We start from the raw sequence: 56,263 nt of genomic DNA, 5'->3' as shown, positions 1-56,263 counted from the left end.
TCCAGCGCGCGACGTTGGCACCCAGGTCAGTGCCGCGCGTCCTCAGTCCGTTCTCGGCGCGGTTGGACGCCGAAACGCCTCGCGTGGTTATCGCCGCCGTCGCGCAGCCACCGGCCCCGGGACCCCGGCTTGGGCATGACCGTAGTTGTGTCAGCGGCCGCCGCCGTTGCATTCGGTTGCCTGCTGCGCCGCTTGTGAGATCCACGCCCCTCGCTCGGGCCACCGCCGCTGCATTGATCAAACGGCCACCGGAGGCCGGGCGCGGCACTGCGGGTGGACGATTGGCGCTCCACACTCGAGGGAAGCGGCGAGGGAGGAGCTCGGGAATAAACGACCAGTTCCCACGTATCAGGAAAAGCCACCATGGAATTTGTCGCCAAGGTGTATTTGCGCAGAATCATTGCGACCGGAAGCTCGGCGTCCAATACAGACGTTTACCTGGGTCGACGCCCTATATCGAGGTGCGAACCGCCTCATTACCACTCGATTTTTCCCCGGGAAATATCGATGGCATTTTGAGCAGCTGGACAAGAGAGGCTCTCAACGGCTTTCTAATGGCGATCGGCCGGGCCGGCCGGATCCGGCGATCCGGGGGGCGCGGTGTTCTCTAAAAGCGTCTTAGTTGATCGCCGGAGCCAGCGCATGCCATCCACCAATTTCGTTCCGAGCGCTGATGCATCCGTGGTGAGCGAGCATTCGAGGCAAGTCCTGTGCAATGTGCTGGCCGATGCCGGCGTCTATTCCTGCATTGTCACCAGCACCGTGCGGTCGCCCGCCCGCCAGGCGAGCGCAATGTACGCCGACGTCGAGTCGACCAGCGCGGCCACGCAGCTGGCCTTGTACGGACCGGCTGGCGTAGAGGTCATTGGCGAATACCAGCGACTCGAGCCGAACGGCCACGGCCGACAAGCCATCGTCGGGCGATGGAGGAAAAGCTCAACCAGCTCGGCCCAGGCAATGTGAGCCGTCATTGTGCGGACCCGACGGCATTGAATGTCTTTGATATCGCGCCGTCTTCCATTGCCAATGCACTGAAATTCTTATCGGCGCTGCAATGAGCCAAGACAGCCAGCCCGGTTTCCAGGTTTTTTTTACCGGCCAATGGAGATCCGATGTTTCACGTCGAGATTCCGCAGCCGGGGTTTTAGCCAATTGACAGGCGCGTCAAATCAAGCAGGGCCATTGGCCTTGCGCACAAGCGCAAAAACCCAGCCGCGTTCCCGGCCGGGAATTCAGGGTTATTGAAGTTGCGCGGGCGCGTCGATCACCCACCGGCCGCGCGAATCAACCAACGTCAGGCGAGAAACCTGGCACCGAGGTTGATGACGGGCCGCGTCTGGGATTGCTGGGAGATGGCGGAAACCAGGCCAACCGCGCCTGCACGCAGCAATTCGGCGCGCAGCGCGGCCTCAAGTTGCCGGCGCGCGGCATCGGGACGATCGTGCTCGTACTCCTCATCCAGTTCGCAATGAAGGTAGTAGTCCACGCGTCCCATCAGGCGCTCAATTGCCGTCGAAATATCCGTCTCGCTCATCCCTTGTCCTTATGTCTCATTCCGCACGCTCGATCGCGTATCTCCATTTTCCATCCCTATTAAGTAGAAAGTACACTGCTCGCGTTTCGAGTCGAATATACGTCCTCTCGGATCACTATACCGAGACTGGGGAAATTTGTGGCCACGATCCAGTAACGTTCGAATTTAATTGTGGTTATTTGTCAACTATGTTTCAGACCGTGGGAGGTGGCGGCAGCAAATGCCGCGCTGCACGAGAGACGCGCACGCAATCCTTGATATGTTGCTCGCCCAGCGTGCTCAACGCAGCGTAGCCCAGCAGCGCCGATACGGCCTGGCCGGCCAATGGCACGTATCGGGTGGCTTGCTTCGCGGTCATGCGAATGCCGACTCGCTTGGCAAGCACCAGTAACAATTCACGCGTGATCAGCTTGCCGACCAGCAGCGCGCCGACCGCGGCGGCTGCCTTTTGCACGCCTTCGCGGCGCTGCGGTCCGAGCCGCTCGAGTTGCGTCAGCGAGAGGCCGAATTCGGCGCTGATCTGCGGCACCACGCGGGACAGCAGCGCTGCATCGGTCGCCCAGTCGAGACCGGGAAGCGGTACGGCGCTGGCGGCTGCGCCGAGCAGGGCCTTGCGGCGCAGCAGGCTTCGGCTGCGGCGAATGGCGGCGATCAATTGCGGATCGCCTTCGGCGAGTTCAATGGCGCTTGGCATGATGGCCGCAGGGTATCAGGCCGCCAGGGACTCCAACTGGTCCGACAAGGTCAACCAGCGCTCTTCGAGACCGGCAATCTCGTCGTTGAGCGCTTTCAGGCGCTTGCCGGCCTCGGCAATCTCCGCGGGCGGCAACGGCTCAGCCAGGCGCGCTTCCAGCGTCGCCTTGTCTGCACCAGCAGCCGCGAGGCGGGCGTCGATCTGCGCGATCTCGCGCTTGAGCGGTTTCTGCTGCTCGCTGAGTTGCTGGCGGTGCTGTGCGCTTTGCTGGCGCTGGTCTTTGCCGCCGTCGGCCGGGCGAATGGTTTCGGGCGCAGGCGGTGCAGTTGCGGGCGCAGACGCGGCGGCGCGCGTGGCTTCCTTGGCCTCTTCGCGCAGCCGCTTCGCTTCGTCGAGAAGGTAGCGTTGGTAGTCGTCCAGGTCGCCGTCGAAATCCGTCACGCCGCCGCGGCCGACCAACCAGAATTCGTCGCACACCGAACGCAGCAATGCGCGGTCGTGGCTCACCAGCATCAGCGTGCCTTCGAACTCGTTCAGCGCAACGGCCAATGCTTCGCGGGTGGCCAGGTCCAGGTGGTTGGTCGGTTCGTCGAGCAGCAGCAGGTTGGGGCGCTGCCAGACCATCATCGCGAGCACGAGTCGGGCCTTCTCGCCGCCGCTCATGGTGCCGACGGGCTGCTTGACCATGTCGCCGCTGAAATTGAAGCTGCCGAGGAAGCCGCGAAGCGCCTGTTCGCCGGTGCTTTCCTTGGCCGCCGCGCCGAGTTCGCGCGCCATGCGCACCATGTGTTCGAGCGGCGTGTCCTGCGGACGCAGCACGTCGAGTTCCTGCTGTGCGAAGTAGCCGATGTTGAGGCCCTTGCCTTCGGTAATGGTGCCGGCGAGGGCGCCCATCTCGCGCGCGATGGTCTTCACCAGCGTTGATTTGCCCTGGCCATTCGCGCCCAGGATGCCGATGCGCTGGCCGGCCTGCACCGAGCGGCTCACGCCAGTCAGGATGGTCTTCGGCGGCGCGTCCTCGGCCGTGTAGCCGAAGCTCGCGCTGGTGATCGACAGCATCGGATTCGGGATGTTGCCCGGCTCCTTGAACTCGAAGGTGAAATCCGCCTCGGCCAGCAGCGGCGCGACCTTTTCCATGCGCTCCAGCGCCTTCACGCGGCTTTGCGCCTGCTTGGCCTTGCTGGCCTTGGCCTTGAAACGGTCGATGAACTTCTGCAGGTGCGCGATCTTGTCCTGCTGCTTCGAGAAGGCGGCTTGCTGCTGCTCCATCTGCAGCGCGCGCATTTCCTCGAACTTGCTGTAGTTGCCGCCGTAGCGGATGAGCTTGGCGTGTTCGATGTGCAGCGTGACGTCGGTGACCGCGTCGAGGAACTCGCGGTCATGGCTGATGACGATCATCGTGCCTTCGTACTTCTGCAGCCAGGATTCGAGCCAGACCAGCGCGTCGAGGTCCAGGTGGTTCGTCGGTTCGTCCAGCAGCAGCAGGTCGCTCGGGCACATCAGCGCGCGGGCCAGTTGCAGGCGCATGCGCCAGCCGCCGGAGAAGCTGTTGACCGGCTGGTCGAGTTCATGGCTCTTGAAGCCGAGGCCGAGGATCAACGCCTGCGCGCGCGGCACCGCGTCATGCTCGCCGGCATCGGCCAGGTCGGTGTAGGCGTGTGCCAGGGCCATGCCGGCGTCATGATCGTCCGGGTCGGCTTCATGAGCGCGCTCGGCCGCGGTCAGTGCCTCGCGCAACTCGACGAGGCGCGTGTCGCCGCCGACCACGAAATCGGTCGCGGGTTCGTCCGTCTCGGGCATGTTCTGCGCGACTTGCGCCATGCGCCACTGCTTCGGGATCGAGAAGTCGCCGCCGTCTTCATGCAGCGTGCCGTTGAACAGCGCGAACAGGGTCGACTTGCCAGCGCCATTGCGGCCGACGAGGCCCACCTTTTCAGACGGGTTGAGCGTGACGGTAGCGCCGTCGAGCAGCACCTTGGCGCTGCGGCGCAGGACGACGTTCTTGAGGGTGATCATGGATCGGACGAAATTGAACCCAGGGCATCGACCGCGGCGAGCACCGTCGCAGTCTGGATGTCGTGGGCAAAGATGAAGGGTTCGCCGTAGATCGTTTCGTCGGGAAACTCGGTGATCAAGGTCAGGGCGGGGCCCGGACGATTGACCTCGCTGATCATGCAGGCCGTGCCGTCGATGACTTCGAATGGAAACTCGCCGGCGTGCGCATTGTAGCTGGCACGCTGCGCGGCGTTGAAGGCCATCAGCTCGGCGCGCAAGGCCAATTGGCGGCATACCGACTCGGTCAGCGCGCGGGCCTGCGTGGCCCAGCCGGTGTGGTGCCGCACGATCAGGAAGAAGCCCTTGGGCACGGTCCACAGCTCGAAGCCGCGCGGGATGTAGCCGCAGAAAGGGCGCGTCCACTCGTGGGCGGGGTAGCCGTGCAGGTTGACGTGCAGTTGCGCGCCCGACAACGCAAACGCCTGGTGGCGCGCGTTGCGTTCGAAGTACGGGGGCTGTTCGCGATATTCGAGGTCGTCGCCGAGGGCCGTGTAGCGCGCGGCGTGGTGCATGTGGCGCGGCGCGTGGGCGCACAGCTCGCGGTGCAGCGCGTAGCCGTCGGGGTTTTCGAGCGGGATCAGCGCGAAGTGGGCGTCGGGGCGCCTGGCCAGTTCGTGGGCAGCGCGCAGGGCGCCGACCACGCCGGAGGTTTCATTCGCATGCTGTGCGCCGCTGATGAGCACCGCCAATCCGGCACCGGGGTGATAGACGCCGGCAACCGCGCGTCCCTGCACGCTGAGGGCCTCGAAGCGCTGGCCTTCGATCCGCGCAAGTTCCGACATCACACGGCCTGCAGGGAGCGGTGCGCCCGCCTTCTCCAGCGGCGTGGTGTCCGGCGCTGAAGTTGCCCCCTTGCCCGGCGGCGTCCACGGACCGACGCCGATGCGCAGCCGCACGGCGCCTTCGCTGGCCCGGACGTCCGGCACGATCTGCCCCGGCTGCAGCCGACGGTCGCCGGCCGGCCGGCCGCTGCGTTGCTGGAACACTTCGAGCAGCGAGAAGTACAGGTCTTCATGCAGCGCCTCGTGGCTGTTGATCCAGCCGGTTTCCCGAGCAGGCGCCGTCGCGATGCCGGGCAGGTCGATGCGAATGTCGAGGCGCGGGAAGTACGGCTCGGCCTCGGGCCATGCGTGTTTCTGCAGGCAAGCCATGGCGTGGCGGAAAACGGCTTCGTGGTCGGACTCGCGCGGGCCGTCGGCAACCACCGTCTGGCCGCGTCGTTCACGCAGCCAGGCGGTCGGCGACAACAAGGTTTCACCGAGGTGGTCGACGTGAACTCGGTTGGGTGCGAATACCGTGTCCGTGCGGTGGCGGCCATCGCGCCATTCCAGCTCGACTTCGTAGACGGGCAATTCGTCTGCCTCGGGCTTGGGCACGAGTTGCAGGCGGACGCCGCGCAACATGTCGGCCAGCGGATAGGCCTCGAGTGCGAACCGGCGTGGGGAGGCATTTGGATGCACGGGGTAATGCACGGTCACCCGGACCAGGTCTTCGCGCGCCAGGTCCTCCAGGAAGTGATGCACCAGCGGCTTGTAGGCGCTGCGCAGATGCACCTCGACGCCGGCCGAGCGAAGGCGTTGCTCAGCAGCGCGCCGGGCCTGCGGTCCTTCGAACAACCATCCCTCGACGGTCGCGTGCCGTGGAGTTTGCGGCAGCTCCTTTTCCCACTGGTCCAGGGTGCGGGGCAATGCGATGTCGAGCAGAACGTTCATGAGGATGCTTCCGTAAGGCGCACGGCGATCCGGGATTGTCGGGCGTGCGGCTCGGTGCGACTTCAACGCTCAGTTCATCGACGGCGCTGAACAGGCCTTGCGGGCGTCGAACTCCGCAGCGAGATCACGGATGGACAACGACCGCGGAGCAAGGCGGTCCGGTGCCACGGCGCGTACGCAAGCCCGAAGAAGCCTGCAAAGCCGACATCACCGGGATCGACAGCGCCGCCGATCATGGGCCAACGAGGGCGTCGCGGGTCAGCAGCAGAACCTGGTCGTCACCGGCGGAGGTTTCGAGCCAGATGGTTTCCAGTCGGGGGAAGGCGGCCTCGAAATTCTCGCGCTCGTTGCCGATTTCGAGCACGAGCACAGCCCGCTCGCTCATCACCGCGGGCGCGCTCGCCAGCAGCGTGCGGATGAAGTCCATGCCATCCTTGCCGCCGGCCAGCGCCAGTCGGGGCTCGGCCTTGTACTCGGCGGGCAGCACCTCCATGCTGTCGGCATTGACGTAGGGTGGGTTGCAGAGGATCAGGTCGTATGGGCCGGGCAGTGCGGCAAGGCCATCGGATTGCACCAGCGTGATGCGCGCGTCGAGCTGGTGCTTCGTCACGTTGATGGCCGCGACTTCGAGCGCATCGCTGGAGATGTCGGCGCCGGTCACGTGAACGTCCGGGTAGGTCATGGCGGCGAGCACGGCCAGGCTGCCGTTGCCTGTGCACAGGTCCAGCACCTGGCGGGTGCCGTCGTCGAGCCAGTAGTCGATGGTGCCGTCGGCCACCAGTTCGGCGATGAAGCTGCGCGGCACGATGGCGCGCTCGTCGATGTAGAAGGAAACGCCCTGCAGCCAGGCTTCCTTCGTGAGGTAAGCGGCCGGCTTGCGCGTTTCAATGCGCGTCTTCAGGAGCGAGGCCACGCGTTCGGCATCGGCGGGCGCCACGGTCTTGTCGGCCACCGAATCAAGGTCGTCGAGGGGCAGGCGAAGCTGCCACAGCACCAGCCAGGCGGCCTCGTCGAATGCGTTGGCGGTGCCGTGCCCGAAGGCAACGCCGGCTTCGTCGAGTTGCCTGGCGCCGGCTTCGATCAGTTCGATGACAGTGGTCATTGAAGTCCTCGCGCTCGGCATTGCGTGTCCTGGCTTCGCACTTCGGGGCGAACGCCATTGGGCGGCCAGGCAGCGCTCATGCTCGCGCCGCCTGGTCGAGCTTCTCCAGCGTGCGCCGGTAAATGTTCTTCAGCGGCTCGATCGAGTCGACCGCGATGTGCTCGTCGATCTTGTGGATGCTGGCATTGACCGGACCCAGCTCGATCACCTGCTTGCAGATCTTCGCGATGAAACGGGCATCGCTGGTGCCGCCGCTGGTCGAGAGTTCGGTCTCGATGCCGGTCTCGTCGTGGATGGCTTGTTGCACCGCCCGGACCAACTCCGCGGGCTGCGTGAGGAAGGGCAGGCCGCCGACCGTCCAGTCGAGCTTGTAGTCGAGCCCATGGGCATCGAGCACGGCATGAACCTTCTTCTGCAGCGACTCGGGTGTCGATTCGGTCGAGAAACGGAAATTGAAGTCGATCACCGCGGCGCCGGGAATGACGTTGCTCGCGCCGGTGCCTGCGTGGAAGTTGCTGATCTGCCAACTGGTCGGCTGGAAGTGCGCGTTGCCGGCGTCCCAGCCACCGGTCGTGTTGATGGCGACCAGTTCCGCCAGCGCCGGCGCAATGGCATGCACGGGGTTCTTTGCCAGGTGCGGATAGGCAATGTGGCCCTGCACGCCGTGGATGGTGAGCTTGCCGCTCATGGTGCCGCGCCGGCCGTTCTTGATCATGTCGCCGCAACGTTCGACCGAGGTCGGCTCGCCGACGACGCAGTAGTCGACCGCTTCGCCGCGCGCTGCCAGGGCGTTGCAGACGATGACGGTGCCGTCGACGCCCGGGCCTTCCTCGTCGCTCGTGAGCAGCAGCGCAATCGACAGTTGCGGATCGGGCGTGGCGGCAAGGAACTCCTCGATGGCGACGACGAACGCCGCCAGTGAGGTCTTCATGTCGCAGGCGCCGCGGCCGTAGAGCAGGCCGGCGCGATGCGTCGGCGTGAAGGGGTGGCTGGTCCATTGATCGAGCGGACCCGTTGGCACCACGTCGGTGTGGCCTGCAAAAGCGATCGTCTTCGCGGCAGGTGAGGCGGCCGTGCGCTTGGCCCACAGGTTGGTGACGCGGAAGTCGGCTGGTCCGCTTTCGATGGTTTCCAGCGTGAAGCCCAGCTTCGCCAGCCGCTCGCCGAGGATTCGTTGGCACCCTCCGTCGTCCGGGGTGACAGAGGGGCGCGAAATCAGTTGTTCGGCAAGGTGCAGCGTGCGGGGCATCGGTGGAGCAAGACTGGGACGGTTCACGCGCTGTTTCAGGAACACCGCGGAACCGACCTCGCCGGGCCGCTGGTGTTGCCCCCTCGAAGGGGGAGGAGAAGCGACAAGAAGTGCGCGGAGCCTGGGTGGTCAGAACTTCACGTCGAGCGTGATGTCGGTAAAGGTAGGTTCATCGACCTGGTCCTGCAGCGCACGGTCGTCGACCTTGGCGGCCGGGCTGTTCCGGTTCTGCAGGCGCCACATCAGGTTGGTGGGCGAGTCGGCCTGCAACAGGCCTTCCTCTCGCGTCACACGCTCTTCCAGGATCAGGCGGGCGATGTCTTCCTCGAAGGTCTGCGAGCCTTCGGCCATCGACTGTTCCATCGCTTCCTTGACGCTGGAGAAGTCGCCCTTCTCGATGAGTTCGGCCACGAGGGCTGAATTCAGCATCACTTCCACGGCCGGCACGCGAGCCCCGGCCGGTGTGCGCAGCAGGCGCTGCGCCACGATGGCGCGCAGGGCCGAGCCCAGGTCGGACAGCAGCGTGGCGCGCACTTCCACCGGGTAGAAACTCAGGATGCGGTTCAGCGCGCGGTAGCTGTTGTTGGCATGCAGCGTGGCCACGCACAGGTGGCCCGACTGGGCATAGGCGATGGCGGCCGTCATGGTCTCGCGGTCGCGGATTTCGCCGATCTGGATCACGTCGGGCGCCTGGCGCAGCGCATTCTTCAGCGCGATCTGCAGCGACTGGGTGTCGCTGCCCACGTCGCGCTGGTTCACCATCGACTTCTTGTTGGTGTAGGTGAACTCGATCGGCTCTTCCACCGTGAGGATGTGGCCGCTCGCGTGCTCGTTGCGATAGTCGAGCATCGATGCCAGCGTGGTCGTCTTGCCGGCACCGGTCGCGCCGACCATCAGGATCAGCCCGCGCTTCTCCATGATCAGCGTCTTGAGGATGTCGGGCAGGTTCAGGTCGGCAAAGGTCGGAATGATCGAAGCGATGTGCCGCACCACCACCGCATAGCTGCCGCGTTGCCGCATGGCGCTGATGCGGAAGTTGCCGAGGCCATCCAGGGCGATCGCCATGTTGAGTTCGCCGGTGCGCTCGAGCTCCGCCACGCGGCTTTCGTGCACCACTTCGGACAGCAGGGAGAGCGGCGCCGCCGCTGGAAGCACCTGCCCGTTGATGGGGACGCAGTTCCCGTTGATCCGCATCAGTGCCGGCGAGTTCGCCGAGAGGTAGATGTCGGAGGCCTTGCGTTCGGCCATCAATCGCAGGATGCGTTCCATCGTTTTCATCGGCACTCTCTCCAGCAAAGAAACGGAAGAAGGGAATCAGTCGCGCAGCAGATCGTTCAGCGAGGTCTTGGCACGTGTTTGCGCATCCACGCGCTTCACGATGATTGCAGCATAGAGGCTGTAGCGGCCGTTGTCCTTCGGGAGAGACCCGCTGATGACCACCGACCCCGCAGGCACGCGGCCGTAGGTGATTTCACCGGTTGCGCGGTCGTAGATGGGTGTGCTTTGGCCGATGTAGACGCCCATCGACAGCACCGAGTTCTCCTCGACGACCACGCCCTCGACCACTTCGGAACGGGCGCCGATGAAGCAGTTGTCCTCGATGATGGTCGGGCCGGCCTGCAGCGGCTCCAGCACGCCGCCGATGCCCACGCCGCCCGACAGGTGCACATTGGCGCCGATCTGTGCACACGAGCCAACAGTGGCCCAGGTGTCGACCATGGTGTTTTCCCCGACGTAGGCGCCGATGTTCACGTACGAGGGCATGAGGATCGCGCCCTTGGCGACGAAGCTGCCGCGGCGGGCCACGGCCGGCGGCACGATGCGCACGCCGGCTTCCTTCAATTCACCGGCCGACAGGTGCGAGAACTTGGTCGGCACCTTGTCGTAGAAGCCGAGCGAGCCGGCTTGCATCTGCTCGTTGTCCTTGAGGCGGAACGACAGCAGCACGGCCTTCTTGATCCATTGGTGCACTGTCCACTGGCCGACGCCCTCGCGGGTGGCGACGCGCAGGTGGCCGTTGTTGAGTTCGGCGATCACATGATCGACCGCCTTGCGCACTTCGGCCGGCGCCTCGGCCGCGGACATGCTGGCGCGGTCTTCCCACGCGGCGTCGATGGTTTGCTGGAGCTGTTGGGTCATGACTGGAGTCTCGGATTTCAAGTACAAGAAATGGGCCGTGTCACTGGCCCGACTGGATGAACTGGACGATGCGGCTTGCGGCAGCTACGCACTCGTCGGTGCCGGCCACCAGCGCCATGCGGATGCGCCCCCGGCCTGGATTGACGCCGCCGAAGTCGCGGGCCAGATAGCTGCCGGGCAACACCGTCACATTGTATTGAGCGTACAAGGCACGGGCGAAGGTCGCATCGTCGCCGTTCCACCTGGCAGGCACGCCGGCCCACAGGTAGAAGCTCGCGTCGGGCAGCTTCACGTCGAGCACGGGTTCGAGCAGCGGCGTGACGGCGGCGAACTTGGCGCGGTACTGGGCGCGGTTCTCGACGACGTGGCGTTCATCGCCCCAGGCCGCGATGCTGGCCGCGGCGACGGCGCCGCCCATGGCGCTGCCGTGGTAGGTGCGATAGAGCAGGAAGCTCTTGATGATCGAGGCGTCGCCGGCCACGAAGCCGCTGCGCAGGCCGGGCACGTTGCTGCGCTTGGAGAGCGAGGTCAGCGCGAGCAGGTTCCTGTAGTCGGTGCGGCCGAGCTTGGCCGCGGCTTCGAGGCCGCCCAACGGCGGCTCTTCGCGGAAATAGATTTCGCTGTAGCACTCGTCGGATGCGATCACGAAGCCGTGCTGGTCGGAGAGTGCAAACAGCTTCTTCCATTCGTCGAGCGGCATCACCGCGCCGGTCGGATTGCCGGGCGAGCACACGAATACGAGTTGCGCACGGGCCCAGACTTCCGCGGGCACGCTGTCCCAGTCCACGGCGAAGTTGCGGTCGGCCCGGCTCGGCACGTAGTACGTGTCGGCGCCGGCCAGCAAGGCCGCGCCTTCGTAGATTTGGTAGAACGGATTGGGCGAGACGACGATGGGCGCCGGGTTCGCGCTCGCATCGACCACGGTCTGGGCCAGGGCGAAGAGCGCCTCGCGCGAACCATTCACCGGCAGCACCTGCGTCGCGGGGTCGAGCGTGAGTCCGTAGCGCGTCTGGAGCCAGTCGGTAAATGACTTGCGCAGCCTTGGCTCGCCTGCGGTGGCCGGATACGCAGCCAGCGCGCCAAGCCCCGCGGTCAACGCGTGCTTGATGAAGTCCGGCGTCGGATGCTTCGGCTCGCCGATGCCCAGGCTGATCGGCGTGAGCGCCGGGTTGGGCGTCACGCCCGCGAACAACTGGCGCAGGCGCTCGAAAGGGTAGGGTTGTAGTTTGGAAAGCAGCGGATTCATGTCGAGGGATAGAGTTTCTTCACGAGCACCTGGCTCTTGCGGTCCCAGTTGTACTTGCGCTTGCGGGCCTCGGGCAGCCACTCGGGGTCGACCTGCTGGAAGCCGCGCTTGATGAACCAGTGCATGGTGCGCGTGGTCAGGACGAAGATGCTTTCAAGTCCGGCCGCCTTGGCGCGTTGCTCGACGCGCTTGAGGATCTTTTCGCCGTCGCCCTGCGCTTGCACGTTGGGCGAAACGGTGAGCGCGGCCATCTCGGCGGTGCGTGCCTCGGGGTACGGGTAGAGCGCGGCGCAGCCGAAGATCACGCCGTCGTGCTCGATCACGGTGTAGTGGCCGATGTCGCGCTCGATCTCGGTTCGGTCGCGCTTGACCAGCGTGCCGTCGCGCTCGAAGGGCTCGATCAACTGCAGGATGCCGCCGATGTCGTCGGCCGTCGCCTCGCGCAGCGATTCGAGCTTTTCGTCGATGACCATGGTGCCGATGCCGTCGTGCACATACACCTCCAGCAGGAGCGAGCCGTCCACCGCGAAGGGCAGGATGTGGTTGCGCTCCACGCCGGCCTTGCAGGCTTTCACGCAGTGCTGCAGGTAGAAGGCCGAATCGGTCGGGCGCTGCGCCGGGCCCAGCGTGGCGAGCATCTTCTCGGCAGCGTCGAGCGGCAGTTCAGTGTCGATCGGGTTCTCTTCGCTCACCGGCAGGCTTGGCTCGAGTGGAATGCCGGGCACTTCGGTCAGGAAAATGAGCTTGTCGGCCTGGATCGAGATGGCGACGCTGGTCGCGACCTCCTCCATCGTGAGGTTGAAGGCCTCGCCGGTGGGCGAGAAGCCGAAAGGCGAGATCAGCACCATGGCGCCGAAGTCCAGCGTGCGGCGGATGCCGGCGCTGTCGACCTTGCGCACCAGGCCCGAATGCTTGAAATCCACGCCGTCGAGCACGCCCACGGGCCGGGCGGTGATGAAGTTGCCCGAGATGATGCGCACCGTGGCGCCGGCCATCGGGGTATTGGGCAGGCCCTGGCTGAACGCCGCCTCGATCTCGTAGCGCAACTGGCCGGCCGCTTCCTGGGCCGAATCGAGCGCCACCTCGTCGGTGATGCGCATGCCGTGCGAATAGCGCGCCTCGTGGCCCTTGGCGCGCAGCTGCTCGTTCACCTGCGGGCGGAATCCGTGCACCAGCACGACCTTCACGCCCATCGACTGGATCAGCGCCAGGTCCTGCGCAATGCTTTGCAGCTTGCCGGCCGCGATCGCCTCGCCAGCGAGGCCGACGACGAAAGTCTTGCCCCGGTGCGTGTGGATGTAAGGCGCCACCGAGCGAAACCACGGGACGAAAGTGAAATTGAAGACGGTCGACATGGGCAGCGATTGTGCATTCTCGGCGTGGCGCCCGTGAGGCGAAGGCCCGGCACGAATGCACCTTGCGCGACGGCCGTCGATAATTCGACGTTTGGCCGTGCGCGGCCCCTGGCCCTTGACGACGACTTTCTCCCCCCTTCGCATCGAGTTTCCCGAATCGCTGCCCGTTTCCGCGCGGCGCGACGAGATCGCCGCGGCCATCGAGGCCAACCAGGTCGTCATCGTGTGCGGCGAAACCGGCTCGGGCAAGACCACGCAGCTGCCGAAGATCGTGCTGCAACTCGGCCGGGGCAAGCTCAACGCCGCGCCGGGGCAGGGCAAGCTGATCGGCCATACGCAGCCGCGCCGCATTGCCGCGAGTTCGGTGGCCAAGCGCATCGCCGAGGAACTGAAGACGCCGCTTGGCGAAGTGGTCGGCTTCAAGGTCCGTTTCCAGGACCGGCTCAGCCGCGATGCCTCGGTCAAGCTCATGACCGATGGCATCCTGCTGGCCGAGACGCAGTCCGATCCGCTGCTCAAGGCCTACGACACGCTGATCATCGACGAGGCCCACGAGCGCTCGCTGAACATCGACTTCCTGCTGGGCTACCTGCGCGAGATCCTGCCGCGCCGGCCCGAGCTGAAGGTGATCGTCACCTCGGCCACTATCGATGCCGATCGGTTCGCCACGCATTTCGCTTCCCGGAAAGGGCCGGCGCCGATCATCTACGTCTCGGGCCGCACCTTCCCGGTCGAGCAACGCTGGCGCCCGTTCGAGGAATCGCGCGAGTACGACCTGAACAACGCCATCGCCGACGGCGTCGACGAGCTCTGGCGCGACCCGCACAACGCGGGCGACATCCTCATCTTCCTGCCGGGCGAGCGCGAGATCCGCGAGGCGGCCGACCACCTGCGCAAGCACCTGGCGCACCAGCCGCTGTACCGCGGCGCCGAAGTGCTGCCGCTGTTCGCGCGCCTGTCGCAGGCCGAGCAGGACCGCATCTTCGAAGGCCACACGGGCCGTCGCGTCGTGCTGGCAACCAACGTGGCCGAAACCTCGCTCACCGTGCCGGGCATCCGCTACGTGATCGATGCCGGCACCGCGCGCGTGAAGCGCTACAGCTTCCGCAGCAAGGTCGAGCAACTGCTGGTCGAGCCGATCAGCCAGGCCGCGGCCAACCAGCGCGCGGGCCGCTGCGGGCGAGTGGCCAACGGCATCTGCATCCGGCTGTACGACGAGAAGGACTTCGCCGGCCGGCCGCGCTTCACCGACCCGGAAATCCTGCGCTCCTCGCTGGCCGGCGTGATCTTGCGAATGAAATCGCTGCGGCTGGGCGACGTGGCGCGCTTTCCTTTCCTCGAAGCGCCGTCGCCGCGCGCCATCGCCGACGGCTACCAGTTGCTCAACGAACTGGGCGCTGTCGACGATGCCAATGAACTGACCGCGATCGGCGGCGAACTGGCGCGACTGCCTCTCGATCCGCGCGTGGGTCGGATGATCCTGGAAGCGCGTTCGCGTGGCGCGCTGGAAGAAGTGCTGGTGATCGCGTCGGCGCTCAGCGTGCAGGACGTACGCGACCGGCCGATGGAGGCGCAGCAGCAGGCTGACCAGGCGCATGCGAAGTTCGATGACGAGCGCAGCGAGTTCAGCGGCTATCTGCAGCTGTGGAAATGGATTCATGCGGCGCGGGGAGGGCATCCGGGTGGAGGCGAGGGCGCCACCCACAAGCTCACCAACCGCCAATACGAACAACTGCTGCGCCAGAACTTCGTCAACATCCGCCGCGTGCGCGAATGGCGCGATACCCATTCGCAACTTCTCACCGTCGTCACCGAGCACAAGTGGAAGATCAACGCGCAGCCCGCGAGCTACGAGCAATTGCACCTGTCGATGCTGGCCGGCCTGCTCGGCAACATCGGCTGGAAGGTGGAGGACGACGAGGCCTACCTCGGCGCGCGCGGAATCAAGTTCTATCGCCACCCCGGCGCGCACCTGAAGAAAAAGCCGGGCCGCTGGATCGTGGTTGCCGAGTTGGTCGAAACCACGCGCCTGTTCGGCCGCGGCATTGCCAACATCGAGCCGCAATGGCTGGAACAGGTGGCAGGGCATTTGCTGAAGAAGCAATTGCTCGACCCGCACTGGGAGAAGAAGGGCGCGCAGGTCACCGCACTCGAACGTGCAACCTTGTACGGTCTCGTCATCTACAGCGGAAGGCGGGTCGATTTCACCCGCGTCGATCCGGTCGCGGCGCGCGAGATATTCATCCGGGAAGCGCTGGTCGGCGGCCAGTGGGACAGCAAGTTCCCCTTCCTCGCCGCCAATCGCAAGCTGGTGCGGGAGGTCGAAGGGCTGGAGCACAAGGCACGCCGGCAGGACGTGTTGGTCGACGACGAACTCATCTACGCCTTCTACGACGCGCAACTGCCACCCGACGTGGCCAGCGGCATCGCTTTCGAGAACTGGTATCGCCATGCATCGGATGCGCAACCACGCCTGCTGTTCCTCACGCGCGACGAGCTCATGCGCCACCAGGCGGCCGGCATCACGACGCAGTCATTCCCGCCGACCATCCGGCTCGGCGGCGTCGATTGCGCGGCAACCTATCTGCACGAACCCGGCGACGCGCGCGACGGCCTGACCGTGACGGTGCCGCTGTTCGTATTGAACCAGGTCAGCGAGGAACGCAGCGAATGGCTGGTCACGGGCATGCTGAAGGACAAGATCCAGGCACTGCTCAAGAGCCTGCCGCAGCGCCCGCGCTCGCGGCTGGTGCCGCTGCCTGAAACGGCATCGCGGTTCGCCGAAGAGATGGCGGCACCGGAGGCCTTCGGTGCCGGCTCGCTGACCGATGCGTTGCTGAAGAAGGTCCGCGACATCACCAGCCTCGACGTGAAACGCGCCGACTTCAAGCTCGACATGCTGCCGCCCCACCTGTTCATGAACCTGCGCGTGGTCGACGAGCATGGTCGTCAACTTGGCATGGGTCGCAATCTCGGCGCGCTCAAGGCGGAGCTGGGCGCACAGGCGCGCGGCGCATTCCAGGCGCTGGCGGGGCTGAACGTCAAGAAGGCGCCGGCCGCGGACAGCGAGCCCTCGGCACCATCCGCGGGTCGCGCTCAGCCTGCGAAAACAGCGACACCCGAGCCGGCGCTGCCCGCCGGCCAGCGCTACACGGCCTGGACGTTCGGCGAGTTGCCCGAGTTGATGGAAGTGAGGCGCGGCGCCCAGTCGCTGGTCGGTTTCCCGGCACTGGTGAACGACGGACACGCCGACGGCGTCACGATCGAAGTCTTCGACGAGCCTGCCGTTGCAGCCGCGAAGCACCGCGCCGGGCTGCGCCGCCTCGTCGCCTTGCAACTCAAGGACGCTCTCAAGTACCTCGAGAAGAACATCCCCGACCTGCAAAAGATGGCCGTCCAGTTCATGCCGCTCGGCACGGTCGAGGAGTTGCGCGCGCAGATCGTCGACGTCGCACTCGACCGCGCCTTCCTCCAGGAGCCATTGCCCACCGATGAATTCGCCTTCAAGCGCCGCATCGAGGAAGGCCGCGGCCGTCTCACGTTGATCGCGAACGAGGTTGCACGGCTGGCGGGCACGATCCTCGTCGAATACGCCATGGCGGCACGCAAGATAAAGGACACCAGGTTGCAGCCCGATTCGGTGCAGGACGCCGCGCAGCAACTGCAGCGCCTGGTCGGCAAGCGCTTTGTCGTCGACACGCCTTGGCCGCAATTGCAGCACTTCGCGCGCTATCTGAAAGCCATCACCGCCCGGCTGGACAAGCTCCGCGCCGACCCTGCGCGCGATGCGGCCAGGCTCGCCGAATTGAGGCCTCAGGAACAAAGGTACTGGCGCCTCGTCGCGGAACGCAAGGGCGCCGTAGACGATCGAATGCTCGAATTCCGCTGGCTGCTGGAGGAGTTGCGCGTCAGCTTCTTTGCACAGGAGTTGCGCACGCCGCAGCCGGTCAGCGTCAAGCGGCTCGACAAGGCCTGGGCACAGCTTGACGCTTGAAGAAGGCCCGTCGAAACGAGCCTTCAAGTGCAGTGGCGCCTATATGTGTCCCATGAGCACCAGCACGATCACCACCACCAGCACCAGGCCCAGCCCGCCGCTCGGGGCATAGCCCCAGTTGCGGCTGTAGCCCCAGCTTGGCAGTGCGCCGATGAGCAACAGGACGACCACGATCAGCAGGATCAACGAGAGCGACATGACCTTCTCCTATGGGCTTTGCGAAGGAGTCCATGGTCGGCTTGCGCGGTCGCTCCATCCCCGGGACAGACACGCCTTCAAGGGTCAGGCGGCGCCTACGGTGTTTGTCAGCGTCAGAGCCGGGAGAGTCGCTCCAGCGCTGAATTGAGCGTTTCGTCCTTCTTGGCGAAGCAGAAGCGCACCACGCGCTGGTCGAAGCCGTCGCCATAGAAGGCCGACAGCGGTATCGCCGCCACGCCGACCTCGCGCGTGAGCCAGAGACAGAACTCCCACTCGGGCAAGTCGCTCACCCCGGAAATATCGACGCACTGGAAGTAGGTGCCTTCGCTCGGCAACAGCCTGAGCCGGGTCTTGGCGAGGCCTGCGGCAAACAGGTCGCGCTTGCGCTGGTAGAAGGCCGGCAATTCCAGGTACGGCGCCGGGTTGGCCATGAACTGCGCCAGCGCATGCTGCATTGGCGTGTTGACCGTGAACACGTTGAACTGGTGCACCTTGCGAAACTCGGCCGTGAGCGACGCCGGCGCAGCCACGTAGCCCACCTTCCAGCCAGTGACGTGATATGTCTTGCCGAAGCTGCTCACGATGAAACTGCGTGCCGCAAGGCCCGGGTAGCGTGCCGCGCTCTCGTGCCGCAGCGGTGCATAGACCATGTGCTCGTACACCTCGTCGGCAATCACCAGCACCTCGGTGGAGGCGAGCAGCTCTTCGAGGCGGCGCATCTCGGCATCGGTCCATACGGTCGCACTCGGGTTGTGCGGCGTGTTGACGATGATCGCGCGCGTCTTTGGCGACAGGGCCGCAGCGATCTTGTCGAAGTCGGGCCTGAACGTGCCCGGCGACAGCGGCACCCGCTTCACGGTGCCACCGGCCAGTTCGATGTTGGGCACGTAGCTGTCGTAGCAGGGTTCCAGCACGATCACTTCGTCGCCCGGTCGAACGACCGCAAGGATCGCGGTGATGATGGCCTGCGTCGCGCCGGCCGTGATCGTGATTTCATCCGCCGCGCTATAGCGATGTCCGTAGAGCGACTCGATCTTGCTGGCGATGGCGGTGCGCAACGGCAGCACGCCGGGCATCGGCGGATACTGGTTGTGGCCCGCGGCCATCGCGTCGGTCACGGCCTGCAGCAACTTCGGGTCGCAGCCGAAATCGGGAAAGCCCTGGCCGAGGTTCACTGCATTCTTCTCGGCGGCCAGCGCCGACATCACGGTGAAGATCGTGGTGCCGACCGCCGGCAGCTTGGTAATGATCTCGGGGGTGCGCGGGGAAGCCAGTGCGGTGCTCATGGTGAATCGGGTTTCCTCAAAGGCCATAGTCCTGGTTGTGCCCGCTCAGGGCCTTGGCGATCAGGTTGCGGTCAAGCCGGTCGCTCAGCAACTCGGCGAACTTGAAGACGAAGTTGCGCAGATACGCGCTGCGCTTGAAGGCGACGCGTGCGATGTTCTGGCCGAAGATGTGGCCCATCGGCCGCACCACCAGATCGGCATTGGAGTCATCGCGCACCGCCATCTCCGCCACGATGCCGACGCCGAGGCCCAGGCGCACATAGGTCTTGATCACGTCCGAATCGATGGCCTCCAGCGCGATGCGCGGCGAGAGTTTCTTCTGTGCAAACGCATGGTCGATTCGTGTGCGGCCGGTGAAGGACGGGTGGTAGGTGATGATCGGTTCCTGTGCCAGGTCTTCGAGGGACACGCGCTCCTTCGCCGCAAGAGGGTGGTCCTTCGGCAGCACCAGCACATGCTGCCATTCGTAGCATGGCAGGGTCACGAGTTCCACATAGGCATCGAGCGATTCGGTCGCGATGCCGATCTCGGCGACCTCGTCGATCACCATGCGTGCGACCTGGTCGGGCGAGCCCTGGTGCAGGCTGACGTTGACCTTGGGATAGGCCTCGCGCAACTTCGCCACCGGCACGGGCAACACATAGCGCGCCTGGGTGTGAGTGGTTGCAATGGAAAGCGTGCCGCTGTCCTGCGCGCTGAACTGCTCGCCGATGCGCTTGAGGTTGCCAACCTCGCGCATGATGAGTTCTATGCTTGCGATGACGTGCTGGCCGGGTTCTGTCACGCGCTTGAGACGCTTGCCATGCCGCGCAAAAATCTCGACGCCGAGTTCTTCCTCGAGTTCGATGATGGCTTTGGAAACACCGGGCTGCGAGGTGTGCAGCGCCTTGGCTGCCTCGGTCAGATTGAGATTGCGGCGCACCGCTTCCTGGACAAACTTGAATTGGTGCAGGTTCATAACGAATGTCATCCTTATATGGGATTCATTATGCCTTCTGCGTCTATGGAAAGTGTTGCGCCTTAGCCATCCTGCCACGCAATTTTGGCCAGCAGGTCGATCACCTGCGACTCCTCGCCGACGGCCTTTTGCAGCGTGATCGCGACACCCGGGTGATTCGCCGTGAGCTGCGCCATCAAATTGGGCAGGTCTTCGCGCAGATGCTTTCCCATGCCGAGGAAGATTGGCACGACGCGCACGCTCCCGGCGCCGCGCGCCACCAGTTGCGCAACGGCGGTCGGCAGGTCGGGTTGTACAAGTTCGAGGTAGGCGCAACTCACCAGGGCGCCCGGGTCGCGCTCAGTGATGCGGTGCGCGACGGCCTCGATCGGCTCGCGCCAGCGCGCATCGCGCGACCCATGTGCAAACAGCACGATGCCACGCTTGCCTTGCATTGCTTCAGTGCCTCAGCACCAGCCAGCCAAAGGCGCCCAGCGACATCACCGAATAGATCATGCCAGGCGCCGCCGCGGTGAACCATGGCGACCAGGTCCGCAGGTTGCCGATGTAGCCGAACACGTTGTTCAGCAGGAAGAAGCTGATGCCGATGAGCACGCCGCCAAAGACGTAGGCGGCAATGCCGGACTGGCGAAAGTGCAAGTAGGCAAACGGCAATGCCAATACCACCATCACCAGGCAAGACAGCGGATAGAAGACCTTGCGCCAGAAGTCGATCTCGTAACGCTGCGCCTTCTGGCCGTTGGCATTCAGGTGCCGGATGTATTCGAACAGGTCGATGGTCGCCATGCGGTCGGGCTTGAGCAGTGCCACCGACACCATTTCATGCGTCAGCGTGCTGGGCCAGAGCAGGGTGTCGTCGAGCGTGGTGCGCACTTGCGACTTGCCGTTCGGGCCGTTCGTGTCGTAGTACTGGCGCTCCGCGCGCTTGAGCATCCATGACCCGTCCGGCTCGATGCGTGCGGAATCTGCCGCGGTTTGGGAGACCAGGAATCCCTTGGCGTCGAACTCGAAAATTCGCGGGCCCAGCAGCGAGCCATCGCGTCCCATCGACAAGACATTGACCGCAAAGGACTTGTCGTTCTGCTTTTCGCGCAGCCAGGCACCCGTGAGGCCGCTCGTCGCGTATACGCCCTGATATCGCGCCTTGACCAGCGTGGCGGTGCGATCGCCGAAGGGTGCGACATAGTCGCCCACCGCAAAGGTCAGGACCACGAAGCCGAGTCCGAGGACCAGCAGCGTGCGAAGTGCCCGCCAAGGCCCGAGCCCGCTGGTGCGCAATATGGTGTATTCGGAGCTTTGCGCGAGCCGTGCCATCACGACGATGGTGCCGATGAGCACTGCAATGGGCAGCAACTCGTACAAATGGCTCGGCACCAGCAGCGAGACGTAGAGGATGGCCTGCGGCAGCCCATAGCCGAGCACGTTCGATTTGGTGACGGTCTGCAACTCGTCGACGAAATCGAAAAAGAAGAACAGGCAGAGAAAGCCCAGTGCAACGAAGGCGACGGACTTCAACACCTCGCCATAGATGAGTCGGCGGATGGTTTTCACGCGGTGGACGACGCCTTGGAGGAGCGGCGGCGCCAGCCGAAGCTCCAGTTGTTGTGACGCTTTGCCAGCCATGCGACGGCAATGGCGAACACGCCGCCATGCAAGGTCAACAGGAACGGACCGGCGCCGAAGCGGCCTGAGCCGATCCAGCCCTGGCCGAGGTTCAGCAGGTTGTAGTAGATGACGAAAGCGAACAGCGCAAACAACAGGTTGCCACTGCGTCCGACCCGCGGATTCACACTGGCCACTGCCAGCGCCAGCAACACGAAGTTGCATGCGGCCAGCAACATGCCGAGGCGCCATGACAACTCGGCGCGATTGATGCGCGTGGCGTTGGCCAGCAACGCGACCGTGGTTTGGGCGCGGGGTGCCAGGTCATCGGGCGAGGTTGCCGCATCGGAGCCGACCTTCGCGCCATAGGTCTGGAACTCGCTGATCTTCAAGCCCGACTTGTCGAAGGGGCGTTCGAGACGCTGGCCGTTGCTCAGCATGAGGAAACGCGTGTTGTCGACCGTCTCGATCCGGCCGTTGCGCGCCGAGGTGATCAACTGCCGATTGCGCTCGATCGACGAGATGAACACGTTCGACGCGACCGTGCCGTTGGCCGTGTCCTTGTCGATGAAGAATACCCGGTTGCGTCCGGACGATTCCTGGAATTCACCGGGTGCGATGCGATCGATATCGCCGCGGCGCTCATATTGGTCGCGCATGCCCTGGGTCTGGGAGTTGGCCCACGGCCAGGCGACGAATGCGAGCATGGCAATCAACACCAGGATCGGCCAGGCGAAGCGCAGGATCGGCCACGCGAAGTTGGCCAGGCCACGACCGCTCGAAAACCAGATGATCATTTCGCTGTCGCCGTACATGCGCGACAGCGTGCCGACGATCGAGATGAACAGGCTCAGGCTGAGGATGGTCGGCAGGTAGCCGAGTACCGTATAGGTCATCACGAGGAACACTTCCGCCGGATCGACGCTGCCCTTGGACGCAAGGCCCAGGGTGCGGATCAGCATCATCGTCATCACGATGGTGACAAGGACCACCAGGGTGGCCCCGAAGCTGCGTGACAGCTCCTTGCGTAGGGAGGAATGGAATAACATCGTCAAGGAAAAGAAGGATTATGGACTTTCAACTCAAGACCCTCTCTCTTGCGCAAGCGGCAACCGAAAAGGCCGATGCGCTGATCGTGCTTTCGGCTTCATCCGACGACGGGGCCACCAGCCCCATTGCAACACTGCTCGCACAGGCGCGCGAAACCGATGACTTGCCCGCCAAGGCCGGCAAGCTGCTGCAACTCTACCGTCCGGCGGGCGTCGCGGCGTCGCGCGTGGTGCTGGTTTCGGTGGGCGACGGATCGCCGGCATCGGTGCGTACCGCCGTCAGTGCCGGCGTGCAGGCGGTCAAGCCCGGCAACCCCAAGCGCGTGGTGATCGTGTTCGCGCAGTCCGTCGATGCCTCAGCGCTCCGGCAGGCGATGTTCGCTGCCGCCGATGCCACGTATGTCTACACAACGACCAAGCCCAAGGCCGAGGCGCGAACCGTGCGGCAACTGGTGCTGGGCGTGCCCGAAGCGGCAACGCTGGATGCGGCCTTCCGCGAATCCTCGGCCACCGTGGCGGGTATCGAATTCGCCAAGGAGTGGGGCAACCGTCCGGCCAACCATTGCACGCCTACGCTGCTCGCCGAGGCCGCGAACGCACTGACCGAGTTGCCGCGCATCAGGTGCGAGGTGCTTGGTCCCAAGGAGGTTGCCAAGCTCGGCATGGACTCGTTTGCCGCGGTGGCGCAGGGTTCCGCCGAGCCGCTTCGATTCATCGTGTTGCGTTACCAGGGCGCCGGCAAGGACGACGCGCCCGTGGTCCTGGTCGGCAAGGGCATCACTTTCGACACCGGCGGCGTTTCGCTCAAGCCGGCTGCCGAAATGGACGAAATGAAGTTCGACATGTGCGGCGCGGCCAGCGTGCTCGGCGTGTTCCGCGCGCTGGCCGAATGCAAGCCGGCCATCAACGTGGTAGGCCTGATCCCGTCGTGCGAGAACATGAACGACGGTGCGGCCCTGAAGCCCGGCGACGTCGTGACCAGCATGAGCGGCCAGACCATCGAGGTGCTCAACACCGACGCAGAAGGCCGTCTCATCCTGTGCGACGCGCTGAGCTACGCGAAGCGCTTCGAACCCGCTGTCGTCATCGACATTGCCACGCTGACCGGCGCCTGCGTGGTCGCGCTCGGCGGCGTGCGCAGCGGCTTGTTCTCCACCGACGACACCTTGGCCGCGGCGCTCGAGACTGCCGGCGAGCAATCGCAGGATCGCTGCTGGCGCCTGCCGCTCGACGAGGACTATGCAGAAGGCCTGAAGAGCAACTTCGCCGACGTGGCCAACATCGCAGGACGGGCCGGGGGCGCCATCACTGCGGCCAAGTTCCTGCAGCGATTCGCGGGCGATTTCCCGTGGGCGCACCTGGACATCGCAGGCACGGCGTGGAAGAGCGGGGCGGCCAAGGGCTCGACCGGTCGCCCGGTCGGCCTGCTGATGGCCTACCTCATGAACCGGGCCGCGCCGGCAGGCGTGGCACCTGCCGCGCCCGCCGCACCACGCAAGCGCAAGGTCAGGTAAGCAGGCTGCGCACGTGACCGAGATCGACTTTCACTTCAATGCCGCCGACAAGGTGAGCCATGCATGCAGGCTGCTGCGCAAGGCGGTCGTTGCAGGCGGCGCGAGGGTTGTGCTCGTGGCCGATGCCGACACGCTCGATGCGGTCGATGCGGCGCTGTGGCAGTTCTCCGCGGTCGACTTCATCGGTCACTGCCGCAGCGACAGCGAGGCGCACATCCTGGCGCGGTCGGCCGTCGTCCTTGCCGCTCCGGGTGCGAGCGCCTTGCCGCACCAGCAAGTCATGGTGAACCTTGGCGATGCGGTGCCGTCCGGCTTTGAGCGCTTCGAGCGCCTGATCGAAGTGGTGACTGGCGACGAGGCCGATCGCGTCATGAGCCGGGCACGCTGGCGCCACTACGCGGAGCGGGGCTACGCGCTCAAGCGCCACGATCTCGCGGGAGGTGCCGCCTGATGGCAGGCAATTCGAGAACACCGCCGCGCTTCGTGCCTACGCTGACGACCGTTGTCGAGCCATCGCCGCTGCTTCCACCCGCGCAGGTCGTTGCGCCCGTTGCCAAACCGGAAGTGACGACGGCAGCGGAGCCGGCCCCCGTCACCGAATCGCAACTTGCGTTCCGTAGCCCGGCGGAAGAACGCGCTGCGCTGATGCCCACCGCCATGGTCTCGGAGGACGAAGCCTTCCGGTTCGAGGAGGGGCTGTTGCACCGCGTTTTGCAGCGCATCGACCTCTCTTTGGAGGCGCGCCTGACCGACGCTGTGTCGGCGGCCGTGCAACAGCAACTGGACGCGATGCTGCCCCGATTGCGGGCAGAAATCGAAAGCGTTTTGCGTGAGTTGGTCGTCGAAGCTTTGGCCCGGGAACTTGCGGAAAACACAGGGTCTACTACAGGTCTGTCCTGTTAACCATTCAGATACACTCCGCGCCGGGTCGAAGGCGCGAGGGCGCCGCGAAGCGGGTAAGGCGCGGAATTTGCTCTGTGGCAAGCCCGATTCGATCGACCGGTTTTTTCATGTTTTCTTACTCATCCATGTTCTGGAGGTTCCCATGCAATTGAAATGGACTGCGGTCGCCCTGGCTGCTCTCACGCTAGTGGCTTGCGGCAAGAAGGAAGAAGCTGCCGCCCCCGCAGCGACTCCGGCGGCGACCACTGCTGCACCCGCTCCCGCTGCACCTCCTGCTGATGCGCTGGTCGTCAAGATCGGTCACGTCGGCCCCACCAGTGGCGCGATCGCCCACCTGGGCAAGGACAACGAGCTTGGCGCGAAGATGGCCATCGAGGACCTGAACGCCAAGGGCATCAAGATCGGTGACAAGGTTGCCAAGTTCGAACTGCTGGCCGAAGACGACGCCGGCGATCCGAAGCAAGGCACCGCAGTGGCCCAGAAGCTGGTCGACAGCAAGGTCAACGGTATCGTCGGTCACTTGAACTCGGGCACCACGATCCCTGCCTCGAAGCTGTACAGCGACGCTGGCATCCCGCAAATCTCGCCGTCGGCAACCAACCCGAAGTACACGCGCCAAGGCTTCAAGACCACGTTCCGCGTGGTGGCTGACGACACGCAACTCGGCGGGACGCTCGGCAAGTACGCGGTCGAAACGCTGAAGGGCAAGAACATCGCCGTGATCGACGACCGTACCGCCTACGGCCAGGGTGTTGCCGAAGAGTTCGAAAAGGCTGCCAAGGCCGCCGGCGGCACGATCGTGGGCCATGAGTTCACCACCGACAAGTCGACCGACTTCAACGCCATCCTGACCAAGCTGAAGGGCGCCAAGCCCGACGTCCTGTTCTTCGGCGGCATGGACGCCGTCGGCGGCCCGATGCTCAAGCAGGTCAAGCAACTCGGCATGACCGTCAAGTTCATGGGCGGCGACGGCCTGTGCACGGGCGAACTGGCCAAGCTGGCTGGCGATGCCATCGGCGAAGACATGGTCGTGTGCGCTGAAGCCGGCGGTGTGGACGGCGATTTCAAGACCAAGTTGGACGCATGGAAGGCCAAGTTCAAGGAAAAGAACGGCGTCGAAGTGCAGATCTATGCACCGTACGTCTATGACGCCGTGCAAGTGCTGGCTGCCGCCATGGAAAAGGCAAAGTCTTCGGACCCAGCCGTCTACCTCCCTGAGGTCAGCAAGACCCACTACGACGGCCTGACTGGCCCGATCGCTTTCGACGAAAAGGGCGACATCAAGAACGGTGCGCTGACGCTGTACACCTACAAGGGTGGCGCGCGTACGCAAATCGCCGTGGTGCGCTGATCGAACTGCTCGTCAGAACGTTAAAAAAGGGGCCTCCGGGCCCCTTTTTTACATTTGGAACTTGCAAATTCACATTTTTGGGCTCATTGTGAGCACGGCTAGTGGTTTCTCCATGGGTCTCCTAACCACAGATCCTTAGGCCCGCTTGAGTGCGGGCCTCTTTTTTGCCCGCGTGAAGTTGGGCAATCTTGTTCTTCCCAAGCCCGCGCTTCGCCCCTCAGTCCTTTGCCCACGCTGTACGCGCGCCGTGGGCTCTGCGAAGACGGTATCTGTATCAAGGTGCAGCCAATCTGTATGACCGGGTCTGCGTGACTTGACGAAGCCGAGGAGGTCAAAGTCATTGTCATCCGGCTCGACCAAGGCATGCGGTAAAGTGCCCGCGTGAAAAACCTCAAGAACCTGATTCTTTCAAGTGTCGTCGCTTTCGTGGGGCTTGCCGTCTTGGCGCCTTCAGACGCATCGGCTGCTTCCAAAAAATGCCACTGGGACAAGAAGACCGGCCGCATGATCTGCAAGCGCCCCTCCAGCTGATTCCTGGTTGCCCTCGGGCTTGGTAGCAAGCACACATCCCGGGACTTCGATAGCACGTTTCGGTTCGCGCTTCGGAATGCGACTTCAAGGAGCCCGATGTGCTTGTTCACCGCAACGTCCGCATGAAACGCCACGACCGCTGCATCTGAGCGCATTGGCGGGACGCGAGTCCGCAACCAATGTGTGGAACTTTTGTTGGGACAAAAAGCAAAACGGGCCGCGAGGGCCCGTATTTACTTGTGTTGTGGCGGAGCAGGCGGGATTCGAACCCGCGGAGGGCTATTAACCCTCACACGCTTTCCAGGCGTGCGACTTAAACCACTCATCCACCGCTCCGAAGCCCATGATTCTAACCCGCTGAAGTCGAGGTTTTTCCGGCTTGCACCATTCGCATCGCGGAAGCGATCAAGGCGGCCGTCTCGGTCATGTTGCTGGGCACGATGAGCGTGGTCTTGGAATCCGCGGCGACTTTGCCGTAGGCGTCCACGGCGCGTTCGGCCACCTTGAGTTGCACTGCTTGCTCGCCACCCGGCTGGCGGATGGCAGCGGCCACGAGCGAGATGGCGCCGGCGGTCGCCTCGGCCACCGCCGTGATGGCAGCCGCCTCGCCCTGGGCGTTGTTGATCTGCGCCTGCTTCTCGCCCTCGGAGCGGGCAATGAAGGCCTCGCGCTCGCCGGTGGCGATGTTGATCTGTTCCTGGCGGCGGCCCTCCGACGCGGCGATCAGCGCGCGCTTTTCGCGCTCGGCCGTGATCTGGCGCTGCATCGCCTGCAGGATTTCCTTGGGCGGCGTCAGGTCCTTGATCTCGTAGCGCAGCACCTTCACGCCCCAGTTCAGCGCCGCCTCGTCGATGGCGGCCACCACCTGTGCATTGATGATGTCGCGTTCCTCGAAGGTCTTGTCGAGTTCCAGCTTGCCGATCACGCTGCGCAGCGACGTTTGCGCAAGCTGCGTCACTGCCACGATGTAGTTGGACGAGCCGTAGCTCGCGCGCATCGGGTCGGTCACCTGGAAGTAGAGGATGCCGTCGACCTGCAGTTGCGTGTTGTCGCGCGTGATGCAGATCTGGCTGGGCACGTCGAGCGGAATCTCCTTCAGGCTGTGCTTGTAGGCCACCCGGTCTATGAAGGGGATCAGGAAGTTCGGTCCCGGCGTCATCGTGCCGTTGTACTTGCCCAGCCGCTCGCGCACCCAGGCGTTTTGCTGTGGCACGAACTTGACCGACTGGCTGATGAAGATGATGGCGATGACGAGGATGACGGCTGCGACTTCCATGTTGCGGTTTCCTTTTTGGTGTTCTCTTTGATTCAGATTCTGTCGACGACGAGTCGGCTGCCGATCACCTCGGCCACACGATGCGGACCGGCGGTGGGGATCACGCCAGGACGATGAATGACCGTCCATTGGGCGCCCCGATAGCGCACGCTGGCCGTGCCGTCGGGGTTCCAGGCATCGACCTGCACGCTTTCGCCCACGTCGAGGTTGACGTCGGGGTTGGATTGCGTCGGCAGCTCGGGCGGGCGGCGCTTGCGAATGACATACCAAACCAGCACCGCACCCACGCCGATAACGGCGGCCACGACCAGCTGAGTCGTAAAACCCGCGCCAAGATGTGCCGAAACTGCCGCCGCTGCAAAGCCCGCGCCGAGCAGCAGCAGGTACACCGTGCCGGACATCAGTTCCACCACGATGGCGGCCCCCGCGATCAACCACCAGACGGTGGAATGCTCCATGAAAAAACTCCTGCTTGTGACTTCGGCTGCATTCTCTGACATACGGTCAGACAGCTGCCATCCGAATTCCTTACACTTCGCGCCTCTTTTCCCCATCCGGGCACGCCCATGAAATTCCGCTTTCCCATCGTCATCATCGACGAGGACTTCCGCGCCGAGAACACCTCGGGGCTTGGCATCCGCGCGCTCGCACAGGCCATCGAAAGCGAGGGCTTCGAAGTGCTGGGCGTGACCAGCTACGGCGACCTGAGCCAGTTCGCCCAGCAACAGAGCCGCGCCAGCGCGTTCATCCTGTCGATCGACGACGAAGAGTTCACACCAGGTCCGGACCTCGACCCCGCCGTGCTCAACCTGCGCAGCTTCATCGAGCAGGTGCGCCGCAAGAACGCCGAGGTGCCGATCTACATCTATGGCGAGACCAGAACCTCGCGCCACCTGCCTAACGACATCCTGCGCGAGCTGCATGGCTTCATCCACATGTTCGAGGACACGCCGGAGTTCGTGGCGCGCCACATCATCCGCGAGGCCAAGAGCTATCTCGAGGGCGTGCAGCCGCCATTCTTCAAGGCGCTGATCGACTATGCGGAAGACGGCTCGTATTCCTGGCACTGCCCCGGCCACTCGGGCGGCGTGGCCTTCCTGAAAAGCCCGGTCGGCCAGATGTTCCACCAGTTCTTCGGCGAGAACATGCTGCGCGCCGACGTCTGCAACGCGGTGGAAGAACTCGGCCAATTGCTCGACCACACCGGCCCGGTCGCGGCCAGCGAGCGCAACGCGGCGCGCATCTTCAATGCCGACCATTGTTTCTTCGTGACCAACGGCACCAGCACCAGCAACAAGATGGTGTGGCATCACACGGTCGCTCCGGACGACGTGGTGGTGGTGGACCGCAACTGCCACAAGTCGATCCTGCACGCGATCATCATGACGGGTGCGATTCCCGTCTTCATGAAGCCCACGCGCAACCACTTCGGCATCATCGGCCCGATCCCCAAGAGCGAGTTCGAGCAGAGCGCGATCAAGGCCAAGATCAAGGCCAACCCGTTGCTCGCGGGTATCGACGCCGACAAGGTCAAGCCGCGCGTGATGACGCTCACGCAGTCGACGTACGACGGCGTGATCTACAACACCGAGACCATCAAGACCATGCTCGACGGCTACGTCGACACGCTGCACTTCGACGAGGCCTGGCTACCGCACGCGGCCTTCCACCCGTTCTATGGCGCCTACCACGCGATGGGCAAGCGCCGGGTGCGGCCGAAGGAGTCGCTGGTGTTTGCCACGCAATCCACGCACAAGCTGCTGGCCGGCATCAGCCAGGCCAGCCACGTGCTGGTGCAGGACTCGCAGAACCGTGCGCTCGACCGCGACCTGTTCAACGAGGCCTACCTGATGCACTCGTCGACCAGCCCGCAGTACGCGATCATCGCGAGCTGCGACGTGGCCGCCGCCATGATGGAGCCGCCCGGCGGCACCGCACTCGTGGAAGAGTCGATCCTCGAAGCGCTCGATTTCCGCCGTGCCATGCGCAAGGTCGAGGAAGAGTTCGGCAAGGACGAATGGTGGTTCAAGGTCTGGGGCCCCGAGAAGCTCGTCGACGAAGGTATCGGCCGCGCCGAGGACTGGGTGATGAAGGGCGAGGGCAGCAGCGACAAGAAGACCAAGAGCACCGCCCGCAACTGGCACGGCTTCGGCAAGCTGGCCGATGGCTTCAACATGCTCGACCCGATCAAGTCGACCATCGTCACGCCGGGCCTCGACCTGCAAGGCAAGTTCGCCGAGACCGGCATTCCGGCCAGCGTGGTGACCAAGTTCCTGGCGGAGCATGGCGTGATCGTGGAGAAGACCGGGCTCTACAGCTTCTTCATCATGTTCACCATCGGCATCACCAAGGGCCGCTGGAACACGCTGTTGACGGCACTGCAGCAGTTCAAGGACGACTATGCGCGCAACCAGCCGATGTGGCGCATCCTGCCGGAGTTCTGCGCACAGCATCCGGGTTACGAGCGCCTCGGGCTGCGCGACCTGTGCCTGCATATCCACCGGCTGTATGCGCGCTACGACGTGGCGAGGCTGACTACCGAGATGTACCTGAGCGACCTGACGCCGGCGATGAAGCCCAGCGACGCCTACGCGCACATCGCGCACCGCAAGACCGAGCGCGTCGAGATCGACCATCTCGAAGGCCGCATCACCACGAGCCTGATCACGCCTTACCCGCCGGGCATTCCGTTGCTGATACCGGGCGAAGTGTTCAACAAGAAGATCGTCGACTACCTGAAGTTCGCGCGCGAGTTCAATACCGAATGCCCCGGCTTCGAGACCGACATCCACGGGCTGGTTGCCAGGGTCGACGAGACGGGCAGGAAGCGGTATTACGCGGACTGCGTGCGCAGCGCATAGTCGACCCGCATGCAGCGCTGCGCGCGCTGCAGGTAGTGTGCGAGCGGTGGGGTGGCGAGGTCCGGTGATTTGGCCTTGTCGTCCCACAGGCGAACCTGTACGGCCTCGCTTGCGTGTGCCAGCGCGATGAAGTCGCTGGCCTGTTCGGGGGAGAAGATGCCGCCCTGCAGTTCGAGGCTGCGTTGGGAGTCGGCGGACAGGGCTTGCCAATACGCGGGCCGCGTCGCGCACAGGTAGCGCTTGGCGTCGACGTGCCACTGGATGGCGCCGAGCACGCGCTCGCTGAAGACGCCGCGCAGGAAGGGCAGGGCGAAATACGGGTGCAGGTCGTCGAGGCCGCGCAGCGTTGGCGATTCGCCCTGGTCGTTGAGGAGGTGGCCGAGGTCGTGCAGCAAGGCCGCGGTGACCAGTTGATCGTCGGCATCCGCCTGTTCCGCCAGCCAGGCGGTTTGCAAGGCATGGGCGAGCTGCGTGACCGGTTCGCCGCTGTACTGCGCGGCGCCGTGGCGGGCAAACAGCGTTTCGATGTCCGCCAATGACAACGCCATCGCTCAGGCTTCCACTCGCGACGCCGCGTGTGCGCACATCCCGCGGCGTGCTGCATGCGACGCGCGTCGCGGTCTGCACCAACACCGACCTGAACGGCCTGTTTGCCGAGCGCCTGACGCCGCATCGGCTGCGCCTGTGCCAGTTGCACATGCTGCGGGTGCAACCGGAGCCAGGCTTCAAGCTGCCTGGCTCGGTGATGAGCGACCTGAGCCTGGTGCGCTACCACGGCTACAGCAAGTTGCCGGCCGCCGCGCCGCTGCTGGAACAGATCCGGCGCGAGGCGGTCGAGTCGCTGGCCAACGGCATCCACCTGATCGTGGTGCAAAGCGCGGACGGCTCGCTGGTGGTCGGCGACTCCCATCATTACGCCGCCACACCGGAGCCCTTTGCCGACCAGCGTGTGGACGAGTTGATCATCGGACACATGCACGAAACATTGCGCCTAAAGCAGGCCAGGGTCACTGAACGCTGGGTCGGCACCTATCCCTCGTCGGACACCGCCGATTGCCTCATCGACAAGCCCGACGACGCCACGCGCGTGGTCATCGTCACCAGTGGCACCGGCGCGAGCACGGCCTTCGGCATTGCCGAAGATGTGTTCGCGGGCTGGTAGCCATTCCCTTCCAGGAAAGCCAGTAGACATGCCATCCATCCAATCCACCGCACTCAGTGCCGTCGTCTTCGACTGGGCCGGGACCATCATCGACTTCGGCTCGTGCGCGCCGATGGGCGCCTTCGTGCGTTTGTTCGAGAAGTTCGGCATTGAGCTGACGATCGCTGAAGCACGCGGCCCGATGGGCATGGCGAAGTGGGACCACATCAAGGCGGTCGGCACGTTGCCTCGCATCGCTGCGCAATGGGAGAGGGTGCACGGCAAGGCTTTTGCCGATGCGGATGTGGACCATCTCTACGACATCTTCACGCCGATGAGCGCCGCGGCGGCCGCCGAGTACGCGGACTTCATTCCAGGCGCGGTCGATACGGTGAATGCGGTCCGCGCGCGGGGCCTGAAAATGGGTTCGACCACGGATGCAACCGCGAAATCATGGCCACGGTCACGCCGATCGCGGCGGCGGGTGGCTATGCGCCCGACAACATGGTGTGCGCAGGCGACCTGGCTGCCGGCCGGCCGTCGCCGCTGGGGATGTACCGCACCTTCGCCGACATCGGCGTGTGGCCGCCGTCGAGCGTGGTGAAGGTCGACGACACCGGCGACGGCATCGAGGAAGGCGTGAACGCCGGCACCTGGACCGTGGGGCTGGCGGTCAGCGGCAACGAAATGGGTCTGTCGCTGGCGGAGTGGCGAGGGCTCGATGCGGCCCGACAAGATATGTTGCGGCAGGCCGCCACGGCAAGGCTCAGGGCCGCGGGCGCGCACTACGTCATCGATTCGGTCGCCGACCTGCTTCCGGTACTCGACGACATCGAATCGAAGTTGAAGCGGGGCCTGAAACCCTAGCGGTTGGTTGTCGGGGGTTCGGGAGCTGCGAGCAGGTCGCTTGTCACGCGTGCCATGCTGGGGTTGAAGTTCATCCCGTGCGACAAGCGCGCGTTGATTGCAAACCCGTCGAAGGCCATCAGCAGGATGCCGGCCAGCGTGTCCGCGTTTTGCTGCAGGTTGGGAAGCATGTCCGTCAGCCAGCGCGCGACGCGATCCTGGAATTGCTTGCGCAAGGAAGGGTCATAGTCGTTCTTCGACGTCGACGCGAGCGCCTGCACCAGATTGCTGGAGAAGCCGTTGTCCTCGTACGGCAAGTCGTGCCACAGGCCCAGCAACAGCTTTTCAAGCCGCTTCTGCGGAGACCTGATGCGGTGCAGGGAACGGTCGAGGCGGTCCAGCCTGACCTGAAGCCACGGGCCGTAGAGCGTGAACAGGATGTCCAGCTTCGAGTTGAAGTAGACGTAGACGTTGGCGGTGGACGTTCCGGCGGCCTTGGCAATCGCAGGGATCGACGTGTCCGCATAACCCTTGTCACGGAACAGCTCAAAAGCGGCCGCCAGGATGGCTGCCTTGACCTCGACTTTTTTTGTTTGTGCCATGTACTTCTAAGGTTGTCTTGGAGGGTCGATTGCGAGCGATCTTCAGGAACTGAAAAACAATCACCTTTCAGTTTACATCTGAATCAAATCCCTGCGTCTTCGACCGCGAAGCTGAGTGGTTTCAGGGTGGTTTCATAGGTGAATACCCTATTTTGGTTTAGACCTAAAGCATCTTTGTAAAATGAATGGTATTCTTTAATCAATCGAATGCGGCGACGGCGAAAAATGCCGCAACGCAACGTCTACCCACCTGTTGAAAAGGAGTCCTCATGCACTCGGCAATCCGTAGCCAAGAGACCAATCCGGCAAAGCTGCCCGGGCTGTTCAAGAAGCAGTTCGAGCTGTGCAAGTTGTCGCGCGGCCAGACGGTTGCCATCGTGAGCGACCTGGGGACGCGGCCCGAGTACATCCAGGGCGCGTTTGCCGCGGCCGATGAGCTGGGCATCAACATCTACGAGATGCGGGTCAACATGATCCCCGGCTGGACCAAGGTGGGCGTGCCCACCATCGGCGAGTGCAAGGGCACGCTGGAGGCGCTGATGGCCTGCGACATGGTGCTGATCTTCCACGTGCCGCTGTTCGCCAAGTGGCTCAAGCAGGTCATGAACAACGGCGTGCGCGTCCAGATGATCATCGACTGCCCGGACGACCTGGAGCAACTGCAATCGCCCCCGGGCCTGAAAGAAGCCGTGCTGCATGCGCACGCCCTTTACGAGAAGACCCGGCAGGTGCGTGTCACCAGCGAGGCCGGCACCGACCTCACCTACGAGTGCGGCGAGTACCCGGTGATGAGCCAGTACGGCATGGCCGACGAGCCGGGCCGCTTCGACCACTGGGGCGTCGGCTTGCTGCACACCTTTCCCAACGAGGGCAGTGCGCGCGGCCGTGTAGTGGTGCAGCCCGGCGACATCGTGGTGCTGCCTTACTGCCGCTACGTGCAGGATCGGATCGATCTCGAGATCGAAGGCGGCCACATCACCAGCATCAAGGGCGGGCTGGATGCCATGCTGATGCGTGACTGGCTCAGCGAAGGCAAGACCGGACCCGACGATCGCGACCCCTTTGCCATTTCCCACCTGGGCTGGGGCCTGAACCCGCAATGCAGGTGGGACTCCATTGCACTGTTCGGCGACGCACCCGAGCACAATCGCGCAGCGGTGCGGAGTTTTCCAGGCAACTTCCTTTTCTCCACCGGACCCAACAGCCAGGGCGGAGGCAAGCGCGTGACCCGTGGTCACTACGACCTCCCCATGCGCGACTGCACGATTGCCCTGGACGGAAACGTTGTGGTGAAGGACGGTCGCCCTGTCGATCCCAAGATGATCGTTGCCCGCATTCCACGCTGAAGACCGTACAAGACCATGCTGATCGAAGGCCAGTTCCCCGTCGCCGCGGCGCCCGATGCGCTGATGGTCCATCTGCTCGACGCCAGCCTGATGGCGTCATGCCTGCCCGGCTGCGAGGCGCTCGAACGACTGGATGATGACCGCTACCGCGCCGTCGTCGTGATTGCAATGGCGGGCATCCGCGCGCAGTTCGAATTGCAGGTCGAGATCACGCGCCGGGACGAGAACAACATCTGGTCGGTGACCCGGGGCGAGGAGGGTGGCCGCGCCAGCTCGCTGCAGGCCGACAGCGTGGTGACGCTGACGCCGGGCCCTGAAGGTTCGGTGGTGTGCTACCGCTCCGAAGTGAACCTGACCGGGCGCCTGGGGCGGTTTGCGCTGGGCATGATGAAGAAGAAGGCGCAGAGCATGGGCGACGAGTTCGCGGCGAATCTGCGCAAGCGGCTGGAGTCGCTGCAGCCCGCGGCCGCTGCGCCGGCAGCCGTGACTGCAGGCTCGGGCGCATCCGTGGATTCGGTCCCAGCCTCGCCTGCAATCGAGCCCGCAGTTGCACCCATGGCCGCCCCAGCAGTTGCTCCCGCGCAGGTAGCCGCGATGCCATCGGTCGCGGCCGCCGCCCAACGGCCCTGGTGGCGCCGCCTGCTGGACTGGCTGCTGGGCCGCAGCCCGGCCGCTTCCTGAGCCTGCTGAGGAGAGCATCATGAGCAACTCGACGGGACTGTGGCGCCCCACGAGCGTGGAAGAGGCGGTCAGGCTGCTGGCCGACGAGCCGGACGCCAAGCCGATCTCGGGCGGGGCCACGCTGGTGGCCATGATCAACGCGCGCGTGCTGGAGCCGCAGATGCTGGTCAGCCTGGCGGATATTCCAGAGATTCGCGGCATCGCCGTCCTGGCGGATGGCCGCATCCGCATAGGCGCCTTCACGCGCCATCGCGAAACCGCTGCTTGTGAGCTGCCCTTGGGTGCATCGCGCGTGGTGCCGCACGCGGCCTCGCAGATCGCCAATGCCACGGTGCGCAACATGGGCACCATCGGTGGCTCCATCTCTTTCGCGGATCCAGGGCTGGACTATCCGCCCGCCCTGGTGGCGGCGGGTGCGGAGGTCGAGGTGGCGGGCGTCGGCGGCCGCCGCACACTGCGCGCGGAAGACTTCTTCCTGGATTGGTACACCACTGCGCTGGAGCCCGGCGAAATTGTCTGCGCCGTGTTGCTGCCGAGGCCGGCTGGCGGCACCGGCTACTACCTCAAGCATGCGCGCGTGGTCGGCGACTACGCCACCGCGTCCGTCGCGGCGGCCGTCAATGGGGCAGGTGGTTGGCGCGTGGCTGTCGGCGGCTGTGGCCCGTGCCCGCTGCACAGCGATGCGGTGGACGAACTGCTGTCGCGTGACCGCAGCGACGCCGCGCTGGCCGATGCCGGCGCGCAGCTGCAGGAACTCGCCGACCCGCTCGACGACGTCCGAGGCAGCGCCGACTACCGCCGCCTGCTGATCCCTCGCATGCTGGCGACGGCGGTGAAGACTGTTCAAAACGATTCGGGAGCCAAGTGATGCAAGCCACATTGACATCGGTCGCCGCCCAGGCGGTGACGCTCAAGGTCAACCGGACCGAGGTGGTGGCCCAGGCCGCACTGACCGATACGCTGCTGAGCACGCTGCGTTCGGACCTTGGCCTCACTGCCGCCAAGCGCGGCTGCAACCAGGGCGTGTGCGGCGGCTGCACCGTCATGGTCGACGGCAAGACTGCGCGCGCCTGCCTGACGCTCACGCAGAACTGCGGCTCCAGCGAGATCACCACGCTCGAAGGCCTGCGCGAAGACCCGGTCATGAACGCCTTGCAGCATGCCTTTGCCCACGAGGGCGGTTTCCAGTGCGGCTTCTGCACGCCGGGCATGCTGATCAGCGCCTATTCGCTGCTGCGCGGTACACCCGATCCTACCGATCAGGACGTGCGCGCCAACCTGTCGGGCAATCTTTGCCGCTGCACGGGCTACGCCTCCATCATCAGCGCCATCCGGGCCGCGGCTGCGGCACTGAAGTCCGCGGGAGGCTCCCAATGAAAGCCGCTGCCGCCTGGGACTTTTCCGCCGTCGGCCTTTCGTTGCCGCAGGGCGAAAGCGCCGAGAAGCTCGACGGATCCGCCCAGTACATCGCCGACCTCGCGCGCCCCGGCATGCTGCACGGCGCGATCCTGCAAAGCCCGCATGCGCATGCGCGCATCGTGTCGTACGACATCAGCGAGGCGCTCGCGCTGCCGGGCGTGCGCGCCATCGTTACCGGCGACGACATATCCGCCGATCACCGGATGGGCGCCTTCATCAAGGATGAGCCTGCCATGGCGAAGGGCAAGGTGCGCTACGTGGGCGAGATCGTTGCTGCCGTCGCGGCCGACACCGAAGCCATCGCGCGGCAGGCCACGCGCCTGATCCGCGTCGACTACAAGAGCCTGCCTCCGGTGCTCGATCCACTGACGGCGCTGGAGCCCGCCTCGGCGCTGGTGCACGAGAACACCGCCAGCTACGTCACCCATTTCGACGCAGGTACCTCGGGCAATCTGTGCTCGCGTACCGAGCTGAGCCAGGGCGATGCCGACGCGGCCTGGGCGGGGTGCGACTTCGTGGTCGAGAACACCTTCCAGACGCAGGCGCAGGCCCACCTGTCCATGGAGCCTTGCGGCGCGCTGGCCGAAGTCGACGCGGCCGGCCGCGTCACGCTGTGGTCGGCCAACCAATCCGTGTTCCGGGTGCAGGCCAGCGTTTGCGAGAGCCTGGGGCTGCCGATGACGCGGCTCCGATGCCTCACGCCGCGCATCGGCGCGGGCTTCGGCAACAAGATGGAAGCCCACGTGCAGCCGGTCACGGTGCTGCTGGCGCTCAAGGCGAAGAGGCCGGTCAAGATCATCCTCAGCCGCGAGGAGGATTTCGAATCGGTCCGTGCCCGCCATCCCTTCCACATCCGCATGCGCACCGGCGCCCGGCGCGACGGCACGCTGGTGGCGCGAGAGGTGGAGCTGGTGCTCGACGGCGGTGCCTATGGCGATGACAGCCCGGGCGTGCTGGGCTACGCGCTGCTCATGAATTGCGGGCCGTATCGCATTCCCAACGTGCGCGCGCATGGCCGCGTGGTCTACACCAACAAGTTGCGCTTCGGTGCCATGCGCGGCTTCGGCGTGCCGCAGGTCACGTTCGCGTCCGAGCAGCAGCTCGATGAACTGGCCCGGCTTGCCGGCATGGACCCCGTGGCCTTCCGCCGGCACAACATGCTCGCGCCGACGGACACCTGGTTCGGCGGACAGGCGCTGACCTCCAACGGCCTGGCCGAATGCGTGGACACTGTTCAGCGTGCGTCGGGCTGGAGCGAGAAACTGGCCCGCGGCGGCGTCGCCGTGGGCGGTCGTCGGCGCGGCATGGGCGTGGCCCTGTCGGGCCACATCAGCGGCCTGTTGGCCTCGGGCGCCATCGTGCGGATGCTCGAAGACGGCAGCATCGTGCTCAACACCGGCGCGGTGGATATCGGCCAGGGCTCCAACACGGTGCTGGTGCAGTTGTGCGCCGAGGCGCTGCGCGTGCCGTTCGAGCGGGTGGCCATCGCCAGCCCCGACACCGACGGCTCGCCCTACAACTGGGGCACGACCGCCAGTCGCGTGACCTACGTGACCGGCAACTCGGTGGTCAAGGCCGCCGAAGAGGTGGTGCAGAAGCTCAAGGTGCATGCAGCCGAAATGCTGGAGGTGTCGGTCGAGCGGATCGAGCTGCGCCTGGGCGGCTGGCTGGGCCCGGTAGGCGAGGAGCGCCAGGTGAGCTTCGCCGAGGTCTCGGGCCGGGCGCATTGGGCCAGGGGCGGGCCGATCATCGGTTCGCACAGCTGGATCTTCGACAAGCCCACACTGGACCCGAAGCGCGCCGCCGCGCTGGGCCTGCCTTTCCCGCAGATCGGGATCTTCAGCTTCGGCGCGCTGGTGGTCGAGGTGGAAGTGGACGAGACCACGGGCAAGGTCAAGGTGCTGGGCGCCTGGTCGGCGTGCGACGTGGGCCGTGCCATCAACCCTCTGTCGGTCAAGGGCCAGATCGAGGGGGCATTCGTCCAGGGCATGGGTTATGCGCTGACCGAGGAAATGGTGTGGGATGGCGGCCGCCTGGCCAACCCCAGCCTGATGGACTACAAAATCCCGACCTTCGCCGAGCTGCCTGCCACGCTGCAGTCCTTCATCGTCGAGTCGGGCGAGCCTACCGGTCCCTTCGGGGCCAAGAGCGTGGGCGAGATTGGTATCAACACCGTGGCCGCGGCCATCGCCAACGCGGTGTCGCATGCGCTCGGCGGCGCGCGCGTGCGTTCATTGCCACTGACGTCGGAGCGGGTGCTGGGCGCCCATCTGTCGGCCAGCGGCCAGGCGTGAGGGAGAAGGAGAACATGGATCTGAATCACTACGCTCCGCAGGAGCCGATGTCGCCGATTGGCGCGGCGTATCACCAACGCGTCATGGCGCAAGGCCAGGCTGTACAGGGGCTCGAGTTCTCCTACGGAGCTAACACCTATCAGTCACTGACGGTTTTCCCCGCGCAAACTCCCACGGGTGAGGTGCTGGTGTTCTTCCACGGCGGCGGCTGGACCAATGGCTACAAGGAGTGGATGCACTTCATGGCCCCTGCGCTCGTCGCGTGTGGCGTCACGCTGGTGTGTCCCGGATACCGGCTCGCGCCCGGGCACGTCTTTCCCGCGTGCCGGGATGACGCCGCCGACGCCGTGTCGTGGGTCGCCGCGAACATCGGCCCCCATGGCGGCGACCCGCAGCGGTTGTTCGTCGGCGGCCATTCGGCAGGAGGGCACCTGGCGGCGCTGCTGGCCGTCACGCAGGGTTGGCGGACGGCGCGCCAACTGCCGCCGCAGGTGCTGCAGGGATGTCTGCCGGTTTCCGGCGTGTACCGCTTCGGCGCGGGAAGCGGCCTGAGCATCCGGCCGCGCTTCCTGGGGCCGGCCGACGACGGCGCGGCGGAGCACGAGGCATCGCCGGTGCGGGTGTTGACGCCCGCGGCTTGCCCGTCCTTCTTCATCGCCCACGGCGAGAAAGACTTCCCGCACCTGGTCAGCCAGGCGCAGGAGATGTGCCATGAACTGGAGCGGCGAGGCGTTGCCGTCGAGCGCATGGTGCTCAAGAACTGCGACCACTTCGACGCCAGCCTGGCGTGCGGTGTGGAAGAGGCAGACGGCTGGCCCGAAAGGGCGGCCACCTGGATGCGCCGCACCGGCAGATTCGACCAACAAAACCCACCTCAATGAGACATACCATGAACCTGTTCCATCTCACGCGCCGCGCCGTCTCCACCGCAATTGCCGGCGTGCTGTTGAGCAGCATGGCCGCCGGCGCCCTGGCGCAGGGCGCGCCCGCCGTCCGCCTCGGCTTCTCGATGGCACGCACTGGCATGCTGGCCAATGCCACGCCTTCGCAGCTCAACACCTACGAGCTGTGGCGCGAACAGGTCAACGCGCGCGGTGGCCTGAACGTCGGCGGGGTCATGCGCAAGGTTGAATTCGTCACCTACGACGACCAGTCCCGTCCCGACCAGGCCGTTCGCATCTACGAGAAGCTCATTACCGACGACAAGGTGGACCTGCTGCTCGCGCCGTGGGGCACGCCATTCCACATCTCCATTGCGCCGGTGCTGGAGAAATACAAGTTCCCGATGGTGGGCAACACCGCTGCCTCGGTGGCGCTGCGGCAGGTCAAGCCGGGCTACATCTGGTTCCCGACCTCGGCCATTCCTGACCGGCTGGGCAGCGAACTGGCTGCCATGCTCAAGGCCCAGAACGTCAAGAGCGTGGCGGTGCTGGCGAACGTGCTGCCCTTCACCAAGGAAATCAAGACCTTCCTGGAACCCGAGCTCAAGAAGGCCGGCATCGAGGTCAAGCTGTCCACCGACTATCCGCCGGACATCAAGGACATGACCTCCACGCTGACCCAGGTCAAGCAACTCAACCCCGATGCCGTGATCGCGCTCGCCTACCCGGGCGACTCGGTGCTCTATGCCAAGCAGGCCAAGGAACTGGGCATCGCCAGCCCCTACCAGTTCGTGGCCGTCGGGCCCAGCGATGCCTTCTTCCCCAAGGCCGTGGGCGCCAGCTCCACCGAAGGCGTAATCACCATCGCCCACTGGGCGCCCAAGGCCGAGTGGAAAGGCTCGCAGGCCTTCTACGACGCCTACGTCAAGAAGTTCGGCGAAGAGCCCGACTACCTGAACTCCTCGCTGGCCTGGATGTCGCTGGAAATCCTGGAAACCGCCGTGGCCAAGAACGGCCTGGACAAGGCCAGGATCCGGGAGCAGATCAGCACGGACACCTTCCAGACCATCAACGGCCCGGTGCGCTTCAACGGCGTCGAGAACGCCATCACCCCGACCGCCTTCGTGCAGTACCAGAAGGGAAAGATGCAGCTCGTGTGGCCGCAATCCATGGCCACCGGTCCGCTGCAGACCAAGAAGGCCTGGTAAGTCGGAACGGCAACTGCGCACATGTCATTCATCGACATCCTGCTGTCCGGGCAGTTGCTGTTCGCGGCGCTGCTGGCGGGCTCCCTCTACGGACTGGTGGCCCTGGGCCTGAATCTGGTCTACGGCACCATGCGCATGCTCAACGTGGCACACGGCGACATCGTGATGCTCGGCGCCTACGCGGCTTTCGTGGCCTACAGCGCGCTCGGTATCGCGCCGCTGTACGCCATGCCGCTGGTCGCGCTGGGCGGCGCGGGCCTGGGCTATCTGATGTACCGGACCTTCTTCAAGCGCCTGCTGTCGAGCCAGCGCAACGGCGGCGGCAACCGCATGGAAGGCAACTCGCTGCTGCTGTTCTTCGGGCTGTCCATCGTCATCCAGAACATCATGGCGCTGGCCTTCTCGCCCAACTCGCAGGCCTACAGCTACCTCGACCAGGTCCTGCACGTGGGCAATGTCTCCATGACGGGCAACCGGCTGCTGGCGCTGGCCGTGGCTGGCGGCGCCTGCCTGGCGGTGGCGCTGTTCCTTCGCCGCAGCGTGACCGGGCTGGCCATGCGTGCATTGATTGAGCGGCGCGAGGCGGCCTATGTGGTGGGTGTGGACGTCAACCGCGTGCAGTGGCTGAGCTTCGCGCTCGGCTTCGGCAGCGCGGCGCTTGCGGGCGCGCTGATATCCATGCTGGAGCAGTTTTCGCCCTTCGTGGGTTTTCCGCTGACCATCGCGGGCTTCATCGTGATCATCATGGGCGGCCTCGGCAACCTCATGGCGGGGCTGGCGGCGGCGCTGCTGCTTGGCGTCATCGAGACCTATGGCGTCGCCCTGACCTCGGCCACCTTCCGCTCCGTGCTGCTGTACGGGGTGTTCGTGCTGGTGCTGGTGCTGTTCCCCAACGGCTTGCTGAGCCGCTCTGCGGTGGCACGGAGATAAGCGCATGAACCTTGGCAACAACAAATCCGTGCTCGCGTTCGTCGCGGCGTTGCTGGCGCTTGGCGCGCTGCCCTGGGTTGGCAACGACTACCTGGTCGGCGTGGGCCTCACTGTGCTGATGTGGGTCGCGCTCACGCAAAGCTGGTGCGTGCTGTCGCAGCTCACGGGCTACGTATCGCTCGGCCTGGTGGTCTTCTATGGCCTGGGTGCCTATTTCGTGGTCGTCACCTGGCAGGCATTGCCGCTGTGGATCGCCATCCCGCTGGGCGGGCTCCTCGCAGCGGCGTTTGCCTTCCTGGTGGGGCTGCCGGTCATGCGGGTGCGGGGGCCCTATTTCGTGATCTTGACCTTCGGCCTGGCTGAGTTGGTCAAGTACAGCATCATGACCTACGAGTCCGCAGCCGGCATTGCCAGCCGCATCCTGTTCGGTGCGCCGGATCTGTGGGTGATCTACCTGCTGATGCTGGCGTTGGCCGCGGCGGCCGTTGTGCTGCTGGCCTGCGTGAGCCGTTCGCGCTTTGGCCACGGCCTGCGCTCGCTGCGCGAGAACGAGGAAGCCGCGGAAACGCTGGGCGTCCCGGTGGCGCGCTTCAAGCTGGCCGCCTTCGTTCTGTCGGCGCTGATTCCGGGGATGGTGGGCGGCGTGATGGCGCTGCGTTCCACCTATTTCGTGCCGGGTCAGGTGTTCGATCCCATGATTTCCGTGACCGTGATCGCCATGGCATTGCTGGGCGGCGGCGATGACGAAAAAGGCCCGCTGCTGGGCGTGGTGTTTCTCGCCTTGCTGTCCGAACTGCTGTGGGCGCAAGCGCCGCTGCTCTACATGATCATTCTGGGCCTGATCCTGGTGGTGTTCGTGCTGCTCGTCCCGAATGGCTTGTGGGGGCTGCTGGTGGAGCGCCGCGGCAAGGCGTCGACTGCGGCCCGGCTGAAGGTGTCTCCATGAGCCTGCTTTCCGTGCGCAACCTGGGCCGGCGCTTCGGCGGCTTGCTGGCCGTCAACGATGTGTCCTTTGAAGTTCAGCGCGGCCAGATCGTGGGTGTCATGGGCGCCAACGGCGCCGGCAAGACCACGCTGTTCGCGCTGATCGCGGGCAACATCCCGCCCACCAGCGGCGACGTGCTGTTCGACGGCCGTTCGCTCGCCGGCCAGCGCCCCGATCAGGTATGCCGTCTCGGCGTGGCGCGCACCTTCCAGATCGTCAAGCCCTTCGGCGGCCTGACGGTGCTGGAGAACCTGCGCACCGCGGCGCTGTTTGGCAAGGCCGCCATGCGCCACGCGGCCGAGGCCGACCAGGCCAACCTGCGGATCCTCGAAGACGTGGGCCTGGCGCCCATGGCCCGCCAGTTGGCCTCCACGCTCACGCTGTCTGGGCAGAAGCGGCTGGAGATCGCGCGTGCCATCGCCACCGGCGCCGACCTGGTGCTGCTCGACGAAGTCATGGCCGGCCTGACCCCCACCGAGGTGGGCCAGATGCTGCAGACCCTGCGCCGCCTGCATGCCGAGCGCGGACTCACGCTGGTCGTGATCGAGCACGTCATGCGCGCCCTCATGGAGTTGAGCGACCACATCGTGGTCCTGGACCACGGCGAATTGATCGCCCAGGGCACGCCCGAGGAGATTGGCGCCAACCCCAAGGTGCTGGCGGTGTATTTCGGAGAAGGCGAATGATGCGGAACACCACCATGCTGGAGGTGAGCAACGTCGCGGCGGGCTATGGCGCCTCGGAGGTGCTGCATGGCCTTTCGCTGGGGGTCGGGAAGGGCGGCGTGACAGCTCTGCTCGGGGCCAATGGCGCGGGCAAGACCACGCTCATGAAGACCCTGGCGGGCCTGCTGCCGTTGCAGCGCGGCCAGCTCCGCCTGAACGGCGCGGACATCTCGCACCGCGAAAGCCACGAGCGCGTGGTGCAGGGCATGGTATTGGTGCCGGAAGGCCGCATGGTCTTCCCGAGCCTGAGCGTGCGCGAGAACCTGCGCTTGGGCGGCATCAACCCGCGCACCCGCGCGCGCTGGCGCCAGAACATGGAGCGGGTGTATCACATCTTTCCCAAGCTGCAGCAGCGCGAGGCGCAGGCCGCTGCGACGTTGTCGGGCGGCGAGCAGCAGATGCTGGCCATCGGCCGCGGCCTGATGGCCGAGCCGCAACTGATGCTGCTCGACGAACCCACGCTGGGCCTGGCCCCGCTGGTGGCCAAGCAGATCTTCGAACTGGTGGCGCGCCTGCGCAACGAGGGCCTGACCCTGCTGCTGTCCGAGCAGGACGTGCGCAAGACCCTGGCCGTGGCCGACTACGCCTACGTGATCGAGAACGGCCGCGTGGCCACCCACGGCCCGAGCGACCAGCTGGCCGACGACCCCCGAATCAAAGAGGCCTACCTCGGGCGCTGACGACCTTGACATGAACAAAACCATCCACATTCCCGGTGCGCCCCGGCTGGCGCTCGACGTTGCGGGGCAGGGCCCCCTGGTACTGTGCCTGCATGGCATCGGTGGTAACCGGACCAACTGGCAGCCACAGTGCGAGGCCTTCGCCCGCAACCACAGCTTCGCCGCCTGGGACGCGCGCGGCTACGGCTTGAGCGACGACTACGAGGGACCGCTGGCCTTCGACGATTTCGTTGCCGACGTAATACGCGTGCTCGACCACTTCCGGGTGCGGCAAGCGCACCTGGTGGGCTTGTCCATGGGCGGGCGCATCGCCATGCGAACCGCCTTGCTGCATCCCGATCGCATTGCAACGCTGACGCTGGTCGACACCCACGAAGGCTTCAGCGCCTTCACGCCCGAGCAGCGCCAGGGCTTCGTGGACAGCCGGCGTGCGCCGCTGCTCGCCGGCAAGGAGCCGAGCGACATCGCAGGGCCGGTGGCCCGCTCGCTGGCCGGCCCGAAGGCCACGCCTGAACAAGTGCAACGCCTTGTCGAAAGCATCGCGGCGCTGCACAAGCACTCCTACATCAAGTCGCTGGAAGCTACGGTGGCGCAGGTGGACCTGGGCGACATCTCGCAGATCAAGGCGCCGGCCCATTTCATCGTGGGCGCCGACGACCCGCTGACACCCCCGGCCATGCACCACGAAATGGCGGCCAAGCTGGGCGGCGCGCCGGTGACGGTGCTGCCCGACGCGGGGCATCTGAGCAACATCGAGAACGCCGCCGCCTTCAATGCCGCCGCGGTCACCTGGTTGGCGCCGTTGCGGCACCGTGCCGACGTGCCGCAGGGGTGGCCTGTCTGAACGGACGCGCCAGCTACTTCGGCACGTCCGCGCGCACGCGCATGAACCGCGCGAACCTCGGCAATCCGCTGGGGTTCTTGCCGTTGTAGCGGTAGGTGACCCAGGCGCCGATCGCCGGTGGATCTTCGCGCTCGGCATCGGTGAATCCGCTGCCCAGCTTGAAACGCTGGCCTTCGGGCGTTTCGACCACCAAGGCGCCGAGCCGGCCGGTGTGCTTGCCCTTGCCCGGCACGACGCCGACCACACGCGCATCCGCATCCTCGAAGGGCTTGAACTTGAGCAGGTCCGTGGTGCGCTCGCCGCGATAGAGCGAGTTGCCCTTGTGCAGCATCAACCCTTCGCCGCCGAGCTTGATGGTCTTGTCGAGCAGCGCTTGCAGGTCGGCGTGCGTCGTGGCGCGTTGCTGGGCCACCGGCACCAGCCATGGCGCCGCGGTGATCGGCAGCAGCTTTTTCAACGCAACCAGCCGCGCGTCGAAATCACCCGGCTGCATGGGCAGGTCGAACACCATGAAGTGCATCTCGCGCCACGGCGCGTCGCTGGGCGACTGGCTGCGGACCGTCGATACGGCCAGGTTGAACTTGCCGCGGCCCGCCCAGAGCTCGCCGTCCATCGGTGTGCTCGGCATCGGCGCGGTGAACCAGGCCGGTGCGGCGATGGGCTCACCGTTGCGGGTCCAGAACTGCTTGCCGTCCCAGTAGCCGCGAACGCCGTCGTATTTCTCGCTGACCCAGTAGCCTTCGAGCGGCATGCCGCGCCGGTACACGTCGGCCAGCATCAGCGCGCGGGGCGCCGCGAGCGCGGGCGCAGCGAGACAGGCCGCCAACACGCTCAAGGCGAGGAAGTTTCGCCGTTTCAACATATTTCCCTTGAATCCGATGGCCACTGGCGCCCATTGGCGGGCGCTGCAGGCTCTTGTCGTGATGACTTGAAAATCAGGCGGCCGGTTCCGTGAGGCCGCCCACGACCTGGCTGAAGCCGCCGTCGACATACGTGATCTCCGCGCTCACGCCGCTGGCCAGGTCGCTCAACAGGAAAGCCGCCACGTTGCCGACTTCGTCGATCGTCACGTTGCGGCGCACGGGCGCCGTCCTGGCCACCCCCGACAGCATCTTGCCGAAGTCCTTGATGCCGCTGGCCGCCAGCGTCTTGATCGGACCCGCACTGATGCCGTTGACGCGCATGCCCCTGGGGCCAAGCGATTCGGCCAGGTAGCGCACCGAAGCTTCCAGGCTTGCCTTGGCCAGTCCCATCGTGTTGTAGTTGGGCAGGGCACGTATCGAGCCCAGGTAGGTGAGGGTCAGCAGCGCCGACTTGTCGTTGAGGTAGGGAAGAGCAGCCTTGGCCATCGCCGGGAAGCTGTACGCACTGATGTCGTGCGCGATCTTGAATCCCTCGCGCGAAAGCCCTTCGAGGAAGTCGCCGGCAATCGCTTCGCGCGGCGCAAAGCCGATGCTGTGCACGAAGCCGTCGAACTTGGGCCAGGTTTGCGACAGGTCCGAGAAGAGCTTGTCGATCTGCGCGTCGTCGCCCACGTCGCAATCGAAGATGAGCTTCGAATCGAAGTCGGCAGCGAATTCGGTGATTCGGTCCTTGAAACGCTCGCCGACATAGCTGAATGCAAGTTCAGCCCCCTGCGCGTGGCATGCCCGGGCGATGCCGTAGGCAATGGAGCGATTGCTCAGCACGCCGGTGATCAGGAGTTTTTTGCCAGAGAGAAAGCCCATGGTTGTTGCCTCGTTGAAATCTTGGGCAGAATTCTCGCATGCGAGGTTGGCTGCTCTGTGTGTTGGCTCTCTTGGCGGCTCCCTCGTGGGCCGCCCATGCCTATGCGCAGTTCGGCGACGTCAAGTACCCGGCGGGGTTCACTCACTTCGACTATGTGAATCCGGATGCGCCCAAGGGCGGCGAGATCCGCCTGGTGCCGCCCACGCGCCCCACCAATTTCGACAAGTTCAACCCGTTCACGCTGAAGGGTACGCCGCCTTATGGCCTCGGCGTGCTGATGTTCGAGAGCCTGCTCACCGGCAATTCCGAGGAGCCGACCACGGCCTACGGGCTGCTGGCCGACGACGTGGAGGTCGCGGCCGATCGCAGGTCAGCCACGTTCAGGCTGAATCCGAAGGCTCGCTTCAACGATGGTTCACCGGTGCAGGCCGCCGATGTGGTGCACTCGTTCAGCACGCTCAACAGCAATCTCGCGGCGCCCCAGTTCCGCACGATCTATGCCGAAGTGCAACGTGCGGTCGCCGTCGACGACCGCACGGTGCGCTTTGACTTTACAAGCCCGAACCGCGAACTGCCGCTGGTCGTGGGTGGCATGGCCGTGTTCAGCCGCAAGTGGGGCGCGGGCAAGCCCTTCGACCAGATCACGAGCGATGTGCCGATCGCCTCCGGCCCTTACAAACCCGCGAGCGCCGGACTGGGGCGCGACATCACCTATGTGCGGGACCCGAAGTACTGGGGCGCCGAGTTGCCGGTGCGCAAGGGACAGTTCAATTTCGACCGCGTCACCTTCAAGATCTACCTCGACGACACGTCCCGCTTCGAGGGTTTGAAAGCTGGCGAATACGACTTCATGCGTGAATTCACCTCCCGCAACTGGGCGAGGCAGTACACGGGCAAGCAGTTCACCTCGGGCGAACTCAAGAAGCAGGCCTTCGTGAACCGCAACCCGGGTGACTTCCAGGGTTACGTGTTCAACGTGCGCAACCCGAAGTTCAAGGACATCCGCGTGCGCCAGGCGATCGGCCTTGCCATGGATTTCGAGTGGCTCAACAAGCAGCTCTTCTACGGGCTCTACAAGCGCGTCCAGGGCTACTACCCTAACAGCGAGTTCCATGCCGAGGGCGAGCCCAAGCCCGATGAATTGGCGCTGCTCGAGCCGCTGCGCGACAAGCTCCGGCCCGAGGTGTTCGGCCCTGCCGTGATATCGCCCAGCACTGCGCCGCCCGGCAGCCTGCGCGAGAACCTGCGCAAGGCGAGGGCGCTGCTCGAGCAAGCTGGCTGGAGCTACCGCGACGGTGCCCTGCGCAACGCGCAGAACGAGCCCTTCACGATCGAGTTCCTGAACGACCAGCCTTCGCTGATCCGCGTGGCAACGCCGTTCCAGACCGCGCTGCAGAAGCTCGGCATCGCGATGACTTTCCGTACGGTCGACTTCTCGCTGTCGCAGCAGCGCATGGACAACTTCGAGTTCGAGATGACCTCGCTTCGACTGCCGGGCAGCACCTCGCCGGGTGGCGAATTGCTCGAATTGTTCGGATCGAAGGCGGCCGAGACCAAGGGCTCCTCGAACATCTGGGGCATCGCCGATCCGGCGGTCGACGCGCTTCTGCAAAAGGTGGTGGGCGCCACCACGCGGCCGGAGCTGGGTGCCGCCCTGCGCGCGCTCGACCGCGTGCTGTCGCATGGCTACTACTCGGTGCCACAGTACTATGGCGACGAATTCCTCATCGGCTACCGGCCGGCCCCTTTCGTGCTGCCACCGACCGTGCCGCCGTATTACCAGCCGGACACCTGGGCGATGAGCACCTGGTGGGCATCGGCTTCCAACAAATAGCGCATGGCCAGCTACATACTCAAACGGCTGCTCTTGATGGTGCCCACGCTCCTCGGCGTGTTGCTGGTGACTTTCGCGGTGATCCAGTTCGTGCCGGGCGGCCCGGTCGAGCAGATGGTGGCGCAGTTGCAGGGCCGCGACTCCGGCGGCGAGCGCGCTGCGTCGAGCGGCGCCGGCTATCGCGGGCGGCAGGGGCTGGACGAAAAGCGCATCGAGGAAATCAAGCAGCTCTACGGGTTCGACAAGCCCGCCCCCGAGCGTTTCTGGCTGATGCTGAAGTCCTTCGCGCGCTTCGACCTGGGCCAGAGCTTCTACCAACGCAAGGCGGTCTCGCAACTGGTCAAGGAGAAGCTGCCGGTGTCGATCAGCCTCGGTCTCTGGACCTTCTTCATCAGCTACCTTATCGCCGTGCCGCTGGGGGTGGCCAAGGCGGTGAGGGCGGGTTCGCGCTTCGATTTCGTCACCACGCTGATCGTGCTGGTCGGCTATGCCATACCGGGCTTTGTGCTGGGCGTTGCCTTGCTCGTGGTCTTCGGCGGGCAGTTGCAATGGTTTCCCCTGCGCGGCCTGATCTCGTCGAACTGGGACACGCTGAGCTGGGGCGCGAAGGTGGTCGACTACCTCTGGCACATTGCCTTGCCGGTCACGGCCATGGTGCTCGGCAGCTTTGCGGTGACGGCGATGCTCACCAAGAACTCGTTCCTGGAGGAGATCCGCAAGCAATACGTGCTGACGGCGCGCGCCAAGGGCCTCGCGGAACAGCAGGTGCTGTGGAAGCACATCTTCCGCAACGCGCTGATCCCGATCATCACGGGCTTTCCGGCGGCGTTCATCGGCGCGTTCTTCACCGGCTCGCTGCTCATCGAGACGTTGTTCTCGCTCGACGGACTCGGCCTGCTGAGCTACGAGAGCGTGATCCGGCGCGACTATCCGGTCGTGCTGGGCACGCTCTACCTGTTCACGCTGATCGGGCTGGTGACCAAGTTGATCAGCGACCTCTGCTATGTGTGGGTCGATCCGAGGGTGAAGTTTGACTAGCCCGGCGACAACGTCGTTGAGTCCTGGCAGGCGAGCCTGGCTTCGCTTCAAGCGCAACCGGCTTGGCTACTGGAGCCTGCTCATCTTCACGGTGCTGGTGGTGTCGAGCCTGTTCGCCGAGGTGCTGTCGACCGACAAGCCGCTGATCGTGCGCTATGAAGGCGCAACCTATTTCCCGGTGCTGCGCGACTATTCCGAAAAAACCTTTGGCGGCGACTTCGAGACGCCGGCCGACTACCTGGACCCCTTCATCCACGAGCGCATCACGCAGGGTGGAAACTGGGCCGTCTACGCGCCCAACCCCTACGGTCCGAAGACGCTCAACTACTTCGCGACCTCGCCGAACCCCGCAGCGCCGTCGCGCGAGAACTTCTTCGGCAGCGACGACCGCGGCCGCGACCTGCTGGCGCAGTTGATCTACGGCTTTCGCGTCAGCGTGCTGTTCGCGCTGGCGCTGACTTTCATCGGCGTGGTGCTGGGCGTGATCGCGGGGGCCATCCAGGGCTTCTTCGGCGGCAAGACCGACTTGGCGTTCCAGCGCTTCATCGAGATCTGGGGCTCGATGCCGGAGCTCTACCTGCTCATCATCTTCAGCGCGATCTTTGCCCCGAGCGTGGCGTTGCTGCTGGTGCTGCTGAGCCTGTTCGGCTGGATGGGCCTGTCGGACTACGTGCGTGCCGAGTTCCTGCGCAACCGGCAGATGGACTATGTTCGCGCTGCCCGCGCACTCGGCGTCGGCAACCTGCAGATCATGTGGCGCCACATCCTTCCCAACAGCATGGTGCCGGTCGTGACTTTCCTGCCGTTCCGCATGAGTGCGGCGATCCTGGCGCTGACCTCGCTCGACTTCCTCGGCCTCGGCGTGCCGCCGGGCACACCATCGCTCGGCGAATTGCTGAGCCAGGGCAAGGCCAACATCGACGCCTGGTGGCTCTCGCTGTCGACCTTCGGTGTACTGGTCGTCACGCTGATGCTGCTGACCTTCATGGGTGACGCGCTGCGCGATGCGCTCGATCCCAGAAAGATGGACAAGTGACAAAGCCCCTGCTCGACGTGAAGGGATTGCGCGTTGCCTTTGGTGGCAAGGAGGTCGTCCATGGCATCGACTTCCAGATCGCCGCCGGCGAGAAGCTTGCGCTGGTGGGCGAATCAGGCTCCGGCAAGACGGTGACCGCCTTGTCGTTGCTGAGGCTGGTGCAAAACGCCGATCTGAGCGGCATTGCAACCTTCCACGGTGAAGGCGGCAATTCGCGCGACCTGCTGTCCTTGCCGGAGCAGCAACTTCGCGGCATCCGCGGCAAGGAGATCGCGATGATCTTCCAGGAGCCGATGACCGCGCTCAATGCGCTTTACCCCGTCGGAGACCAGATCGCCGAGGTGCTTGAACTGCACGAGGGCCTGTCGAAGCGCGATGCGCACGCAGCCGCCGTGAAGCTGCTGGCGGAGACCGGCATCCCCGAGCCCGAGCGGCGTGCGTTGTCGTTCCCGCACCAGCTGTCGGGCGGGCAACGGCAGCGCGCCATGATCGCGATGGCGCTGGCCTGCAAGCCGCGCCTGCTGCTGGCCGACGAGCCGACCACCGCACTCGACGTGACGGTTCGCGCGCAGATCCTGGCGCTGCTGGCCGACCTGCAGGCCAGGCATGGCATGGCGGTGCTGCTGATCACGCACGACCTGAACCTGGTTCGCCGCTTTGCGGATCGCGTCGCCGTGATGGAGAACGGCCACGTCGTCGAGCATGGGCCGGTGCAGGCGGTGTTCGAGGCCCCGCAACACGCGTACACCCGCAAGCTGATCGACAGCCGCCCCGAGCGCGACGTGGTGCCGGCGCGCGGGGAGGGCGCCGCAGCGGTATTGCAGGCCAACGGGCTGCGGGTGACGTACCCGGTGCCGTTGCCCGGCGTGCGCGGCTGGTTCGGCAAGGGCGCATTCGTTGCCGTGCAGGGTGCGGACCTGGCGATTGCGCCGGGCCACACGCTGGGCGTGGTCGGGGAATCAGGTTCCGGCAAGTCGACGCTGGCGCTCGCCGCGCTCGGCCTGCTGCGCCATGACGGCGCGCTGCGCATTGCGGACAAGCAATGGACCGGCAGTGGCAGTGCTGACCGTGCCTTGCGGCGCGTGATGCAGGTGGTGTTCCAGGACCCGTTCTCCTCGCTCTCGCCCCGCATGACCGTCGAACAGATCGTCGGAGAGGGTCTGAAGGTGCATGAGCCCGCGCTGGACACTGCCGCGCGCCGCGTGCGCAGCCTGGCCGCGTTGAACGACGTGGGTCTGACGGAGGCCCAGTTCCCGTCCTTGCTCGACCGTTATCCGCACGAGTTCTCGGGCGGCCAGCGCCAGCGCATTGCCATCGCGCGGGCGCTGATCGTCGACCCGCGACTGCTCGTGCTCGACGAGCCGACCAGCGCGCTCGACGTCACCATCCAGAAGCAGGTGCTTGGCCTGCTTCAGCGCCTGCAGCGAGAGCGTGGCCTGAGCTATCTGCTGATCACGCACGACGTCGAAGTGATCCGCGCGATGGCGCACGAGGTGATCGTGATGAAGGATGGCGCCATCCTCGAAGCCGGCCCGGTCGACCAAGTTCTCGACGCCCCGCGACACCCCTACACGCGCCAGCTGGTCGCAGCGGCGTTGATCGATTCATGAGGGTGAAGGTTTCGCATTGACCGGCGACGCGGCAAGCAGACACGGTGCGTGGCGCGCCGCATTGGCATGCATGGTGACCCTGGCGGTGGCGTTGGGAATCGGGCGCTTTGCGTTCACTCCGATGCTGCCGGTGATGCTGGCGGAGGGAAAGCTCGATCTCCAGGGCGGCGGCCTGCTGGCTTCATTGAACTACCTGGGGTACTTCGTGGGGGCGCTGTCGTGTGCGGCGATCCGCCTGCCGCCGGTCGCCATGGTGCGCGGCGGATTGATCGCCACGGCGGCGCTGCTGCTCGGAATGGGCCTGTTGAACGACTTCCTGGCCTGGGGCCTGCTGCGCGGCGCGGCCGGAATCGTGAGCGCATGGGTCTTCGTGTTCGCTTCGGGCTGGGGACTTCGGCGGCTGGCGGAGACGGGGGCGCCGGCACTCGGCGGCGTGATCTATGCCGGACCCGGCATCGGCATTGCCGTCACCGGCCTGCTGGGCGGCGTGGTGGGCCGATGGGGTTCCACGGCGGCATGGATCGGCTTTGGCCTGGCCGCGCTCGCGCTGGTCGCGGTCATCTGGCGTGTGTTCGACGATGGCGCTGTGGTCGTTGCGAGCGCCGCGCCGCCCGTGGGGCCGCCTGCTGCAAGCGCGTTGGCCGCGGCGCGCAGCGACGCGCGCTGGCTGGTCGCGCTCTATGGCGTGGCCGGCTTCGGCTACATCATCACCGCGACTTTCCTGCCGGTGATTGCCCGGCAGGCCTTGCCGGGCTCGCCATGGCCCGACCTGTTCTGGCCCTTGTTCGGCCTGGCCATCGTGCCCGGCGCGATCATCGGCGCGCGCATGTCGTCGCGTTGGGACAACCGCTTGCTGCTGGCCGCCGGATGCGCGTTGCAGGCGCTCGGCGTGTTGCTGTCGGTGGTCTGGCCGACGATCGCGGGCTTCACGCTGGGCAGCCTGTTGCTGGGCATGCCGTTCACCGCCATCACGCTGTTCGCGGTGCGAGAAGCGCGCCGTCTGCGCGGCAACGCGGCCGCCGGCCTGATCGGCTACGCAACCGCCTCCTATGGCGTGGGCCAGATCGTCGGCCCCCTGTTCGCTGCGCCGCTGGCGCACGCCACGGGCAGCTTCGCCGTACCGCTGCTGGTGGCCGCCGGGGCGCTCATGGTCGGCAGCGTGCTGTTTGCGATGGTCTGGTGGAAGGCGACGTCGAGGCACGTACGCTGAGTCGGCCCGTGCCGAAAGGCGGCCGGATCCCGCTCACGCCATGGTCGATGTCGGCAATGCCCGCACCATGCCTCGAAGGTACGTCGTCAGCTCCGATTCGTCGTTGCGGCGCCTGTTCATGACCACGGGCGTCGACACGCCTTCATCGTCCAGGGGCAGGTAGAGCACGCCCTCTCGGTGCAGGTTCTGCACCGACTGCGGCACCAGCGCATAACCGAGGCCGGCGACCACCAGGCCGATGGCAGTCTGCACCTCGTTCGCCTCGAGCGCGATCGTGGGCTTCAGCCCGCGCGATTGGAACATTTCGAGTACCTGGTCGGCATAGCTCGGCCGCGGCTTGGCGGGATAGAGCAGCAGCGGCTCCGTGGCCAGCTTTGCAAGGCTGATCTTCTTGTGGCGGACCAGGCGATGGTTCACCGGCAACGCGACCATCAACGGCTCCTTCCGCACCAGTTCGCCGACCACGTCATCGTCGTCGAAGTTCAGCCGGCCGAATCCGACGTCGATACGGCCAGCCTTGAGCGCTTCCACCTGCTGCAGCGTCGTCATTTCATAGAGATTCAATTCCACGGATGGCTGCGCTTCGCGGAACTGCCGGATCACATCGGGCAACTTGCCATAAAGCGTGGAGGGCGCGAAGCCGATGCCGAACCAGGTGCGCTTGCCGCCGGCGATGCGCGCCGTTGCGGCCTGCACTTCGGTCATGCGGTCGAGTATCTGTTGCGCCTGGATCTGGAAGAAGCGGCCCGCCGGTGTAAGGCGCAGCGGGCGGGCGCTGCGGTCCAGCAGCTCCGCGCCGAGTTCGTCTTCGAGCGAGCGGATCTGCCGGCTCAAGGGGGGCTGCGCGATGTGCAGTTTCTCGGCTGCGCGGCTGAAGCTCAGCTCGCGCGCGACAGCGGCGAAGTAGCGCAGGTGACGGAGTTCGAGATGCATTGGGAGGCTCCTGAACGAGAAGACGGCGGGTCAGTGAAAACCCCATGGCTCCATACCTTGAAGGTATTTTGCCGGACCCATTCGATATTGGACCAGAGGCTTCGTGAAGAGGAACATTCAGCCCATGAACACGAGCCCCACCATTCAATCCATCGAGGCCATCCTGGTCGACCTGCCGACCATCCGCGCCCACAAGCTGGCGATGACCACCATGATGCGCCAGACGCTCGTGATCGTGCGTCTGGTCTGCAGCGACGGCCTCACCGGCATCGGCGAGACCACCACCATCGGCGGCCTGGCCTACGGCGAGCAAAGCCCCGAAAGCATCAAGAGTGCGATCGACACCTACATCGCGCCCCTGCTCGTCGGCGTCGATGCAACCCGCGTGAATGTCGCGATGCAACGCGTCTCGGCTTCGGTGCAGGGCAATTCGTTTGCCAAGTCAGCGATTGAAATCGCGTTGCTCGACGCGCAGGGCCAGCGCCTCGGCCTGCCGGTGCATGCGCTGCTGGGCGGCGCGATGCGTGATTCGCTCCCAGTCCTCTGGACGCTCGCCAGCGGCGACGCCACACGCGACGTCGACGAGGCACTGGCCTTGATCGAAGCCCGCCGACACAACGTCTTCAAGCTGAAGATCGGCAGCCACCCGCTCGCAGAAGACATTGCCCATGTGCAGGCCATCCGCCGCGGCCTTGGCGACGACGTGATGCTGACCGTCGACGTGAACCAGGCCTGGGACGAAACCACGGCAGTGCGCGGCATCGCCGCACTCGAAGCCATCGGCGTCGGCCTCATCGAACAGCCGGTGGCGCGCCGCAATCGTCGGGCGCTGAAGCGGCTCGCTGCCCGCTTCGACGTGGCCATCATGGCGGACGAAGCGGTGCACGACGCCATCGATGCCTTCGACCTGGCCGCCGACGCCGCAGCCGATGTCTACGCCCTGAAGATCTCGCAGGCCGGAGGCTTGTGGCCCACCTTGCGCGCCGCCGCCATCGCCGACGCGGGCGGCATGGGCATCTACGGTGGCACGTTGCTCGAAGGCAGCGTCGGCAGCATCGCCGCCGCCCATGCGTTCGCCGCATGTCCGACGCTCGCCTGGGGCACCGAACTGTTCGGCCCGCTGCTGCTGAAGGACGACGTCGTCGTGCAGCGCCCCGAATACCGCGACTTCGAATTGCAACTGCCGCAGGTGCCCGGCATCGGCGTGCAACTCGACCTCGACAAGCTCGCCTACTACCGCCGCGACCGCGCGTCGCAAACCGTCGCCGTCACCGCCTGAGGACCACGAACATGCTTTTCCACGTCGAAATGACCGTCAACCTTCCGCACGACATGCCGCCGGCGCAAGCCGACCAGCTGAAGGCGAGCGAGAAGGAAATCGCTCAAGGCCTGCAGCGCGACGGCGTCTGGCGCCACCTGTGGCGCATCGCCGGCCGCTACGCCAACGTCAGCATCTTCGACGTCGCGGACAACGCAGCGTTGCACGACACGCTGATGACGCTGCCCCTGTTCCCCTACATGGACATCGTCGTAACGCCGCTGTGCCGCCACGGCTCGTCCATCCGTGAAGACGACCGCTGATCCGTTTCCCCTCATCCCCCAACCCCACGATCCCAAGGAAGACAACGCCATGAACGAACTCACCCAAACCCAACTGCTCGAACGCGTCACGCATTCGAACCG

Annotated in this window: 51 protein-coding genes, 1 tRNA gene and 2 pseudogenes (1 of these 54 only partly in view); 30 read left to right on the top strand and 24 right to left on the bottom strand. The window is 65.3% G+C overall.

Going from position 1 to position 56,263, the window contains the following annotated elements:
- Positions 1 to 642 precede the first annotated feature (642 nt).
- A complete protein-coding gene (locus WKW80_RS15130) occupies positions 643 to 963 on the top strand; it encodes a hypothetical protein (RefSeq protein WP_340364384.1) in 321 nt (106 codons plus the stop codon).
- 331 nt (positions 964 to 1,294) lie between these two features.
- Here WKW80_RS15130 and WKW80_RS15125 read toward each other — a convergent pair whose 3' ends face one another.
- The 10 genes from WKW80_RS15125 to argA all read right to left on the bottom strand — a co-directional run bounded on the left by WKW80_RS15125 (position 1,295) and on the right by argA (position 13,086).
- Positions 1,295 to 1,534 (bottom strand): hypothetical protein, encoded by a 240-nt coding sequence (locus tag WKW80_RS15125; RefSeq protein WP_340364383.1) that lies wholly within the window; start codon positions 1,532 to 1,534, stop codon positions 1,295 to 1,297.
- A 193-nt stretch (positions 1,535 to 1,727) separates the two neighbouring features.
- Entirely contained in the window at positions 1,728 to 2,228 is a 501-nt protein-coding gene (locus WKW80_RS15120) for a hypothetical protein (RefSeq protein WP_340364382.1), read from the bottom strand.
- Between the two features lie 15 nt (positions 2,229 to 2,243).
- The gene (locus WKW80_RS15115) at positions 2,244 to 4,244 is read right to left on the bottom strand and encodes an ABC-F family ATP-binding cassette domain-containing protein (RefSeq protein WP_340364381.1); all 2,001 of its coding nucleotides are present in this window, start codon (positions 4,242 to 4,244) and stop codon (positions 2,244 to 2,246) included.
- Positions 4,241 to 5,995, bottom strand: a complete 1,755-nt coding sequence (locus WKW80_RS15110; protein ID WP_340364380.1) for a peptidase M14 — start codon at positions 5,993 to 5,995, stop codon at positions 4,241 to 4,243. The genes WKW80_RS15115 and WKW80_RS15110 overlap by 4 nt, the downstream gene beginning before the upstream one ends.
- A 232-nt stretch (positions 5,996 to 6,227) precedes the next feature.
- Positions 6,228 to 7,097 carry a 50S ribosomal protein L3 N(5)-glutamine methyltransferase gene (gene prmB / locus WKW80_RS15105; RefSeq protein WP_340364379.1) on the bottom strand — a complete coding sequence of 290 codons (870 nt, stop codon included), beginning with the start codon at positions 7,095 to 7,097 and terminating at the stop codon, positions 6,228 to 6,230.
- 76 nt (positions 7,098 to 7,173) lie between these two features.
- The gene (gene dapE, locus WKW80_RS15100) at positions 7,174 to 8,346 is read right to left on the bottom strand and encodes a succinyl-diaminopimelate desuccinylase (protein ID WP_340364422.1); all 1,173 of its coding nucleotides are present in this window, start codon (positions 8,344 to 8,346) and stop codon (positions 7,174 to 7,176) included.
- A gap of 129 nt (positions 8,347 to 8,475) precedes the next feature.
- Positions 8,476 to 9,624 (bottom strand): PilT/PilU family type 4a pilus ATPase, encoded by a 1,149-nt coding sequence (locus WKW80_RS15095; RefSeq protein ID WP_340364378.1) that lies wholly within the window; start codon positions 9,622 to 9,624, stop codon positions 8,476 to 8,478.
- Between the two features lie 36 nt (positions 9,625 to 9,660).
- Positions 9,661 to 10,485: a 2,3,4,5-tetrahydropyridine-2,6-dicarboxylate N-succinyltransferase gene (dapD, locus tag WKW80_RS15090; protein ID WP_340364377.1), complete on the bottom strand. Its 825-nt coding sequence runs from the start codon at positions 10,483 to 10,485 to the stop codon at positions 9,661 to 9,663.
- 40 nt (positions 10,486 to 10,525) lie between these two features.
- A complete protein-coding gene (dapC, locus tag WKW80_RS15085) occupies positions 10,526 to 11,731 on the bottom strand; it encodes a succinyldiaminopimelate transaminase (RefSeq protein ID WP_340364376.1) in 1,206 nt (401 codons plus the stop codon).
- On the bottom strand, positions 11,728 to 13,086 hold the full coding sequence (gene argA, locus WKW80_RS15080) for an amino-acid N-acetyltransferase (RefSeq protein ID WP_340364375.1): 1,359 nt from the start codon (positions 13,084 to 13,086) through the stop codon (positions 11,728 to 11,730). The genes dapC and argA overlap by 4 nt, the downstream gene beginning before the upstream one ends.
- A 55-nt stretch (positions 13,087 to 13,141) precedes the next feature.
- On the opposite strand from argA, the gene hrpA reads away from it, so the two are divergent.
- Positions 13,142 to 17,080 carry an ATP-dependent RNA helicase HrpA gene (gene hrpA / locus WKW80_RS15075; RefSeq protein ID WP_340364374.1) on the top strand — a complete coding sequence of 1,313 codons (3,939 nt, stop codon included), beginning with the start codon at positions 13,142 to 13,144 and terminating at the stop codon, positions 17,078 to 17,080.
- Between the two features lie 39 nt (positions 17,081 to 17,119).
- On the opposite strand, the gene WKW80_RS15070 is transcribed toward hrpA, so the two are convergent.
- The 6 genes from WKW80_RS15070 to lptF all read right to left on the bottom strand — a co-directional run bounded on the left by WKW80_RS15070 (position 17,120) and on the right by lptF (position 22,173).
- Positions 17,120 to 17,278, bottom strand: coding sequence for a DUF3309 family protein (locus WKW80_RS15070; protein ID WP_340364373.1), 159 nt, complete (start codon positions 17,276 to 17,278; stop codon positions 17,120 to 17,122).
- 113 nt (positions 17,279 to 17,391) lie between these two features.
- Positions 17,392 to 18,564: a pyridoxal phosphate-dependent aminotransferase gene (locus tag WKW80_RS15065; RefSeq protein ID WP_340364372.1), complete on the bottom strand. Its 1,173-nt coding sequence runs from the start codon at positions 18,562 to 18,564 to the stop codon at positions 17,392 to 17,394.
- 16 nt (positions 18,565 to 18,580) lie between these two features.
- Positions 18,581 to 19,522: a CysB family HTH-type transcriptional regulator gene (locus WKW80_RS15060; protein WP_340364371.1), complete on the bottom strand. Its 942-nt coding sequence runs from the start codon at positions 19,520 to 19,522 to the stop codon at positions 18,581 to 18,583.
- A gap of 62 nt (positions 19,523 to 19,584) precedes the next feature.
- Positions 19,585 to 19,956, bottom strand: coding sequence for a sirohydrochlorin chelatase (locus WKW80_RS15055; RefSeq protein WP_340364370.1), 372 nt, complete (start codon positions 19,954 to 19,956; stop codon positions 19,585 to 19,587).
- A 4-nt stretch (positions 19,957 to 19,960) separates the two neighbouring features.
- Positions 19,961 to 21,073: an LPS export ABC transporter permease LptG gene (lptG, locus tag WKW80_RS15050; RefSeq protein ID WP_340364369.1), complete on the bottom strand. Its 1,113-nt coding sequence runs from the start codon at positions 21,071 to 21,073 to the stop codon at positions 19,961 to 19,963.
- Positions 21,070 to 22,173 carry an LPS export ABC transporter permease LptF gene (gene lptF / locus WKW80_RS15045; RefSeq protein WP_340364368.1) on the bottom strand — a complete coding sequence of 368 codons (1,104 nt, stop codon included), beginning with the start codon at positions 22,171 to 22,173 and terminating at the stop codon, positions 21,070 to 21,072. The genes lptG and lptF overlap by 4 nt, the downstream gene beginning before the upstream one ends.
- 20 nt (positions 22,174 to 22,193) lie before the next feature.
- On the opposite strand from lptF, the gene WKW80_RS15040 reads away from it, so the two are divergent.
- The 5 genes from WKW80_RS15040 (at position 22,194) to WKW80_RS15020 (ending at position 26,472) form a co-directional block, all read left to right on the top strand.
- A complete protein-coding gene (locus WKW80_RS15040) occupies positions 22,194 to 23,687 on the top strand; it encodes a leucyl aminopeptidase (protein WP_340364367.1) in 1,494 nt (497 codons plus the stop codon).
- Positions 23,688 to 23,700: 13 nt separating this feature from the next.
- Positions 23,701 to 24,138, top strand: a complete 438-nt coding sequence (locus WKW80_RS15035) for a DNA polymerase III subunit chi (protein WP_340364366.1) — start codon at positions 23,701 to 23,703, stop codon at positions 24,136 to 24,138.
- Positions 24,138 to 24,590 (top strand): hypothetical protein, encoded by a 453-nt coding sequence (locus WKW80_RS15030; RefSeq protein WP_340364365.1) that lies wholly within the window; start codon positions 24,138 to 24,140, stop codon positions 24,588 to 24,590. Before WKW80_RS15035 ends, WKW80_RS15030 begins: the two co-directional genes overlap by 1 nt.
- A 142-nt stretch (positions 24,591 to 24,732) precedes the next feature.
- The gene (locus WKW80_RS15025; RefSeq protein ID WP_340364364.1) at positions 24,733 to 25,941 is read left to right on the top strand and encodes a branched-chain amino acid ABC transporter substrate-binding protein; all 1,209 of its coding nucleotides are present in this window, start codon (positions 24,733 to 24,735) and stop codon (positions 25,939 to 25,941) included.
- 381 nt (positions 25,942 to 26,322) lie between these two features.
- Complete coding sequence (locus WKW80_RS15020) at positions 26,323 to 26,472, top strand: HHHH-motif protein (RefSeq protein WP_340364363.1); 150 nt, start codon at positions 26,323 to 26,325, stop codon at positions 26,470 to 26,472.
- Positions 26,473 to 26,717: 245 nt separating this feature from the next.
- Here the strand turns inward: WKW80_RS15020 and WKW80_RS15015 are convergent.
- From WKW80_RS15015 to WKW80_RS15005, 3 genes are all read right to left on the bottom strand, one after another.
- Positions 26,718 to 26,808, bottom strand: a tRNA-Ser gene (locus WKW80_RS15015).
- Positions 26,809 to 26,821: 13 nt separating this feature from the next.
- Positions 26,822 to 27,748: an SPFH domain-containing protein gene (locus WKW80_RS15010; protein ID WP_340364362.1), complete on the bottom strand. Its 927-nt coding sequence runs from the start codon at positions 27,746 to 27,748 to the stop codon at positions 26,822 to 26,824.
- A 32-nt stretch (positions 27,749 to 27,780) separates the two neighbouring features.
- The gene (locus WKW80_RS15005) at positions 27,781 to 28,206 is read right to left on the bottom strand and encodes an NfeD family protein (RefSeq protein ID WP_340364361.1); all 426 of its coding nucleotides are present in this window, start codon (positions 28,204 to 28,206) and stop codon (positions 27,781 to 27,783) included.
- Between the two features lie 108 nt (positions 28,207 to 28,314).
- Here WKW80_RS15005 and WKW80_RS15000 point away from each other — a divergent pair, with 108 nt between their 5' ends.
- On the top strand, positions 28,315 to 30,609 hold the full coding sequence (locus tag WKW80_RS15000; protein ID WP_340364360.1) for an Orn/Lys/Arg family decarboxylase: 2,295 nt from the start codon (positions 28,315 to 28,317) through the stop codon (positions 30,607 to 30,609).
- On the opposite strand, the gene WKW80_RS14995 is transcribed toward WKW80_RS15000, so the two are convergent.
- A complete protein-coding gene (locus WKW80_RS14995; RefSeq protein ID WP_340364359.1) occupies positions 30,582 to 31,157 on the bottom strand; it encodes a phosphonate degradation HD-domain oxygenase in 576 nt (191 codons plus the stop codon). The two genes, WKW80_RS15000 and WKW80_RS14995, sit on opposite strands and share 28 nt — an antisense overlap.
- Positions 31,158 to 31,165: 8 nt before the next feature.
- On the opposite strand from WKW80_RS14995, the pseudogene WKW80_RS14990 reads away from it, so the two are divergent.
- Together WKW80_RS14990 and phnX are read left to right on the top strand one after the other, a co-directional pair.
- A pseudogene (locus WKW80_RS14990) lies at positions 31,166 to 31,771 on the top strand (FAD-dependent oxidoreductase); the annotation flags it as partial.
- A gap of 28 nt (positions 31,772 to 31,799) precedes the next feature.
- Positions 31,800 to 32,617, top strand: a pseudogene (phnX, locus tag WKW80_RS14985) (phosphonoacetaldehyde hydrolase).
- Here phnX and WKW80_RS14980 read toward each other — a convergent pair.
- Entirely contained in the window at positions 32,614 to 33,198 is a 585-nt protein-coding gene (locus tag WKW80_RS14980) for a TetR/AcrR family transcriptional regulator (RefSeq protein WP_340364358.1), read from the bottom strand. The pseudogene phnX and the gene WKW80_RS14980 sit on opposite strands and share 4 nt — an antisense overlap.
- Before the next feature lie 269 nt (positions 33,199 to 33,467).
- Between WKW80_RS14980 and WKW80_RS14975 the strand changes: the two genes are divergently transcribed.
- The 12 genes from WKW80_RS14975 to WKW80_RS14920 are packed head-to-tail and all read left to right on the top strand — an operon-like array spanning position 33,468 to position 45,191.
- Entirely contained in the window at positions 33,468 to 34,544 is a 1,077-nt protein-coding gene (locus WKW80_RS14975; RefSeq protein WP_340364357.1) for a 2,5-dihydroxypyridine 5,6-dioxygenase NicX family protein, read from the top strand.
- A 15-nt stretch (positions 34,545 to 34,559) separates the two neighbouring features.
- On the top strand, positions 34,560 to 35,225 hold the full coding sequence (locus WKW80_RS14970) for an SRPBCC family protein (protein WP_340364356.1): 666 nt from the start codon (positions 34,560 to 34,562) through the stop codon (positions 35,223 to 35,225).
- Between the two features lie 19 nt (positions 35,226 to 35,244).
- A complete protein-coding gene (locus WKW80_RS14965; RefSeq protein ID WP_340364355.1) occupies positions 35,245 to 36,093 on the top strand; it encodes an FAD binding domain-containing protein in 849 nt (282 codons plus the stop codon).
- On the top strand, positions 36,093 to 36,602 hold the full coding sequence (locus WKW80_RS14960; protein WP_340364354.1) for a (2Fe-2S)-binding protein: 510 nt from the start codon (positions 36,093 to 36,095) through the stop codon (positions 36,600 to 36,602). Before WKW80_RS14965 ends, WKW80_RS14960 begins: the two co-directional genes overlap by 1 nt.
- Positions 36,599 to 38,938 (top strand): xanthine dehydrogenase family protein molybdopterin-binding subunit, encoded by a 2,340-nt coding sequence (locus WKW80_RS14955; RefSeq protein ID WP_340364353.1) that lies wholly within the window; start codon positions 36,599 to 36,601, stop codon positions 38,936 to 38,938. Before WKW80_RS14960 ends, WKW80_RS14955 begins: the two co-directional genes overlap by 4 nt.
- A 14-nt stretch (positions 38,939 to 38,952) precedes the next feature.
- Complete coding sequence (locus tag WKW80_RS14950) at positions 38,953 to 39,819, top strand: alpha/beta hydrolase (protein WP_340364352.1); 867 nt, start codon at positions 38,953 to 38,955, stop codon at positions 39,817 to 39,819.
- 8 nt (positions 39,820 to 39,827) lie between these two features.
- Positions 39,828 to 41,027 (top strand): amino acid ABC transporter substrate-binding protein, encoded by a 1,200-nt coding sequence (locus WKW80_RS14945; RefSeq protein ID WP_340364351.1) that lies wholly within the window; start codon positions 39,828 to 39,830, stop codon positions 41,025 to 41,027.
- Between the two features lie 21 nt (positions 41,028 to 41,048).
- Positions 41,049 to 41,957, top strand: a complete 909-nt coding sequence (locus WKW80_RS14940) for a branched-chain amino acid ABC transporter permease (RefSeq protein ID WP_340364350.1) — start codon at positions 41,049 to 41,051, stop codon at positions 41,955 to 41,957.
- A 4-nt stretch (positions 41,958 to 41,961) separates the two neighbouring features.
- Positions 41,962 to 42,903 (top strand): branched-chain amino acid ABC transporter permease, encoded by a 942-nt coding sequence (locus WKW80_RS14935; protein WP_340364349.1) that lies wholly within the window; start codon positions 41,962 to 41,964, stop codon positions 42,901 to 42,903.
- Positions 42,900 to 43,628 carry an ABC transporter ATP-binding protein gene (locus tag WKW80_RS14930; RefSeq protein ID WP_340364348.1) on the top strand — a complete coding sequence of 243 codons (729 nt, stop codon included), beginning with the start codon at positions 42,900 to 42,902 and terminating at the stop codon, positions 43,626 to 43,628. Before WKW80_RS14935 ends, WKW80_RS14930 begins: the two co-directional genes overlap by 4 nt.
- Entirely contained in the window at positions 43,625 to 44,347 is a 723-nt protein-coding gene (locus WKW80_RS14925) for an ABC transporter ATP-binding protein (protein ID WP_340364347.1), read from the top strand. The genes WKW80_RS14930 and WKW80_RS14925 overlap by 4 nt, the downstream gene beginning before the upstream one ends.
- Positions 44,348 to 44,357: 10 nt before the next feature.
- Positions 44,358 to 45,191, top strand: coding sequence for an alpha/beta fold hydrolase (locus WKW80_RS14920; protein WP_340364346.1), 834 nt, complete (start codon positions 44,358 to 44,360; stop codon positions 45,189 to 45,191).
- Between the two features lie 13 nt (positions 45,192 to 45,204).
- On the opposite strand, the gene WKW80_RS14915 is transcribed toward WKW80_RS14920, so the two are convergent.
- Together WKW80_RS14915 and fabI are read right to left on the bottom strand one after the other, a co-directional pair.
- The gene (locus tag WKW80_RS14915; protein ID WP_340364345.1) at positions 45,205 to 46,053 is read right to left on the bottom strand and encodes a DNA ligase; all 849 of its coding nucleotides are present in this window, start codon (positions 46,051 to 46,053) and stop codon (positions 45,205 to 45,207) included.
- Positions 46,054 to 46,126: 73 nt separating this feature from the next.
- A complete protein-coding gene (gene fabI / locus WKW80_RS14910) occupies positions 46,127 to 46,918 on the bottom strand; it encodes an enoyl-ACP reductase FabI (RefSeq protein ID WP_340364344.1) in 792 nt (263 codons plus the stop codon).
- Between the two features lie 38 nt (positions 46,919 to 46,956).
- Between fabI and WKW80_RS14905 the strand changes: the two genes are divergently transcribed.
- The 5 genes from WKW80_RS14905 to WKW80_RS14885 all read left to right on the top strand — a co-directional run bounded on the left by WKW80_RS14905 (position 46,957) and on the right by WKW80_RS14885 (position 53,647).
- Positions 46,957 to 48,753 (top strand): extracellular solute-binding protein, encoded by a 1,797-nt coding sequence (locus WKW80_RS14905; protein ID WP_340364343.1) that lies wholly within the window; start codon positions 46,957 to 46,959, stop codon positions 48,751 to 48,753.
- A 3-nt stretch (positions 48,754 to 48,756) separates the two neighbouring features.
- The gene (locus tag WKW80_RS14900; protein ID WP_340364342.1) at positions 48,757 to 49,791 is read left to right on the top strand and encodes a microcin C ABC transporter permease YejB; all 1,035 of its coding nucleotides are present in this window, start codon (positions 48,757 to 48,759) and stop codon (positions 49,789 to 49,791) included.
- Positions 49,792 to 49,807: 16 nt separating this feature from the next.
- The gene (locus tag WKW80_RS14895; RefSeq protein WP_340364341.1) at positions 49,808 to 50,827 is read left to right on the top strand and encodes an ABC transporter permease; all 1,020 of its coding nucleotides are present in this window, start codon (positions 49,808 to 49,810) and stop codon (positions 50,825 to 50,827) included.
- Positions 50,824 to 52,437: an ABC transporter ATP-binding protein gene (locus tag WKW80_RS14890; RefSeq protein WP_340364340.1), complete on the top strand. Its 1,614-nt coding sequence runs from the start codon at positions 50,824 to 50,826 to the stop codon at positions 52,435 to 52,437. The genes WKW80_RS14895 and WKW80_RS14890 overlap by 4 nt, the downstream gene beginning before the upstream one ends.
- 70 nt (positions 52,438 to 52,507) lie before the next feature.
- Positions 52,508 to 53,647: a YbfB/YjiJ family MFS transporter gene (locus tag WKW80_RS14885; RefSeq protein ID WP_340364339.1), complete on the top strand. Its 1,140-nt coding sequence runs from the start codon at positions 52,508 to 52,510 to the stop codon at positions 53,645 to 53,647.
- A gap of 33 nt (positions 53,648 to 53,680) precedes the next feature.
- On the opposite strand, the gene WKW80_RS14880 is transcribed toward WKW80_RS14885, so the two are convergent.
- Positions 53,681 to 54,580 (bottom strand): LysR family transcriptional regulator, encoded by a 900-nt coding sequence (locus tag WKW80_RS14880; RefSeq protein WP_340364338.1) that lies wholly within the window; start codon positions 54,578 to 54,580, stop codon positions 53,681 to 53,683.
- Between the two features lie 124 nt (positions 54,581 to 54,704).
- On the opposite strand from WKW80_RS14880, the gene WKW80_RS14875 reads away from it, so the two are divergent.
- The 3 genes in view from WKW80_RS14875 to WKW80_RS14865 are tightly spaced (at most 49 nt apart) and all read left to right on the top strand, a layout consistent with a single transcriptional unit that may run on beyond the window.
- Positions 54,705 to 55,859, top strand: a complete 1,155-nt coding sequence (locus tag WKW80_RS14875) for a muconate/chloromuconate family cycloisomerase (RefSeq protein WP_340364337.1) — start codon at positions 54,705 to 54,707, stop codon at positions 55,857 to 55,859.
- 11 nt (positions 55,860 to 55,870) lie between these two features.
- Positions 55,871 to 56,161 carry a muconolactone Delta-isomerase gene (gene catC / locus WKW80_RS14870; protein ID WP_340364336.1) on the top strand — a complete coding sequence of 97 codons (291 nt, stop codon included), beginning with the start codon at positions 55,871 to 55,873 and terminating at the stop codon, positions 56,159 to 56,161.
- Positions 56,162 to 56,210: 49 nt separating this feature from the next.
- Positions 56,211 to 56,263: the 5' portion of a dioxygenase family protein gene (locus WKW80_RS14865; protein ID WP_340364335.1), read on the top strand. Its footprint extends 868 nt past the window's final position; the window shows 53 of its 921 coding nt (coding positions 1–53); its start codon is at positions 56,211 to 56,213; the stop codon falls past the right edge of the window.

The organism is Variovorax humicola, assembly GCF_037889915.1.
GTDB classification, from domain to species: Bacteria; Pseudomonadota; Gammaproteobacteria; order Burkholderiales; family Burkholderiaceae_C; genus Variovorax; species Variovorax humicola.
Note: the sequence above shows the minus strand (reverse complement) of the source record. Positions and strands in the feature narration are given on the sequence as shown.

Coding starts and splice junctions, on each gene's coding strand:
- WKW80_RS14930 (WP_340364348.1), top strand. CDS start 42,900: ATGAGCCTGCTTTCCGTGCGCAACCTGGGCCGGCGCTTCGGCGGCTTG.
- WKW80_RS14875 (WP_340364337.1), top strand. CDS start 54,705: ATGAACACGAGCCCCACCATTCAATCCATCGAGGCCATCCTGGTCGAC.
- WKW80_RS14950 (WP_340364352.1), top strand. CDS start 38,953: ATGGATCTGAATCACTACGCTCCGCAGGAGCCGATGTCGCCGATTGGC.
- WKW80_RS14970 (WP_340364356.1), top strand. CDS start 34,560: ATGCTGATCGAAGGCCAGTTCCCCGTCGCCGCGGCGCCCGATGCGCTG.
- WKW80_RS14940 (WP_340364350.1), top strand. CDS start 41,049: ATGTCATTCATCGACATCCTGCTGTCCGGGCAGTTGCTGTTCGCGGCG.
- WKW80_RS15030 (WP_340364365.1), top strand. CDS start 24,138: ATGGCAGGCAATTCGAGAACACCGCCGCGCTTCGTGCCTACGCTGACG.
- WKW80_RS15005 (WP_340364361.1), bottom strand. CDS start 28,206: ATGGAGCATTCCACCGTCTGGTGGTTGATCGCGGGGGCCGCCATCGTG.
- fabI (WP_340364344.1), bottom strand. CDS start 46,918: ATGGGCTTTCTCTCTGGCAAAAAACTCCTGATCACCGGCGTGCTGAGC.
- WKW80_RS15130 (WP_340364384.1), top strand. CDS start 643: ATGCCATCCACCAATTTCGTTCCGAGCGCTGATGCATCCGTGGTGAGC.
- WKW80_RS15055 (WP_340364370.1), bottom strand. CDS start 19,956: ATGCAAGGCAAGCGTGGCATCGTGCTGTTTGCACATGGGTCGCGCGAT.
- WKW80_RS14960 (WP_340364354.1), top strand. CDS start 36,093: ATGCAAGCCACATTGACATCGGTCGCCGCCCAGGCGGTGACGCTCAAG.
- WKW80_RS14965 (WP_340364355.1), top strand. CDS start 35,245: ATGAGCAACTCGACGGGACTGTGGCGCCCCACGAGCGTGGAAGAGGCG.
- WKW80_RS15120 (WP_340364382.1), bottom strand. CDS start 2,228: ATGCCAAGCGCCATTGAACTCGCCGAAGGCGATCCGCAATTGATCGCC.
- WKW80_RS15025 (WP_340364364.1), top strand. CDS start 24,733: ATGCAATTGAAATGGACTGCGGTCGCCCTGGCTGCTCTCACGCTAGTG.
- WKW80_RS14885 (WP_340364339.1), top strand. CDS start 52,508: ATGGTGACCCTGGCGGTGGCGTTGGGAATCGGGCGCTTTGCGTTCACT.
- WKW80_RS15060 (WP_340364371.1), bottom strand. CDS start 19,522: ATGAACCTGCACCAATTCAAGTTTGTCCAGGAAGCGGTGCGCCGCAAT.
- WKW80_RS14925 (WP_340364347.1), top strand. CDS start 43,625: ATGATGCGGAACACCACCATGCTGGAGGTGAGCAACGTCGCGGCGGGC.
- prmB (WP_340364379.1), bottom strand. CDS start 7,097: ATGACCACTGTCATCGAACTGATCGAAGCCGGCGCCAGGCAACTCGAC.
- WKW80_RS14935 (WP_340364349.1), top strand. CDS start 41,962: ATGAACCTTGGCAACAACAAATCCGTGCTCGCGTTCGTCGCGGCGTTG.
- dapE (WP_340364422.1), bottom strand. CDS start 8,346: ATGCCCCGCACGCTGCACCTTGCCGAACAACTGATTTCGCGCCCCTCT.
- WKW80_RS14905 (WP_340364343.1), top strand. CDS start 46,957: ATGCGAGGTTGGCTGCTCTGTGTGTTGGCTCTCTTGGCGGCTCCCTCG.
- WKW80_RS15070 (WP_340364373.1), bottom strand. CDS start 17,278: ATGTCGCTCTCGTTGATCCTGCTGATCGTGGTCGTCCTGTTGCTCATC.
- WKW80_RS15010 (WP_340364362.1), bottom strand. CDS start 27,748: ATGGAAGTCGCAGCCGTCATCCTCGTCATCGCCATCATCTTCATCAGC.
- lptF (WP_340364368.1), bottom strand. CDS start 22,173: ATGTTATTCCATTCCTCCCTACGCAAGGAGCTGTCACGCAGCTTCGGG.
- dapC (WP_340364376.1), bottom strand. CDS start 11,731: ATGAATCCGCTGCTTTCCAAACTACAACCCTACCCTTTCGAGCGCCTG.
- WKW80_RS14920 (WP_340364346.1), top strand. CDS start 44,358: ATGAACAAAACCATCCACATTCCCGGTGCGCCCCGGCTGGCGCTCGAC.
- WKW80_RS14980 (WP_340364358.1), bottom strand. CDS start 33,198: ATGGCACAAACAAAAAAAGTCGAGGTCAAGGCAGCCATCCTGGCGGCC.
- WKW80_RS14900 (WP_340364342.1), top strand. CDS start 48,757: ATGGCCAGCTACATACTCAAACGGCTGCTCTTGATGGTGCCCACGCTC.
- WKW80_RS14955 (WP_340364353.1), top strand. CDS start 36,599: ATGAAAGCCGCTGCCGCCTGGGACTTTTCCGCCGTCGGCCTTTCGTTG.
- WKW80_RS14880 (WP_340364338.1), bottom strand. CDS start 54,580: ATGCATCTCGAACTCCGTCACCTGCGCTACTTCGCCGCTGTCGCGCGC.
- WKW80_RS15125 (WP_340364383.1), bottom strand. CDS start 1,534: ATGAGCGAGACGGATATTTCGACGGCAATTGAGCGCCTGATGGGACGC.
- WKW80_RS14975 (WP_340364357.1), top strand. CDS start 33,468: ATGCACTCGGCAATCCGTAGCCAAGAGACCAATCCGGCAAAGCTGCCC.
- WKW80_RS14945 (WP_340364351.1), top strand. CDS start 39,828: ATGAACCTGTTCCATCTCACGCGCCGCGCCGTCTCCACCGCAATTGCC.
- WKW80_RS15000 (WP_340364360.1), top strand. CDS start 28,315: ATGAAATTCCGCTTTCCCATCGTCATCATCGACGAGGACTTCCGCGCC.
- argA (WP_340364375.1), bottom strand. CDS start 13,086: ATGTCGACCGTCTTCAATTTCACTTTCGTCCCGTGGTTTCGCTCGGTG.
- dapD (WP_340364377.1), bottom strand. CDS start 10,485: ATGACCCAACAGCTCCAGCAAACCATCGACGCCGCGTGGGAAGACCGC.
- WKW80_RS15095 (WP_340364378.1), bottom strand. CDS start 9,624: ATGAAAACGATGGAACGCATCCTGCGATTGATGGCCGAACGCAAGGCC.
- WKW80_RS15115 (WP_340364381.1), bottom strand. CDS start 4,244: ATGATCACCCTCAAGAACGTCGTCCTGCGCCGCAGCGCCAAGGTGCTG.
- WKW80_RS15065 (WP_340364372.1), bottom strand. CDS start 18,564: ATGAGCACCGCACTGGCTTCCCCGCGCACCCCCGAGATCATTACCAAG.
- WKW80_RS15110 (WP_340364380.1), bottom strand. CDS start 5,995: ATGAACGTTCTGCTCGACATCGCATTGCCCCGCACCCTGGACCAGTGG.
- catC (WP_340364336.1), top strand. CDS start 55,871: ATGCTTTTCCACGTCGAAATGACCGTCAACCTTCCGCACGACATGCCG.
- WKW80_RS14995 (WP_340364359.1), bottom strand. CDS start 31,157: ATGGCGTTGTCATTGGCGGACATCGAAACGCTGTTTGCCCGCCACGGC.
- WKW80_RS14915 (WP_340364345.1), bottom strand. CDS start 46,053: ATGTTGAAACGGCGAAACTTCCTCGCCTTGAGCGTGTTGGCGGCCTGT.
- hrpA (WP_340364374.1), top strand. CDS start 13,142: ATGCACCTTGCGCGACGGCCGTCGATAATTCGACGTTTGGCCGTGCGC.
- WKW80_RS15040 (WP_340364367.1), top strand. CDS start 22,194: ATGGACTTTCAACTCAAGACCCTCTCTCTTGCGCAAGCGGCAACCGAA.